45 protein-coding genes and 1 pseudogene (2 of these 46 cut by a window edge) are annotated in these 57,671 nt (G+C 63.9%); 24 read left to right on the plus strand and 22 right to left on the minus strand.

Going from position 1 to position 57,671, the window contains the following annotated elements:
* The 9 genes from J8I87_RS14990 to J8I87_RS15030 all read right to left on the minus strand — a co-directional run.
* Positions 1 to 1,107 carry the 5' portion of a glycosyltransferase WbuB gene (locus J8I87_RS14990; protein ID WP_209932237.1) on the minus strand. The gene continues 201 nt to the left of window position 1, outside the view, so only the first 1,107 of its 1,308 coding nucleotides appear in the window; its start codon is at positions 1,105 to 1,107; its stop codon lies off the left edge, out of view.
* Positions 1,108 to 1,219: 112 nt separating this feature from the next.
* A complete protein-coding gene (locus J8I87_RS14995) occupies positions 1,220 to 2,362 on the minus strand; it encodes a glycosyltransferase family 4 protein (protein WP_209932238.1) in 1,143 nt (380 codons plus the stop codon).
* Between the two features lie 107 nt (positions 2,363 to 2,469).
* Positions 2,470 to 3,465 carry a GDP-L-fucose synthase family protein gene (locus J8I87_RS15000; RefSeq protein ID WP_209932239.1) on the minus strand — a complete coding sequence of 332 codons (996 nt, stop codon included), beginning with the start codon at positions 3,463 to 3,465 and terminating at the stop codon, positions 2,470 to 2,472.
* 5 nt (positions 3,466 to 3,470) lie between these two features.
* Entirely contained in the window at positions 3,471 to 4,598 is a 1,128-nt protein-coding gene (gene gmd, locus J8I87_RS15005) for a GDP-mannose 4,6-dehydratase (RefSeq protein WP_209932240.1), read from the minus strand.
* Between the two features lie 115 nt (positions 4,599 to 4,713).
* Positions 4,714 to 6,936 carry a polysaccharide biosynthesis tyrosine autokinase gene (locus tag J8I87_RS15010; protein ID WP_209932241.1) on the minus strand — a complete coding sequence of 741 codons (2,223 nt, stop codon included), beginning with the start codon at positions 6,934 to 6,936 and terminating at the stop codon, positions 4,714 to 4,716.
* Positions 6,937 to 7,023: 87 nt separating this feature from the next.
* The gene (locus J8I87_RS15015) at positions 7,024 to 8,160 is read right to left on the minus strand and encodes a polysaccharide biosynthesis/export family protein (RefSeq protein WP_209932242.1); all 1,137 of its coding nucleotides are present in this window, start codon (positions 8,158 to 8,160) and stop codon (positions 7,024 to 7,026) included.
* A gap of 54 nt (positions 8,161 to 8,214) precedes the next feature.
* Positions 8,215 to 9,600 carry an undecaprenyl-phosphate glucose phosphotransferase gene (locus tag J8I87_RS15020; RefSeq protein ID WP_209932243.1) on the minus strand — a complete coding sequence of 462 codons (1,386 nt, stop codon included), beginning with the start codon at positions 9,598 to 9,600 and terminating at the stop codon, positions 8,215 to 8,217.
* Between the two features lie 67 nt (positions 9,601 to 9,667).
* Positions 9,668 to 11,260 (minus strand): mannose-1-phosphate guanylyltransferase/mannose-6-phosphate isomerase, encoded by a 1,593-nt coding sequence (locus J8I87_RS15025; RefSeq protein ID WP_245253946.1) that lies wholly within the window; start codon positions 11,258 to 11,260, stop codon positions 9,668 to 9,670.
* A gap of 75 nt (positions 11,261 to 11,335) precedes the next feature.
* The gene (locus J8I87_RS15030) at positions 11,336 to 12,340 is read right to left on the minus strand and encodes a GlxA family transcriptional regulator (RefSeq protein ID WP_209932244.1); all 1,005 of its coding nucleotides are present in this window, start codon (positions 12,338 to 12,340) and stop codon (positions 11,336 to 11,338) included.
* Between the two features lie 967 nt (positions 12,341 to 13,307).
* On the opposite strand from J8I87_RS15030, the gene J8I87_RS15035 reads away from it, so the two are divergent.
* The 6 genes from J8I87_RS15035 (at position 13,308) to J8I87_RS15060 (ending at position 19,578) form a co-directional block, all read left to right on the plus strand.
* Complete coding sequence (locus tag J8I87_RS15035) at positions 13,308 to 15,428, plus strand: hypothetical protein (RefSeq protein WP_245253947.1); 2,121 nt, start codon at positions 13,308 to 13,310, stop codon at positions 15,426 to 15,428.
* Positions 15,429 to 15,610: 182 nt separating this feature from the next.
* Positions 15,611 to 15,751, plus strand: a complete 141-nt coding sequence (locus J8I87_RS15040; protein WP_209932246.1) for a hypothetical protein — start codon at positions 15,611 to 15,613, stop codon at positions 15,749 to 15,751.
* A 102-nt stretch (positions 15,752 to 15,853) separates the two neighbouring features.
* Positions 15,854 to 16,327 (plus strand): GDP-mannose mannosyl hydrolase, encoded by a 474-nt coding sequence (locus J8I87_RS15045; protein WP_209932247.1) that lies wholly within the window; start codon positions 15,854 to 15,856, stop codon positions 16,325 to 16,327.
* Positions 16,328 to 16,552: 225 nt separating this feature from the next.
* A complete protein-coding gene (locus J8I87_RS15050) occupies positions 16,553 to 17,617 on the plus strand; it encodes a GlxA family transcriptional regulator (protein WP_209932248.1) in 1,065 nt (354 codons plus the stop codon).
* A 412-nt stretch (positions 17,618 to 18,029) separates the two neighbouring features.
* On the plus strand, positions 18,030 to 18,488 hold the full coding sequence (locus J8I87_RS15055) for a hypothetical protein (RefSeq protein WP_245253948.1): 459 nt from the start codon (positions 18,030 to 18,032) through the stop codon (positions 18,486 to 18,488).
* A gap of 277 nt (positions 18,489 to 18,765) precedes the next feature.
* Positions 18,766 to 19,578, plus strand: a complete 813-nt coding sequence (locus tag J8I87_RS15060) for a mechanosensitive ion channel family protein (protein ID WP_209932249.1) — start codon at positions 18,766 to 18,768, stop codon at positions 19,576 to 19,578.
* A 60-nt stretch (positions 19,579 to 19,638) separates the two neighbouring features.
* On the opposite strand, the gene J8I87_RS15065 is transcribed toward J8I87_RS15060, so the two are convergent.
* A complete protein-coding gene (locus J8I87_RS15065; protein ID WP_209932250.1) occupies positions 19,639 to 20,328 on the minus strand; it encodes a DedA family protein in 690 nt (229 codons plus the stop codon).
* Positions 20,329 to 20,542: 214 nt separating this feature from the next.
* Between J8I87_RS15065 and mutL the strand changes: the two genes are divergently transcribed.
* Together mutL and miaA are read left to right on the plus strand one after the other, a co-directional pair.
* Positions 20,543 to 22,612, plus strand: coding sequence for a DNA mismatch repair endonuclease MutL (gene mutL / locus J8I87_RS15070; RefSeq protein ID WP_209932251.1), 2,070 nt, complete (start codon positions 20,543 to 20,545; stop codon positions 22,610 to 22,612).
* Between the two features lie 34 nt (positions 22,613 to 22,646).
* Positions 22,647 to 23,600, plus strand: coding sequence for a tRNA (adenosine(37)-N6)-dimethylallyltransferase MiaA (gene miaA / locus J8I87_RS15075; RefSeq protein WP_209932252.1), 954 nt, complete (start codon positions 22,647 to 22,649; stop codon positions 23,598 to 23,600).
* Between the two features lie 210 nt (positions 23,601 to 23,810).
* On the opposite strand, the pseudogene J8I87_RS15080 reads toward miaA, so the two are convergent.
* The 3 genes and pseudogenes from J8I87_RS15080 to purM form a co-directional block, all read right to left on the minus strand.
* Positions 23,811 to 24,091 (minus strand): annotated as a pseudogene (locus J8I87_RS15080) (PAAR domain-containing protein).
* Positions 24,085 to 24,567, minus strand: a complete 483-nt coding sequence (locus tag J8I87_RS15085; RefSeq protein WP_209932253.1) for a hypothetical protein — start codon at positions 24,565 to 24,567, stop codon at positions 24,085 to 24,087. Before J8I87_RS15085 ends, J8I87_RS15080 begins: the two are co-directional and overlap by 7 nt.
* A gap of 1,072 nt (positions 24,568 to 25,639) precedes the next feature.
* Entirely contained in the window at positions 25,640 to 26,695 is a 1,056-nt protein-coding gene (gene purM, locus J8I87_RS15090) for a phosphoribosylformylglycinamidine cyclo-ligase (RefSeq protein ID WP_209932254.1), read from the minus strand.
* A 109-nt stretch (positions 26,696 to 26,804) separates the two neighbouring features.
* Here purM and J8I87_RS15095 point away from each other — a divergent pair, with 109 nt between their 5' ends.
* From J8I87_RS15095 to panB, 7 genes are read left to right on the plus strand one after another with little or no spacing between them, the layout of a single operon-like run.
* Positions 26,805 to 27,881: an AI-2E family transporter gene (locus tag J8I87_RS15095; RefSeq protein ID WP_209932255.1), complete on the plus strand. Its 1,077-nt coding sequence runs from the start codon at positions 26,805 to 26,807 to the stop codon at positions 27,879 to 27,881.
* 44 nt (positions 27,882 to 27,925) lie between these two features.
* Positions 27,926 to 28,687: a DnaA regulatory inactivator Hda gene (gene hda / locus J8I87_RS15100; RefSeq protein WP_209932256.1), complete on the plus strand. Its 762-nt coding sequence runs from the start codon at positions 27,926 to 27,928 to the stop codon at positions 28,685 to 28,687.
* Positions 28,680 to 29,366 (plus strand): HAD family phosphatase, encoded by a 687-nt coding sequence (locus J8I87_RS15105; RefSeq protein ID WP_209932257.1) that lies wholly within the window; start codon positions 28,680 to 28,682, stop codon positions 29,364 to 29,366. The genes hda and J8I87_RS15105 overlap by 8 nt, the downstream gene beginning before the upstream one ends.
* Entirely contained in the window at positions 29,363 to 30,961 is a 1,599-nt protein-coding gene (gene pcnB, locus J8I87_RS15110; protein ID WP_209932258.1) for a polynucleotide adenylyltransferase PcnB, read from the plus strand. Before J8I87_RS15105 ends, pcnB begins: the two co-directional genes overlap by 4 nt.
* Positions 30,962 to 31,009: 48 nt before the next feature.
* Positions 31,010 to 31,579 carry a 2-amino-4-hydroxy-6-hydroxymethyldihydropteridine diphosphokinase gene (folK, locus tag J8I87_RS15115; protein ID WP_209932259.1) on the plus strand — a complete coding sequence of 190 codons (570 nt, stop codon included), beginning with the start codon at positions 31,010 to 31,012 and terminating at the stop codon, positions 31,577 to 31,579.
* An 11-nt stretch (positions 31,580 to 31,590) separates the two neighbouring features.
* Positions 31,591 to 32,271: a deoxynucleoside kinase gene (locus J8I87_RS15120; RefSeq protein WP_209932324.1), complete on the plus strand. Its 681-nt coding sequence runs from the start codon at positions 31,591 to 31,593 to the stop codon at positions 32,269 to 32,271.
* A 43-nt stretch (positions 32,272 to 32,314) separates the two neighbouring features.
* Positions 32,315 to 33,130, plus strand: coding sequence for a 3-methyl-2-oxobutanoate hydroxymethyltransferase (gene panB / locus J8I87_RS15125; RefSeq protein WP_209932260.1), 816 nt, complete (start codon positions 32,315 to 32,317; stop codon positions 33,128 to 33,130).
* 330 nt (positions 33,131 to 33,460) lie between these two features.
* Here the strand turns inward: panB and pabB are convergent, their stop codons facing one another.
* The 5 genes from pabB to grpE form a co-directional block, all read right to left on the minus strand.
* A complete protein-coding gene (pabB, locus tag J8I87_RS15130; protein WP_209932261.1) occupies positions 33,461 to 35,326 on the minus strand; it encodes an aminodeoxychorismate synthase component I in 1,866 nt (621 codons plus the stop codon).
* A gap of 24 nt (positions 35,327 to 35,350) precedes the next feature.
* Entirely contained in the window at positions 35,351 to 36,484 is a 1,134-nt protein-coding gene (gene dnaJ, locus J8I87_RS15135; protein WP_209932262.1) for a molecular chaperone DnaJ, read from the minus strand.
* A 260-nt stretch (positions 36,485 to 36,744) separates the two neighbouring features.
* Positions 36,745 to 38,700 (minus strand): molecular chaperone DnaK, encoded by a 1,956-nt coding sequence (gene dnaK, locus J8I87_RS15140; protein WP_209932263.1) that lies wholly within the window; start codon positions 38,698 to 38,700, stop codon positions 36,745 to 36,747.
* A gap of 171 nt (positions 38,701 to 38,871) precedes the next feature.
* Positions 38,872 to 39,288, minus strand: a complete 417-nt coding sequence (locus J8I87_RS15145; protein ID WP_209932264.1) for a thioredoxin family protein — start codon at positions 39,286 to 39,288, stop codon at positions 38,872 to 38,874.
* An 18-nt stretch (positions 39,289 to 39,306) separates the two neighbouring features.
* Positions 39,307 to 39,918 (minus strand): nucleotide exchange factor GrpE, encoded by a 612-nt coding sequence (grpE, locus tag J8I87_RS15150; RefSeq protein ID WP_209932325.1) that lies wholly within the window; start codon positions 39,916 to 39,918, stop codon positions 39,307 to 39,309.
* 344 nt (positions 39,919 to 40,262) lie between these two features.
* On the opposite strand from grpE, the gene J8I87_RS15155 reads away from it, so the two are divergent.
* On the plus strand, positions 40,263 to 40,424 hold the full coding sequence (locus J8I87_RS15155; RefSeq protein WP_209932265.1) for a hypothetical protein: 162 nt from the start codon (positions 40,263 to 40,265) through the stop codon (positions 40,422 to 40,424).
* Here J8I87_RS15155 and J8I87_RS15160 read toward each other — a convergent pair.
* From J8I87_RS15160 to hrcA, 3 genes are all read right to left on the minus strand, one after another.
* Positions 40,396 to 40,803, minus strand: a complete 408-nt coding sequence (locus J8I87_RS15160; RefSeq protein WP_209932266.1) for an RNA-binding S4 domain-containing protein — start codon at positions 40,801 to 40,803, stop codon at positions 40,396 to 40,398. The two genes, J8I87_RS15155 and J8I87_RS15160, sit on opposite strands and share 29 nt — an antisense overlap.
* A 100-nt stretch (positions 40,804 to 40,903) precedes the next feature.
* Positions 40,904 to 41,974: a ferrochelatase gene (gene hemH / locus J8I87_RS15165; protein ID WP_209932267.1), complete on the minus strand. Its 1,071-nt coding sequence runs from the start codon at positions 41,972 to 41,974 to the stop codon at positions 40,904 to 40,906.
* A 163-nt stretch (positions 41,975 to 42,137) separates the two neighbouring features.
* Positions 42,138 to 43,157 (minus strand): heat-inducible transcriptional repressor HrcA, encoded by a 1,020-nt coding sequence (hrcA, locus tag J8I87_RS15170; protein ID WP_209932268.1) that lies wholly within the window; start codon positions 43,155 to 43,157, stop codon positions 42,138 to 42,140.
* Here hrcA and J8I87_RS15175 point away from each other — a divergent pair.
* From J8I87_RS15175 to recN, 3 genes are all read left to right on the plus strand, one after another.
* Positions 43,156 to 43,434 (plus strand): hypothetical protein, encoded by a 279-nt coding sequence (locus J8I87_RS15175; protein WP_209932269.1) that lies wholly within the window; start codon positions 43,156 to 43,158, stop codon positions 43,432 to 43,434. The genes hrcA and J8I87_RS15175 overlap by 2 nt on opposite strands.
* Positions 43,435 to 43,441: 7 nt before the next feature.
* Positions 43,442 to 44,344 (plus strand): NAD kinase, encoded by a 903-nt coding sequence (locus J8I87_RS15180; protein WP_209932270.1) that lies wholly within the window; start codon positions 43,442 to 43,444, stop codon positions 44,342 to 44,344.
* 87 nt (positions 44,345 to 44,431) lie between these two features.
* A complete protein-coding gene (gene recN, locus J8I87_RS15185) occupies positions 44,432 to 46,099 on the plus strand; it encodes a DNA repair protein RecN (protein WP_209932271.1) in 1,668 nt (555 codons plus the stop codon).
* Positions 46,100 to 46,192: 93 nt separating this feature from the next.
* Here recN and glnE read toward each other — a convergent pair whose 3' ends face one another.
* Positions 46,193 to 48,985: a bifunctional [glutamate--ammonia ligase]-adenylyl-L-tyrosine phosphorylase/[glutamate--ammonia-ligase] adenylyltransferase gene (gene glnE / locus J8I87_RS15190; protein ID WP_209932272.1), complete on the minus strand. Its 2,793-nt coding sequence runs from the start codon at positions 48,983 to 48,985 to the stop codon at positions 46,193 to 46,195.
* A gap of 184 nt (positions 48,986 to 49,169) precedes the next feature.
* Between glnE and J8I87_RS15195 the strand changes: the two genes are divergently transcribed.
* From J8I87_RS15195 to J8I87_RS15215, 5 genes are all read left to right on the plus strand, one after another.
* Positions 49,170 to 53,438, plus strand: coding sequence for a YhdP family protein (locus J8I87_RS15195; RefSeq protein ID WP_209932273.1), 4,269 nt, complete (start codon positions 49,170 to 49,172; stop codon positions 53,436 to 53,438).
* 164 nt (positions 53,439 to 53,602) lie between these two features.
* Positions 53,603 to 54,451, plus strand: a complete 849-nt coding sequence (locus J8I87_RS15200) for a carbon-nitrogen hydrolase family protein (protein WP_209932274.1) — start codon at positions 53,603 to 53,605, stop codon at positions 54,449 to 54,451.
* A 100-nt stretch (positions 54,452 to 54,551) separates the two neighbouring features.
* Entirely contained in the window at positions 54,552 to 56,018 is a 1,467-nt protein-coding gene (tldD, locus tag J8I87_RS15205) for a metalloprotease TldD (protein WP_209932275.1), read from the plus strand.
* A gap of 385 nt (positions 56,019 to 56,403) precedes the next feature.
* A complete protein-coding gene (gene aroG, locus J8I87_RS15210) occupies positions 56,404 to 57,477 on the plus strand; it encodes a 3-deoxy-7-phosphoheptulonate synthase AroG (protein WP_209932276.1) in 1,074 nt (357 codons plus the stop codon).
* 177 nt (positions 57,478 to 57,654) lie between these two features.
* On the plus strand, positions 57,655 to 57,671 hold the beginning of the coding sequence (locus J8I87_RS15215; RefSeq protein WP_209932277.1) for a type II toxin-antitoxin system RelE/ParE family toxin. 322 nt of this gene lie beyond the right edge of the window; only the first 17 of its 339 coding nucleotides appear in the window; it begins with the start codon at positions 57,655 to 57,657; the stop codon falls past the right edge of the window.

Below are 57,671 nucleotides of genomic sequence, written 5' to 3' on the forward strand. Positions count from 1 at the left end.
GTCGATGGCGAGCGTCGCGATCGCATCGACGAGCGCGCCCGTGTCCTCGGGCGGAATGACCACGCCGTTGTTCTCGACGGATTCATACAGCGCCGTGCCGGGATGCGCCATCGCGATCACCGCGCGGCCGCTCGCGAGCATGCCCGTCAGCTTCGACGGCATGACGAGATCGGCGGCGTCGGCGCGCTGCGGCAGCACGTGAATGTCCGCTACGTTGAGCAGTTCGTTCAGCGACGACGCAGGCTGCAACGGCAGGAACCGGCAATTGCGCAGGCCCTCGCAACGCTTGACGAGGTCGTCGCGCGCCGCGCCGTCGCCGCAGAACACGAAGCTGATGTCCTCGCGCGCGGCAAGCGCCGCGGCCGCGGCCGCGAGTGTCTCGATGCCCTGCTTCGCGCCCATGTTCCCCGAGTACAGCACCACCGTGTTGTGAGCCGCAATGCCGAGCGTCTCGCGATACTCGCTCGACCGGCCAAGCGGAAAGATGACGCGCGTGTCGACCCAGTTCGGCAGCAGCTCGGTCTTCTGCGCGTCGACACCTTTGCCGATCGCGCGCTCGACCATCTGGCTCGAAATCGACGACACGACATCGAAGCGCTTGAGGACGGAGCGCTCGACCCAATACGCCAGACGCGCGGCGACCCCGCTCTTCAGCAGGCCGAGATCGAAGGCGGCATCGACTTCGTAGTCCTGGATGTGCAGCCACGCCTTCGCGCCCACGGCGCGCGCGAGCGCCAGCGCGCCCGGCGCGCACGCCATCGTCGGCGCGATCAGCATCACGGCATCGGGACGCCAGGGGATCTGCCTCGCGAGCAGCGGCAACGACGACACCGCAAACGACGCGAGATGCAGCAGCCGTCTCAGACCGCTTTGCCGCGCGGGCACCCATAGGGGCGCTCGCCAGACCCGCACACCGAGCATGACGTCGCGTCGGTAGCGCCACATCGCATAGCCTGCCCCGACCTTCCATTCCGGGTAATACGGCGGCGCGCAAACGACGCGCACCTCATGACCGCACTCGGCCAGCATCTGCGCCATCTCGGCCGTGTACTTGCCGGTACCGGACAGTTCGGGCGCGTAATTGAGGCCATAGATCAGAATTTTCATATTCGACATCCACAGCGAATGTCCGTAAGCGGCCGCGCACAGCGCTACGCCTCCCTTTCCCGCTACCCCGTCGCGGCCGGCACGTTCCAGCCTTTGCCGCGCTCAGCCGATCTCAGTCGCTCAGCATCAGCGCGCAACCGCGCGCGATGTTGGCCGCGGCGTACGGCGGATCGAAACGCCGGATCACGTCCATGCAGCGGCGCGCCGTCGCTTCCGCGTCCGCGAATGCTTCCGTGGCTTTAAGCAGCGTGCGTTGCAGACCTGCGACATCGCCCGGATTGAACGCGTAGCCGCTCACGCCTTCGTGCACGAGCTCGGGCACGCAGCCGCAGCTGTCGCTGACCACGACAGGGCAACCATGCGCGAGCGCTTCATTGACGACGAGCCCCCACGGCTCGCTGCGGCTCGGCAGCACGAGACAGGTGGCGCCGTAGTACTCGCGCGACAGCGGCTCGTCCTGGAGGCTGCCGACGAAAGTGACCGAACGGTTCATGTCCCGTTCGGCGACCCGCTTGCGCAACGCGCTTTCGAGCGGCCCCGTGCCGACGATGCGCAACTGCGCGCCGGGCAGTTGCTTGCCGAGCCCCCCGAACGCGTCGATCAGCGTCGTGATGCCCTTTTCTTCCGAAAGACGCCCGACGAACAGGAACACGGGCGCGCTGTCCGAGCGGTAGCTCACGCGCTCGGCCAGCGCCCGCTCGGGCGAGAACGTGACGGGCAGCGCGGCCGCCTGGCACGGAATGAAGATCTTGTCGCTCTTCGCGCCAAGCGACATCAGATATTCGCGGCTGCGCACGCCGAAGCCGAAATAGCCGTCGCACAGCGAGAAGAACACGCGTTTCGGAATCGACGTGAGGAGGCGCTTGGGGCGATCGCGTCCCGTCGAATCGCAGAATACGGCGCGGCGCTTGCCCGTCAGGATGCAAGCGGCGAGCATCGCCCAATACTCGGGGCGGTGATAGCCGGGCAGTACGATCAGATCCGATTTGGCCTTCAGCACTTCCCACACGAGACGCGCCGTCATCCGCCATGTCGGCACGTCTTCGTAGCACCCGTCGAAGAGCTTGTGCATCGGATAGCGGTGAAACGAATAGTCGACCTCCGAAAAGCCGAGGCGATCGTGCTCCGTGTCCGCGATCTGCACCATCGAGTAGCGGATCGCTCCCGACGCCGAGATGTTGTGCAACGCGGAGAACACGGCGCCCTTATGCCGTGACCACACTACGTTGTGAAAGATCGTGACTGACGCTTGCATTTCTTATAGTCCTCTTTCGATCGAAATTGGCGGATCTCCCGGCAAAAAAAAGAACGGACGTCGCCTCATCCCGGTCCCAGGCAACGTCCGTCACCAGGAGCGGTTCATCAGGCGCGTGCGGCCATCGCAAATGAAGGCGCGGCCAACTTCTCCCCGTGCTTCTCTTCAGATTTCTCGTCGTACTTCGCCGCGAATTCCCGATACGTATTGGCGATTCCCTCAGCGAGGCCGATGCTCGCGCGCCAGCCCATTTCCGCCAGACGCGACACGTCGAGCAGCTTGCGCGGCGTACCGTCCGGCTTGCTCGCGTCGAACTGCAATTCGCCCTCGAAGCCCACCACGCCGCAGATCGTCTCGGCGAGTTCGCGGATGCTCAGGTCTTCCCCCACGCCGACATTGAAGACGCCCGTGTTCACGTCATGTTCGAGCACGAAGAGCGTCGCCGCCGCGAGATCGTCGACATGCAGGAACTCGCGCCGCGGCGTGCCGCTGCCCCACACCGTCAGCGAAGGGTCGCCGTTGACGCGCGCCTCGTGCGCCTTGCGGATCAGCGCGGGGAGCACGTGGCTGTTCTTCAGGTCGTAGTTGTCGTTCGGACCGTAGAGGTTGGTCGGCATCAGCGCGACATAGCGCGTGCCGTACTCGCGGTTGTACGCGTCGCACAGCTTGAGGCCCGCGATCTTCGCGATCGCGTACGCGTCGTTGGTCGGCTCCAGTTCCGAAGTCAGCAGATACGACTCGCGGATCGGCTGCGGACACAGCTTCGGATAAATGCAGGACGAGCCGAAGAACACGAGCCGGTCGACGTTCGCGCGATACGCCGCGTGTATCACGTTGGTTTCGATCACGAGGTTCTCGTACAGAAACTCCCCCGGCTGCGTCGCGTTCGCGAGAATGCCGCCGACGCGCGCCGCCGCCAGCAGCACGACGTCGATCCGCTCGCTCTCGAAGAAGCGGTTCACCGCGGCCTGATCGGTGAGATCGAGTTCGGCATGCGTGCGCGTGACCAGGTTGCGATAGCCGCTCGCCTCGAGCTTGCGCACGAGAGCCGAGCCGACCATCCCGCGATGCCCCGCGACATAGATGCGTGCGTTCCTGTCCATGGCCGTTACTCGTGATGTTCCAGCGCCTTGAAGCCGGCCAGCGTGACGAGTGCATCGCGCCGCGCGATCTGATAGTCGGACAGCACCATTTCCTTGACGAGCGATTCGAACGTCGTGATCGGCTGCCAGCCGAGTTTCTGCTGCGCCTTCGACGGATCGCCGAGCAGCGTTTCCACTTCCGTCGGACGGAAGTAGCGCGGATCGATGCGCACGATCACGTCGCCCGGCTGCACGCGCATTTCGCTGCGCTGGCGGCGCTCGACATGCTCGACGATGCCCACTTCATGCAAGCCGCTGCCTTCGAAGCGCACGGTAATGCCCAGTTCCGTCGCCGCGCGCTGCACGAATTCGCGCACGCTGTATTGCACGCCCGTTGCGATCACGAAGTCATCGGGGGCTTCCTGCTGCAACATCATCCATTGCATTTCGACGTAGTCGCGCGCATGGCCCCAGTCGCGCAACGCGGACAGATTGCCGAGATAGAGCTGATCCTGCAGACCGACCGCGATACGCGCGATGGCCCGCGTGATCTTGCGCGTGACAAACGTTTCGCCGCGCACGGGCGATTCGTGATTGAACAGGATGCCGTTGCACGCGTAGATGCCGTACGCCTCGCGGTAGTTGACCGTCGTCCAGTACGCGAACAGCTTTGCGACGGCGTAAGGACTGCGCGGATAGAACGGCGTGGTCTCGCGCTGCGGCACTTCCTGCACGAGGCCATACAGTTCGGACGTCGACGCCTGATAGAAACGTGTCTTCTTCTCGAAGCCGCAGATGCGGATCGCTTCGAGCAACCGCAGCGTGCCGAGGCCGTCGGCGTTGGCCGTGTACTCCGGTTCTTCGAACGACACGGCGACATGGCTCTGCGCCGCAAGGTTATAGACTTCATCCGGCTCGACGCGCTGCATGATGCGCAAGAGGCTCGTCGAATCGGTCAGGTCGCCGTGATGCAGTTGCAGGCGCTGGTCCGGGTCGTGAACGTCGCGGTAAAGGTGGTCGATCCGGTCCGTGTTGAACAACGAAGAGCGGCGCTTGATGCCATGCACCACGTAGCCCTTGTCGATCAACATCTCCGCCAGGTATGAGCCATCCTGGCCGGTGATGCCGGTAATCAAGGCAACCTTCTGGGTCATCGTTTTCTCCTGTATCGATCGGAGTCGGCGCTTGAGCGCCTACTCGGTCCCATGCGAGATAAACGCGGATAATGTTCGTCGGGGCTGTTCACGGCCCGCCAGACGCCAGCCGCTTCTAGCCTGCAATACTTTCGTAGCCGTAATAGCCGCCGCGATAACCCGAGCCGATGAATGCGCCCGCCTGCGGTACGTCGGTCAGCAACACGCCCTGCAGATTCACGCCGCCGTTGCGCAGCCGTTTCACCGTTTCGGCGAGCTCGCCGACGGGATGGCGTCCGTGGCGAATCACCAGCAACGTCGTGCCCACGTGCCTGCCGATCACGGTCGAGTCCGTGACGGCGAGCACGGGTGGCGTATCGATGATGATCAGGTCGTACTGCTTCTTCAGTTCCTCGAGCATCGACTCGAAGCGCTTGCTCATCAGCAGCTCCGACGGATGCGAAGGCAGCGAACCCTTCGTCAGCACATCGAGGCCCGGCAGCACCTCGCGCTGGATCGACGACTGCAGGTCGCCGCCGCGCAGCACATCGGACAGCCCCGGCTGATGCTGCAAACCGAAGTGCGAATGCACGTCGCCGCGCCGCATGTCGCCGTCGATCACCAGCGTGCGCTTGCTCGTCGAGGCGACGAGCGCCGACAGATTCACCGACAGGAACGATTTGCCCGCGTCCGGACGCGAGCCCGTCAGCATCACGACGTTGTTCTGGTTGTCGTCGACGGTCAGTTGCAGCGAGGTGCGCAGGTTGCGCACGCCCTCCACCGCGATGTCCTGCGGCGCCTGTTCGGCGAGCACGTGCAGGCCGCGGCGGCGCATCATCACGTCCTGCTGCAGACGTAGTTGCTGCTCGCTGCGCGGCACGACGGCGAAGACGGGAACGCCCAGCGCGGCTTCCAGTTCGTCCGGACGCTCGACGCCGCCATACAGCGTCTTGCGCACGAACGCGAACACGATGCCGATGAAGAGGCCCGCGCCGAAGCTGATCAAAATCACCATGAAGCGCTTCGGACGCACCGGGTCGTCCGCGGCCTCGGCGAAGTCGACGATGCGCACGTCGCCTACCTGGCCCGCCTTCGCGATCCGCAGTTGCTGCGCGCTGTTGAGCAGGTTCGTGTAAAGCTCCGTGTCCACATGCACGTCGCGCAACAGGCGCAGCGCCGTCTGTTCCGTATCGGGCAGCGTCTGCACGCTCTTGCCCATGCCCGCGAGGTTGCCCTGCAGCGTCCTGATCTGCGCATCGAGCGCCGCCACGGCCGGGTGATTCGCCGTGAAGCGCTGCGACATCTCCGCGCGCTGCGTCTGCAGATCGACGAGCTTGGTCTTGTTGTCGACGATCTGTTGCAGCAGCAGGCGGCTTTCTTCGCTCAGATCGACGGTGCCGTGCTGGTTGCGGAACGTGTTGTAGCGCTGCTCGGCGGCGTCGAGTTCCTTGCGCAACTGCGGCAGTTGCTGGTCGAGGAACGCGAGCATGTGCTCGGCCTCCGACGAACGGCTTTCCACATCCTGGCGAATGAACTCACGCGCCATGTTGTTCATGATGTCGGCCGTGAGCTTCGGGTCGTGTCCTTCGAGGCTCGCGCGGATCACGCCCGATTGCAGCGTCGATTCGCCTATATCCATCGACTTGCCCAAACGGTCGACCGTGGTAAGCGTCGACGCGCGCGTCAGGTCGAAGCGCGCGCCAGGGGCGCCGACGAGTTCGTCGACGCGCAGGGAGATCGGGCCCGCAGGCGTTTCGCGCACGACGTTCTCGCCGACCCGGCCTTCGAGAATCGCGACGCCATCAGGGTTGTTCAGCACGAAGTCGCCATTGCGGCCGGCGATCAGCGTGAAGTCCTTGTCGTACATATCCTTCGCCGTGTCGAACTGCGACACCTTGATGCTTTCCTTGCCCCACGCATAGCTCGGCATCTGCAAGGCCGGCGGCAGCTTGATGCCCCACTTGCCGTTCATCAGCGGCGCGAGCAGGCCACCCACGACGGGCAGCGTATGCGGCCGCGCAGCGATATCGAGGTGCAATGACTTGACGGTCTCTTCCGTCACGAGCCGCGACTTCATCAACTCGATTTCGGCTGCCGTCGAAGGCTTCGTGTCGAACATGCCCGTCAGCGGTTTCAGGCCGTCCTGCTTGTTGTTATCGGCCTTGTCCACCACATGGAACAGCACGTCCGCGCGATATACGGGCGTCGCCAGAAAGGCGTACGCGGTGCCGAGCGCCGTGACAGCCAGCGTGATCAGCAGGATCGACTTCCAGTTCGCGACGATGGCCTGCAAATAGTCCGTTAAATGCATCTCGTCCGAACTGACGTCCGTATAGCGGTTGTCAAAGTTGATAGCCATTTGCGTGATCCATCGAATACCGACAATGTCGAAAGCGTTGCGTGAATGCACCCCCGTTGCCGCATCACGCAACGCATGTCTTGCCGCTTACTTCGCGAGCAGCGCCGCCGTCACGCCAGCGTTGATCGCGGGCAAGAGCAGATTCAGCACGCGGTTGAATTTCACGAGACCGTTGTTGTCGACGTACACGACATCCTTCGGCTCCAGATTGAACTGGTTCGCGAGCACCATCGACGTCGGCGAGGTTGCATCGAGGTGGAAAATCTCGGGCTTCTCGCTCATCGAATTGCGGATCACAAACAGTTGCTTCGCCGCAGCCGTGTTCGAGTTGATGCTGCCCGCCTGCGACAGCGCTTCGGCGAGCGTGAGACGCCCGTCGCGCATCGGCAGGATGGTCGCCGGCTTGTTGACTTCGCCCATCAGGTAGACGCCGTACTCGTCGCGCGCGCCGACGCGCAGCATGTCGCCGGCCTGCAGATAGATCGACGTCGGAGCGCGGCCACGGCGGACCAGATCGGGTACGTTGATTTCGTACGTCTTGCCTTCGCGCGTCAGCTCGACGTGGCTCTGATCGGCATTCGGCGTGAAGCCACCCGTGCGGTTGATCGCTTCCGTCAGCGACATCGGAATGTCGTTGATCTGAGCGGGCCCGGGTGCGTGCACTTCGCCGTCCACATAAACCTGCGACGACCGGAACGACGCGACCCGCACCGTCACTTCAGGCTTCGAATAGACGACGCTCAGCTTCTTGTACAACTCTTTTTGCACCTGCGTCGCATCCTTGCCGCCCACGTGCAACGTGCCCGCGTACGGGAACTGGATGTTGCCGTCGGCATCGACGAGAAAACCAATGCCGGGGTCGCTCTTGTTGCTGGTCGGCGACGGCTGGCCGAGCGCGGCCGCCAGTTCCGGGTGATCCCAGACAGTGATCTGCAGGACGTCCCCCGGCCCGAGCTTATAGCTGGGCGGCCTGGGGCTGAAGAGCGACGAAATCTGCTGGTTCAGTTCCGTCGTTTGTCCCTTCATGGTGCGCAGGAGTTTCAGATTGATGTCGGTGACGGGAATCTGAACCGTCGATTCGGCTTCGCTGCTGTACTCGCCGCCCGACTCCGGCAACGTGGGAGGCGTGATCATCCGCTGTCCGGGCACGATGCTGCACGCAGACAGCAGCACAGTCATCGATAGCACGAGCGGCGCACAAAGGCCTGTTCGAATCCTTTTCATGGCATTTCCTCCTAGCGCGGGGGCTTGATCCTTTTTCATTGGCGTGCTCCCCGTTCAATATGCGTTGGTATGAATGAAGCCCCTGACAATCGTGGCGCCGATGATTCGCATATCGAGCCAGAAGGTCCAGTGCCCCAGGTAATACAGATCATGCGCTACGCGCCTCTCCATCTTTTCGATGCGATCGGTCTCCCCGCGAAAACCGTTGATTTGCGCCCAGCCTGTGATACCCGGCTTGATCCTGTATCGATGGATATAGCCGGCCACGACCTTCTGATATAGATCGTCGTGTTCGAGTGCGTGGGGGCGTGGCCCGACCACGGACATGTCGCCGCGCAGCACATTGAAGAACTGCGGCAGCTCGTCAAGACTTGTGCGGCGAAGAAACGCGCCGATCCTCGTAATGCGCGGATCGTCGCGAGTCGCCTGGCTGACCTTGCCGGCTTCCTCCGTATGCACGCGCATCGAGCGGAACTTGTAGATCGTGAAGACACGGCCATCGGCGCCCTTGCGCTTCTGCCTGAAGAACACCGGTCCGGGCGACGACAGCTTCACGGCGATTGCAATCGCGAGCAGAAGCGGCGCGAGGCCGATGATCGCGCTCATCGCGAACACGCGGTCGAACAGATCCTTCTTGAAGAGCGCGCGCGCCGACAGCGGCGACGCGACAAGGTTGATCGCGGGCAGGCCGAGCAGCTCGATCACGCTGCTGGTGTCGAACAGCGCCAGGCTGCGCACGTCCGGCACGAAGCGGATGTTGACGAGATCATTGCGAAACTCGGTGACGAGACGAAAGATCGTGCGCTCGTCGGTCAGCGACAGCGCAAGCCACAGTTCGTGCACGTCGTTGGTGCGCACGTAATCGGCGAACGCCTGCTGCGTATCGAAGCAGGTGACGCGCGGATTCGTCAGCGGCGACTCTTCGGGATGCGTATTCAACACGGCCGTCGCGCGAAAACCCGTGGCCGGCTGCGATTCGATGCGGCGCAGGATCTGGTCGCAATGCCCGCCGCTGCCGACGATAGCCACCTGATGCAGATTCCATCCGTGCTTGCGCGCGCGAGCCAGCACGGCATGCGCGATCAGCCGCCATGCGATCAGCAGCCCGCCCGCCATAGCCGTCCAGTACGCGAACCACAACCGCGAAACGATATCGATGTGGTGCAGCGAATACATCAGCGCGAGCGCGCAGCCCTGCACGACGATCCATGCGAGCGCGACCTGCCCGGCGAGCGCAAGCTTCGAGCGGCCGCGCCAGGACTCGTAAACACCGAACGCCGGGAAGATCGCCAGTGCAAAAGCTCCAGAAAAAAGGACGAACGCGTCGTAAAACCCTCGCTGCGAGAATTCGTCGAAGCGGATCTGCGAAGCAACGGCCGCGCCGACCAGAATCAGCGCCACGTCCGCTACCCTCGCGAAGAAATCCTGTAGGTCCCGCATAACGTTCACCCTGCCATTCGTCGTTCGTTGCCTTTTGGGTGGTGCTGCGTGAATCGCCGCCGCGCAACTAGCCTGCGTTGAAGGTCGGGCCCGGCCCCGTGCCCTGCCCCTGGCTCTGGCCATTGCCGTGCGACTCGCTCTGGCCTTGCGTCTGTCCACACCGCCCGTATGTATCGTCGAAGCGCACGATGTCGTCTTCGCCGAGATACGAGCCCGACTGCACCTCGATAATCTCGAGCGGCACCTTGCCCGGGTTTTCGAGCCGATGGCGCACGCCGAGCGGAATGTAGGTCGATTCGTTCTCCGTCAGCAGAAACTGCTCTTCGCCGCGCGTGACGAGCGCCGTGCCGCGCACGACGACCCAGTGTTCAGCGCGATGGTGATGCAGTTGCAGCGAGAGCTTCGCGCCCGGCGTGACGACGATGCGCTTCACCTGGAAACGGTCGCCGTGATCGATCGAATCGTAGAAACCCCACGGGCGGCGCACCTTGCGATGCGCGTCGGCCTCGGGCGCCTTCTGCGCCTTGATGCGCGCGACGAGCCCCTTCACGTCCTGCACCCGTGAGCGGTCGGCGACGAGCACGGCATCCGCCGTTTCGACGACGACGACGTTCGTCGTGCCGACACACGCGACGAGCCGCCCATCCGAATGCGCGTAGCTGGAGACTGCGCCTTCGAACATCACGCGTCCGCGTCCGACGTTGCCGGCTTCGTCCTTCGGCTGCGCGGCCCATACGGCGTCCCACGAGCCGAGATCGGACCAGCCCGCGTCGAGCGGCACGACGACGCCCGCCGAGGTCCAGCCCGTCGAGGCGTTCAGCCGCTCCATCACCGCGTAGTCGATCGAGTCGGCGGGCGAGCGCTCGAACGCGTCCGCCGCCGGGCGGAAAGTCGTGCCGTCGAACTGCCCCTGCACGAACGACGCGAGACACGCCGCATGCATGTCGGGCTGCAGCGATTGCAGCGTCGCGAGCCACACGCTCGCGCGCACGATGTAGATGCCACTGTTCCACCAGTACGTGCCCTGCGCGACGTACTGCTTCGCAAGCTCGGCCGCCGGCTTTTCGACGAAGCCGTCGATCTCGCGCGCTTCGTCATCGAGCTTCTTGCCCACCCGGATATAGCCAAAGCCCGTTTCCGGCGCGCGCGGCGGCACGCCGAGCGTCGCGATCGCACCGCGCTGAGCGTGGCGCGCGGCCACGTCGAGTGCGCGCTGCAAGGCGGGCACGTCGGCGATCGAATGATCGGACGGCATCACGACGAGAATCGCATCGTCGCCGTTCGCGCACGCCAGCGCGGCCGCCAGCGTGAGCGCCGGCGCCGTGTCGCGCCGCGCCGGCTCGACGATGAGCCGCGGCGTGCAGGCGCTGCACGTCAGTTGCTCGGCGATCACGAAGCGATGTTCTTCGCCACATACGACAACGGGCGCATTCGACACATCCCAGCCCGCCGGAAAGCCATTCATCCGATGAACCGTGTCCTGCAGCAGCGACTCCGAACCGACTACGCCAATCAGTTGCTTCGGGAAGTTCTCACGCGACATCGGCCACAGGCGCGTGCCCGAACCGCCCGCCAGGATCACCGGCACGATATGCGTGCAGTCCGGCAACGGGCTGGCCGGTCCTGCTGCATTCGTTGGATTGTTCTGGTCAATAAGCATCTACGTACTCCTTAGTGTCCGCCAGTGATGCCCAAGCATGACGGCCCGGAACACACTGCCGTTCCCGGCGGGCGGCTAGATGCCCGCCTCGCGCCGGGTTCGCATCCGGTATTCCGTCGGCGAGACTTTCATCCGCTTACGGAAGATTTTCGCCAGCCGGTCGCCGTTGCCCATTCCCGTGCGCCGCGCGATCTTGTCGACGGGCAGTTCGGAATCGGTCAACAGGCTGCAGGTAATCGCGAGCCTTGCGTGCAGCAGGTAGTCGGACGGAGTGACGCCCACTTCCATCTTGAAGCGACGCAGGAAATTGCGTTCGCTCATGGCGGCCACCTGGGCCGCGTCAGCGATCGAGATCGAGCGCTGACAGTTCTCTTGCAGCCAGCGCGCCGCGGCGCGCACCTTGTCCGCGGGACTGCGGCCCGTGCTGTCGCCGAGCAGCGACACGAGGCTGTCGCCCGCGTCGGGCATCAGGCGTTCGGCGACGTTGCGCGCCACGTCGATGCCCAGATCGCGCTTGATCAGCATCAGCGCGCTCTTCATCGAATCGAGGCGATCGTTTGCTTCTGTGCCGTTGCGCTCGTCGTTCTCCTCGCGCGCGTTGTTGTAATTGCCGAAATCGCGCTGCTCGACGCCGTTGATGCAGGCCGCCTCAAGCAGCGACTTCCCTTCGCCGATCGGACGCACCGTGCTCGTGTTCGCATGGACGCGGCGCAGCCAGGCGATGAGCCGTTCGTCGCGGGCCGCTGTGCGCGCGCCTTTGCCGCCCGCGACGAACAGCGCATCGAAGCCCATGTAGTGACGCGCATCGAGCCCATCCGTCCAGACGCGGATCGACGACGAGCACGTGATGTTGCCACCGGCGGCCGAAAGGAAGCTGACGTCGTAAGTCCAGTTGCGATTGGCGGATGAAGACAGTTCGTTAGCCGCGTGGAAGACCTCTGCAACAATGCCGGCACCAAGGAGGGAGCAGCCATCGAACAGCAGAATTGCGATATGGCGAGTGGCGGCAGCGTAGTGCGCGCTGCGCTCAGGCGCTCGCACCCATCCGACCATCGGTGATTCAAGACTTGCATACGCCATGACTCTTCCCCCTTGACCATTCCGGCGTGGAAAGAACTAGATAAATGCATGCGATGTGCAGTGCATCATACGCATTAAAAAAACAATCACATCGGCCACTGACTGAAACTGACGATGTATTGGCGTATTCGGTCCGATCCTTGATAACCCGCTTTCAGCCTGCATTTAACAGATTGAGTAAAGCTGGTTATTACTACCTGAATGTCCGACCGAATCCGGCATTTGATAAGACGAATAAGCGACCCCTGCCACTTATTCCAACGCCCCGCCACGCCTGACACAAACGATTACAACTTGTTGCACATGTACAATCTTCGCACCGGCGGCCACTGCCTTCTTATAAAATGAAATCAAACCGTCAATGATGTGAAGGTAAACGCGCACACAGGTCTACGAATTAGCATTATAAGAATCCGAAAACCAAATCCGAATAATTTCTTCTTTTCCTTTTCGAGTATCCCCATAAACAAAGCCATTAATGTTTCAAATGCGAAACATCGAGCGTTGCGAGACGGCGTACAAGCGCTACCGAAGGACCGCCAACATGAGCATTGAACACCGTACGGATGCGCACAGACCGTTCCCTACCGCGCACAGCGGTGCAGAAAGTGGGGTCGCGCCCATTAGTCGAAATCCGCCGGGCACGTGCGTCGTAACGGCGCAACATTCGTATCCATCCGCCATGCCCGTTGCGCAGAAGCACTAGACAACGTCGAATTCTTGCTAACTCGACGGTGTAATCTTGGTCGCTCCATTGCGCTAACCCGTCATCCATACCGACGCGGGGGAAAGAATGACTGATGGCGGCGATTTTCCCGGCAAAACGTACGTATTGCGGCTGCGGCTTTGTTTCGATTTAAAGGGCAAGTGTTTAGCTCTGCCCACCTTGCTATCGGTAATGCTGGCCGCGGCGATAGTGAGCGGCTGTGACAGCGCCTCTGCCGATAGCGAGCAAAGCGCCAAAGCAATGGACCCGCAAGCGCGTAGCTGGACGAAGTGCGCAGACGAAAACGGCAGCTGCGCGTTCAGCGGCACTCGCGACGTGCGCTACGGCACGCAGGCGCACGACGTCGTCAAATCACTGAGCAATGGCACGTCATGTGATAACGGCGTATTCGGCGATCCGTCGCCGGGAGACGTCAAGCAGTGCTGGATTTCAGATGTGAAAGCAACGGCCGACACTTCCGCAAGCGCGGCCGGGGCAGCATCCGCGCACGCTCGGTGGGAGGGCAACGCTGCGCCGATCAAGGCGCCGCTTCGTGCGAACAGCGCTCAAGCACTGCGTTGTGACAAATCGCCGGATGCCGCGGCAGGAAACGCGCAAGGCGATCTCATCGAAGGGGATACCCCCGGCAGCGACGGCACGCGCCTCTTTACGTTAGACCATTCGTTTCAGATCGTGATCACGACGCGCGCGGCGCGCGACGACACGCTCGCCTGGCGGATTCGCGATGCGTGGGGCACGGAGCAGGCAAGCGGCGCGTATGGCGTCGCACAGGGCGCGCGCCAGGTCACGTTGAACTGCACGTCGTCGCTCGCGGGCTACTTCGCGTTGTCGGCATCGCTGGAACAGGAACATGGGCAACTGCCCGCACGCGGCACGCGGCCCGCAGGAATCGTCACGTTCGGCGTGCTGCCCGACGTCTCCGCGAGCGTGCCGCCCGTGCATTTCCCGCGCGCGGACCTGCACCGCTTCGGCGGCCAGGGGACCGCGTTCATCGCGCCGGGCGAGCGCTGCTGCGACGGCGACGGCTATCGGCCTCTCTACACCCGGCTCGGTCTCACATGGATCAATGACAACCGCAACTGGTACAAGGAGGAACCCGACCGCGCCGACACGTTCAACCCGGATACGCGGCAACTCGAGCCATGGTTGCGCAAAGGCGACCTGCTCCGGCTGATCCAGCTCGATGGCTTTCCAGGCTGGGTGAGCCCGACGGGCAAGCAGACACACAGCTATCTGCCGAAATCGGCGACTGCATTGCGCGACTACATGCAGCGCGTCGGCACCGAATCGAGCCGCGCGCGAAGCACGGTGTTCCCGACGCAGTCGGGCAACTACTATCAGGTCACATGGGAGCCCGACGCCGAGGGCGGCCTGCCGTGGCGCGACACCGATGGGAACTTCGTCGAGCTGTACAAGGTCGTGTACGAAGGCATTCACGCAACCGATCCGAACGCGGTCGTGATGGGGCCGACGTACGGCTCCGTGGTCGCCAACGTCGAATGGCTCAAACGCCTCGCGCCGCTCGGGCTGGCGAAATACCTCGATGGCATCGCGATTCACGGCTATTACGATCCGAACGGCAACAGCCCGTCACACCCTCCCGAGCGTCTGATGAATGCAAGCGACCCGCAGCAGGCACAGTACGCGCTGCCGACCGCGATGCGCGCGCTGCGCCGCGTGATGGTCGAGCGGTACAGGCCGGGCGCGAAGCTGTTCGTGACAGAGACGGGCATCAGCTACGACAACGGCGACGAATACGGCCCGCACTATCCGCCAAACGATGTGCTGTACGCACAGGGCGCAGTCGTCGCGCGCACGCATCTGATTCTGCTCGGCGAAGGCGCGGACATGACCTACATCTTCTATTCGAACGACTCGCCCGCCGCGACGCCGGGCTACGGCGTGTTCTTCGACCTCGATCATCCGAAGGGCACGTTCGGCCCGGGCATCATCAGTCCGAAGCCCGCCGCGCTCGGCATCGCGGCGATGACGCGGCTCATCGACGGCACGGCCACGCTCGGCCCCGTCAAGCGCACGCCGGCAGGCGTCTATGCATACGCGTTCGAACGCCTGAACGGCGGCAAGGTCATCACGGCCGCGTGGACGCACGACAACGCGAAGTGGAACAAGTCGACGCACTTCGATCCGACGGCGGGCGTCAAGTGGCGCCTGCAAGTCGATGCGCCCGGCAGCACGGGCAAGGTGACCGTGTTCGACATGATGGGCAATCCATCGAGCGTGGCCTACGCAAACGGCTACGTGACGCTCGCGCTGACGGAGACGCCGCTCTACGTGGTGTCGTCGAACGCGGCCGTGATGAAGGCCAACGTCACGACGCCGGCGGGGTATGTTGCCCCATAACGGCACGCCGTCGTTGTGCGCGCACTGCGCGGCGAAATGGCCAACCAAGACGGGATTTAGGCGTGAGACGACAGAACCACCGTTTATTGCTGCGGCTAGACTCTGTGCAATGCCGCAAGCCTCGCGGGACCCGTTCTGCGGAGCAGCGGACGCACACGCGGGCACGACGGTGGAACGGTCTGATGAGTGGTTTGGCATGGATCATGATGGCGACGGTCGCGACGCTGGCTTGCGCGCTGGTCTTGAGCGCGGCAACGGCCGGCGTTGTCGCGCTATTGTTCGGCATCTCGTCGCGGCTCTTCGGCAACGGCACCGATCAATAAACGATGCGCGAGCGCCGCGCACCCCGGCCGCGCGTCGGGCGCTCGCCGCACGAGGCGTCGCCACGCGGCGGCGTCAACTACACAACATGACGAGAGAGAGACATGGCCGGCACATGCGCCAATTTTCTCGACGCGGACGATTTTCTCCAGGTGGTCCGGTTGACGCCGCTCGTGTCGATCGACCTGATCGTGTCCGATTACTCGGGCCGCGTGCTGGTCGGCCATCGGCGCAATCGGCCCGCGCTCGGCACGTGGTTCGTGCCGGGCGGCCGCATATGCAAGAACGAGCGGCTCGACGCGGCGTTCACGCGCATCGTCGACTCGGAACTCGGCATCGCGGGCATGGAGCGTTCGGCGGCACGCTTTTGCGGTCTGTTCGAACACCTGTACGCCGACAACTTCGCGGCCGTGGACGCGATCACGACGCACTACGTCGTGATCGCCTACTTCCTGACGCTGGAGAATACGGCCTCGGTGGGCCGCTTCGACCAGCACAGCCGCTATATCTGGCTCACACCCGAAGCGCTGCTCGAGCGCGAGGACGTGCATGACAACACGAAGGCGTATTTCCGCTAGGGCCAGCCGTCCGTTGCAAACCAGCCGGTCGCCCGAGCTGGCGTACCTCGATGAGTCGATTGATCAGCATCGATACGCCAGCGCATTCGGCGAATATCGAGCCCATCTGCCAACTTCCCGTCGAATTCCGACTGAGAGCGCCAGCGAGCGAAGACGACGGCCTATGATGGACCCAAAGCACGCAGACCTTCAATTTTTAGCCGTACGAGGCACTGGAGACAGACGATGCGATATGAGCACGCGGTGAGTCGGTGGCTGGATTCAACCTCGTTCAACTCAGTCGTCTACGTCGGGCACATGGTCAAACGCATCGGCATTCTCGTTTTTGAACGGTTTCCGTTAAGCGACGTGTGTCTGCTTGCCGACGCATTCCGGCTCGCCAATGAGGCCCAGGCTGACGAGTCCGGCAGCGTGGGCGCTGGCGTCGAGCCTTCGTATTCGATCGTGATGCTCTCCGAAATGGGCGGGAGCGTCTTGAGCAGCTGTTCGCTGCGCGTGTGGACGGAGAGCCTCAATGGGCCGCTTTTGAACGGCTTCGATACGCTGTTCATCGTCGGCGGTCCCGGCGCTTCGCGGGCGAAGGCGAACGAGCGGCTGATTCGCCGGCTGCGCGCTGTCGCGCCGAAGATCCGCGTGGTCAAGGCGATCGACGAGGGCCTCGCCGTCCTGGCCGCCGCCGATCTGGCATTCGAGCGGCGCGGCTGGCGCAGCATGCCTCGCCCGACTGATTCACGAGGCTTGCCCCTCGCCCCCATTCCCAACGAAACGCAATGGCAGACCGAGCCCGGCGGGTCCGTCGATGTCGACGCGCCATTGCGTTCGATCGCGGCCGCGCTGACCGTCATCAAGCGCGACCACGGCACGCCGATGGCGCGGCTCGTGTCCGAACGCGCGCTGTCGGGCGCATCGCGCCGTCTCGACGCGATCCTCGACGACGATGAGAAGAAAGGCATCAGCCGCAAGATCACGACGGCCGCGCACTGGATCCGCGAGAATTACACGCGTCACATCTCGGTGGCCGAAGCGGCCGAAGTGGCGAAGATGAGCGAGCGCAATTTCCTGCGCCGCTTCAAGGCGCAAGTCGGGCTCACGCCGTCGGAGTACCTTTTGCGCGCGCGGCTCGACGCAAGCTGCCTGCTGCTCACGGAAACCGACATGTCGATCGACGGCATCGCGCGCCGCTGCGGTGTACGCAGTGGCGACGGGCTCGCGAAAATATTCCGCAAGCGCCTGTCGATTTCGCCGACGGACTACCGTGCAGCGCATCGCCACAGGATCGCCAAGAACTGATCGAAGACCTTCAAACACACCGTTCCGACATGCAGGGATCACGTATCTACGCATGACGGCGGGGAGAAGCACATAACAAAAATAACGTTGGTGGCCCTAAAAGGCGCCGGCACGGTTCCCTCTTTTCGCGCGTCTTGTGCGCTCCCGCCGCATGTCCACCGCTTACGCGCCCGAAGCAGCGCCGCGCAAGCTTCTTCGTCCCTTTCACGCGCGCACGACAAGCCCCACCATCCGCTGCGCCGCCGATGTCCTGGCGCTCGGCTCATCGATCGCCATCAGGTTGAAATCGAAAAAGGGCCTTTTTCACATTCGGCATTCGAATCAGTCACAACCGCTTATTGCCTGTCGTGGTATCCCAACGCTTTATTCCGGAGTACCTATATTTGCATTTATCGAGATGAGAAGACGTGTAATGATCGCGCCGCTACGCTCCAGGTCCTTGCAACGCATCGACGGCATACGGCGAGCGACGCTCGCAACGCAACGCTTTCATCTCAACGTCATGATCAACTTCCTGCTCGATCTGATTTCGAACCTGATCATCCTGGCCGTTATGCTGGCGGCATGTTGTGTAATCAACTGGATGAAGCCTGACGCAAAAGCGAACGGCTACCTCGCGTTCGTCGTGTTCGTCGCGCTCGCGCTGCTATTCGATGCGGCATTGACGTTCCTCGTGTTCGCCGATTCTCAGGCGCGCTACGGCCGGTTCAGCACCACGGGAGCCTTCGTTGCGCGCCTCGCCGCGTATGCGGCGGCCAGCGCGATCGCCATCTGTCTGGCGCGCGTGCGCAGCCGCAAGCCGGCCGAGGCATCGAACAAACCGCCTGTCATCGGCACGTCACCGTACACCGATTCGCGACTGCCGATGTAGACGGTAGGCGTGGCGGGAATATGTCTTGCTAACGCTCGCGCCGTCGCCTATAACACTCGATGATTGCAAGCGACGGCAGGTGCGCCGTCGCTTCTCTCATTTCAGGCAACGTGGCCTCGCAGGCCGTTCGCCGTACCGGATAAAACGTCGTGCAGTAAAAGCGCTGGACGCGGCGTCGTTCCCTCTAGCGGACTTGTCCTGCTGATCCGCCTCGAGTCCGCTGCGCCATCGCATGAACACGGTCAGTCATACGCAAACCGACTCAAGCGAGGGAATCGTGGACATAGAATCCATACGCGTCTTCATGATGACCCGAGGCATCGACTTCGGGACCAAGGTACTCGGCGCGATCGTTTTATGGATCATCGGGCGATGGGCCATCGGACTCGTCATCAGCCTGATGCGCAAGCTGCTCGCGCGCAACAGCAAGGTCGATCCGACGCTTGCACATTACCTGGGCTCGATCCTCGGCGCGGTGCTGAACCTGCTGCTCGTTCTCGCGATCCTGCAGGTGTTCGGCGTGCAGACCACGTCGTTCGCGGCGTTGCTCGCGGGCTTCGGTCTCGCGATCGGCACCGCATGGGGCGGCCTGCTCGCGCACTTCGCGGCGGGCGTCTTCATGCAGGTGCTGCGGCCATTCAAGGTCGGCGACTTCGTGACGGCAGGCGGCGTGACGGGCACGGTTCAGGAACTCGGCCTGTTCGGCACGACCATCATCACGCCCGACAACGTGCAGACCATCGTCGGCAACAACACGATCTTCTCGGGCGTGATCTCGAACTTCAGCGCGCAGCCGGTGCGCCGCGTCGAGCTGACGGCGAAGGTCGCGAACGGCGTGGACCCCGTGGACGCAGCGAACCGCCTACGCGACGCCGTCACGAAGATTCCGAACGTGGCGCAGACCCCTGCGCCCGATGTCGAAGTGTTGTCGTTCACGCCCGAAGGGCCGATGCTGTGCGTGCGGCCTTATACACACAACGACAACTACTGGCAGGTCTATTTCGACACCAACCGGGCAATCGTCGAGACGTTTCGCGAGGCGGGCTATCCGACGCCGGAAACCCCCGTCGTGCGGCGCACCGCTCCATAACGAGCCCAAAACCGGACGATCAGGCGCCGCGACTTGCTTGCGGCGTCTGATCGTATTGAGTCAATGACCGCTGTGATTGCTCGCCGATCGCGTCGGCTGACGCTTGCTGCGCATCAACTTCCAAAGTGCGCCAAGCGCCACGGGCACGATCGCCGCGCCGATGCCGACCAGCACGATCACGTTCAGATACTGGCGGATAAACGGAATGTTGCCGAAGAAGAAGCCGAGCAATGTGAGCAGCAGCACCCAGAACAGCGCGCCCGCGATATTGAAGAACTGAAAACGCTTGACGCTCATCTGCGACGCGCCCGCGACGAACGGCGCAAAAGTCCGCACCACAGGAATGAAACGCGCGAGCACGATGGTCTTGCCGCCATGCCGCTCATAGAAGTCGTGCGTTTTGCGCAGCGCCTCGCGGTCGAGGAAGCGTTCGAGCACAGGTATGTGCGAGTTGAACACCCTCGGCCCGATTGCCCGGCCGATCAGATAGTTCACCGTGTTGCCCGTAACGGCGGCGACGAGCAGCAGCACGATCAGCAGTTCGATGTTCATTTCCCCCGTCGCGCAGAACGCGCCGCCGATGAATAGCAGCGAATCGCCGGGCAGAAACGGCAGCACCACGAGACCCGTTTCGCAGAAAATGATCAGGAACAGCACCGCGTAAACCCACGCGCCGTATTGGTGGATGAAGACTCCGAGAAACTTGTCGATGTGCAGGACAAGATTGACGAATTGCAGCAGCGTGTCCAAAGGTCGTCCTTTAAAAGCAGAGGGCTGACGTGACTGTTACGGGGGCCTGTCGTTGGTGGAGCAAAACGTCAACGACGACGTGAGGCCATGACGAATCGCGTCCCAAGCTGGAATTGACCGCGCCATGATACCGAAAGTGCCATCACGGCCTTAAAAAAAGTCGCTCGTCGTGTGCACGTTCAGACGGCTTGCGACGAATCGCTATAATTTCGCCATGTCCGCGATTCCCGAATCCTCCGAAGCGCCCGCCGGGGCGAATGCCACGTCGAGCCCCGCCATGAGCGTCGATGCGAACGCAGCCGAAAGCACGCCGTCCCCGCGTCCGTTGCGCGCGATCCAGCCGCTGCCCGACCAGCTGATCAGCCAGATCGCCGCGGGCGAAGTGGTCGAGCGGCCGGCGTCGGTGGTGAAAGAGGTGCTCGAAAACGCGCTCGACGCGGGCGCCAAAACGCTGCGCATCCTGCTCGACGAAGGCGGCGTGAAGCGCATCTCGATCACCGACGACGGCTGCGGCATTCCCGAATCCGAACTTGCGCTCGCGCTGATGCGTCACGCGACGAGCAAGATCCGCTCGCTCGCCGAACTCGAAGCCGTCGCGACACTCGGGTTTCGCGGCGAAGCGCTGGCGTCGATTGCGTCGGTAACGGAAATGTACATCACGAGCCGCACTGAGAACGCTTTGCACGCGATGCGCATCGACGCGCAGACGGGTGCGCTGTCGCCCGCCGCCGGCACACGCGGCACGACGATCGAGGTGCGCGAGCTGTACTTCAACACGCCCGCGCGCCGCAAATTTCTGAAGAGCGAACAGACCGAGCTGGGCCATTGCCTCGAAATGATCCGCCGCGCCGCGCTCGCGCGGCCGGATGTTGCGATTTCGGTGCTGCATAACGGACGTGCCGTCGAACATTGGAACGCGAGCGAACCTGCCACGCGCGTCGCGAAGATTCTCGGCGAGACATTTGCGACCGCGCATCTGCCCCTCGACGAAGCGGCCGGGCCGCTTGCCGTGTACGGCTGCGCGGGCCTGCCCACGGCGAGCCGCGGACGCGCCGACCAGCAGTATTTCTTCGTCAACGGCCGCTTCGTGCGCGACAAGCTGCTCACGCATGCCGTGCGCGCCGCTTACGAAGACGTGCTGCATGGCGACCGGTACCCGTCGTATGTGCTGTTCCTCGACCTGCCGCCCGAGGCCGTCGACGTCAACGTGCATCCGTCGAAGATCGAGGTGCGCTTTCGCGATTCACGCTCGATTCACCAGTTCGTGTTCCATGCCGTGCAGCGTGCGCTCGCGCGGCATGCGGGCGCGTCGCCGGAAACGACGTCGGGCGGACACGCGGCGCGCATCGATCCCATGCCCTTTGCGTCCCCCGCCTCGCCTGCGGCCCCTGCTTCATTCGGCTCGACGCCGCTTGGCGGCGGCTTCAGTGTCAGCGACGGCGGCAGCTCGCAACCCGGCAACACATGGATGCGCCAGGCGCGCATGACGCAAGGCACGCTGCCCGTCGCCCAACCGCTCGCGCTCTACGACGCGCTGTTCGGCCGCAAGGACACGGGCGCGGGCACCGCGCAGGGCACGACGACGCTCGAACTGCGCGATGCGCCCGATCCCGCCGCTGCCGATCCCGCCTCGCCTTTCGCGAGTTTCGCGCAACAGCCGCAACGGACGACCGCGCCGCAAAGCCTCGACGCCAACGACGAGCAGCCGCTCGGCTTCGCGCTCGGCCAGATCCACGGCATCTACGTGCTCGCGCAGAACGCGCGCGGCCTCGTGATCGTCGATATGCACGCGGCTCACGAGCGCATCCTGTACGAGCAGTTCAAGAACGCGCTCGCCGACCGGACAATCGCGGTGCAGCCGCTGTTGATTCCCGTGTCGATGCCGGCCGATGCCGTCGAAATCGGCGTGGTCGACGAAGAGCGCGAGACGCTCGATGCGCTCGGCTTCGATCTCGCCGCGCTGTCGCCGACGAGCATCGCGATTCGCGCCGTGCCTGCGCTGTTGAAGGATGCCGACCTGCAGTCGCTCGCGCGCGCGGTGCTGTCCGATCTGCATGCGTACGGCGGCTCGCGCGTGCTCACCGAGCGTCAGCATGAACTGCTGGGCACGCTCGCGTGTCATCATGCCGTGCGCGCGAACCGGCGCCTCACGCTCGACGAGATGAACGCGCTGTTGCGCCAGATGGAGGCGACGGAACGCGCGGATCAATGCAATCACGGGCGTCCGACGTGGTATCAGCTGACGCTCGCCGACCTCGATCGCCTCTTCATGCGCGGACAGTGAGCCGTTCTGTGCTCCCTTTCCGCTCACGCTTCTCATGACGCAGCACGCACCCCAACCCGTCGCCTGTCTGCTCGGTCCGACGGCATCCGGCAAGACGGCCGCCGCGCTCGCGTTCGCCGCGCGCGCGGCTGTCGAAATCGTCAGCGTCGACTCGGCGCTCGTCTATCGCGAGATGGACATCGGCACCGCGAAGCCTTCGTCTGAAGAACGCGCGGTCGCGCCGCATCATCTGATCGACATCGTCGATCCCGCCGACGCCTACTCCGCCGCCGATTTCCGCGCGGACGCGCTGCGCATCGTCGGCGAGATCGTTGAGCGCGGGCGCATACCACTGCTGGTCGGCGGCACGATGCTGTACTACAAGGCGTTGACGCAAGGTCTGAACGATCTACCCGCCGCCGATCCCGACGTGCGTGCCATGCTCGACGCCGATGCCGCGCGCGAAGGCTGGCCCGCGCTGCACGCGCGCCTTGCCGCGGTCGATCCCGCGACGGCCGCGCGCCTTGCGCCGAACGATTCGCAGCGCATCCAGCGCGCGCTCGAAGTGTTCATGCTGACGGGGCAGCCGATGTCGGTTCTGCTCGCCGCGCCCGCGCGGAAAGACGACGCGGCGCGGCGTTATCATTTCGTGCCGATCGCGCTGGAGCCATCGGATCGCAGCGTGCTGCATGCGCGTATCGCACGGCGCTTCGACGCAATGCTCGCGCACGGCTTTATCGATGAGGTGAAGCGCTTGCGCGCGCGCGGCGATCTGCATCCGGGCTTGCCGTCGATGCGCTGCGTAGGATACAGGCAGGCTTGGGAATACCTCGACGGTGAAACCGACTACGAGACGATGCGGGATAAGGGCGTCTTCGCGACGCGGCAACTGTGCAAGCGTCAGCTGACGTGGCTGCGCGCGATGCCGGAGCGTATCGTGGTTGACTGCTGCGCGAGCGATGTTGGGGTGCGGGCGTTGCAGGCTATTCAGCGCGTTGTCGGTGGTTGAGAGTCGGGTTGCTGGTGACGCGTGATCTGAGCTTGTTAAACCCCGGATGCGAACCATCGTAATCGATGCGGCGCTGTTCAGCATCGCGGGCGGCGGCGCCTTTGCCTTTGGCGTTACGACGGCGTTTCGAATGGCATCGGCATCGACACGCGGAGCGGAGCGGCGGTCTTAACGCATGCAGTGGTGGCGCAACGGGCGGCCTGCGACTCCTCACCACCGGCCAAAACAATCGTTAACGACCGGCCAAGATAATTGGCGCCGCCCGCCTTGTCCGGCTGCACTCGAAATCACCCGGCGGCCACACGTCGCATGATGCCCGTGACGTGCGACGGGAATCCCCGCATCGCACATCGTTTCATCGCCCTCGACGATCAGATTGGGTTTGATGTCCGGATGCTGCGGATACCGCGTCCATAGCGCATGGTTCCGGAGGCGGTAATGACTTCGCCGCCGTGGTCGGTGGTGTCGCCGAGACGGATGAGATTCACGATTGCCCTCTCGAATCACAGTTCTTCGCCGGTTGCCTCCGTACCAAGTGAGTCCCACGAAATTCATACCATCGATCATTCGACTGCAAGAAAACTGATTTAGTCGACCAGCAAACCTGCGCAACGTCCAAACTATCGCTAACGTTAAAGACACGAGGTGTTTTGCCCAAGAAATCGTAAAGCAATAAGACTGGAGGGGTTGAAAACCCTCCAATATAATCTTCCACGATAATTCTCGATGCCACTTCTTTTTTTACGTCCGCAAAATAAACATACTTTACCCCGTATAAAACATCAAAATCCTTCCCATTTAGCCTCACAGCAAACGCACCACCATCCCCTGGTTTCGAGGAGTTGAGTTTCGTTATAGTCAGAAACCCGGCAGCAGTTGCTATTGACTCTCCGCTTGACCCCGATGTCTGCGCAAACAGGCACGAGAAAGACATCGTCAAACAAACAAACAGCACCAGCTTCTTCATTGCTTTTTATCCTCAAAATTTGGATTAATTCCACCAACCGCTGTGACGATATCCGAAAGTGAACGAGCGTCATCCAATTTTACAGGCGAAATTTTTGAAGTTGACACCTGCATCAATCAGATTATTTAACCAATTCGATGGGCTTTTACATATTTTCCGCCGTTTTGATCCGCTCGCTTTTTGGCGTCCGCCGCACCGACTTGGGCGGTCAAAAGCGTCTTTGCGCCCCTGGCAATCAATCTTTTTGGATGATGAGGCTTCGCTTCCGAATAGGTATCGTCTTCCGCAATAGTACCCGCGAGATATCTGTTAGCGTCACCCGATCCGAGATGGCAGAACGACTGCGGTCATGCCGGGTTGCGCACTGTCCCGGCTCCGTTGAATTCAAACAGCAAAAGGCTGACACAATCTGCCGAGGTGCAGGATGTGGTCTTCACATCGATCCAGAACGCGGTCAGGCCTGGGCCGCCCCCTTCGATAAAGGAGCGGCAACGCGGCTGGAACGGTCCGCCTCAGCTAAGGTTGCGCAAGGGAAAAAGCGGCCGCGCGTCACGATGAAACCCGGCGTCAGGTACACATCGGGCATGCTGTAGCAGCGGCTTGGACAGACGCTGCGTTCACTCGATTGCCGCGAAACTGGCCATGGATGGCCTCATCTGCGAAAGCCCGGCAAACGCCGCAGTGTCTACCTGGATTCCAACGCCCGAGGAAGCGCAGGCACTTGGAACAAGGCGGTGCAGTCGCGTCACATGGTCCATGTGGCGCATTGCAGGGCTACGAGGACAAGCAACGGCCGTTCCGGGAGCTGTGCAGCTTGTGCGTCGATCCTCAGTAACGCGCAGCGGCTCATGCCAGTGAAAAAAACCGCTCGTGGCGGCCCGTTGAAGGTAACCACCATTCTATGGCCGTGCGATTACATGAGAGATTTTCTCGTTGACGGGGAGCATACGCAACGCGGTGGCGCACCTTGCCCGCGCACGCCAAAGCAAACAACCCCTTGCCCCAAAAACAAAGCCGTCCAGGCTCTCCGCCGGACGGCTTCTTCTCAACGCAGCGCCCGCAGCGCAAAGACTCAAACCACGACAGTCTGCGCTTCGCCTTCGTTGCTTTCGCGCACGGCGCCAATCTTCCAAACCTGCTCGCCTGCGGCGGACAACAACCCAATCGCCTTGTCCGCGTCAGCAGCAGACACGACCACCGCCATGCCGATGCCACAGTTGAACACGCGATGCATCTCGGCATCCGCAACCCCGCCGTGCTTCTGCAGCCACACAAACAGCGGCGGCAGCGGCCATGCGCGGTGATCGAGCTCGGCCGTCAGGCCTTCCTTCAGCACGCGCGGAATGTTTTCCACCAGACCGCCGCCCGTGATGTGCGCCATTCCCTTCACTTCGAGCTGCGCCATCAGCGCGAGCAGCGGCTTCACGTAGATGCGCGTCGGCGCCATCAGCGCGTCGGCGAGCGTGCGGCCGTCGAAGTCGGCGTTCAGATCCGGCTGCGCGCGCTCGATGATCTTGCGCACCAGCGAAAAACCGTTCGAATGAATGCCGCTCGACGCGAGTCCCAGCACGACGTCGCCCGGCACGATCTTGCTGCCGTCGATGATCTTGCTCTTTTCGACCGCGCCGACGGCGAATCCCGCAAGGTCGTATTCGCCGTCCGGATACATGCCCGGCATTTCCGCCGTTTCGCCGCCGATCAGCGCGCAGCCGGCGAATTCGCAGCCCTGCGCGATGCCCTTGACGACGGTCGCCGCCGTGCCGACCTCGAGCTTGCCGCACGCGAAATAATCGAGGAAGAAGAGCGGTTCCGCGCCCTGCACCAGAATGTCGTTGACGCTCATCGCCACCAGATCCTGGCCGACGGTGTCGTGCCGGTTCAGCTGGAACGCGAGCTTCAGCTTCGTGCCGACGCCGTCCGTGCCCGACACGAGCACCGGCTCCTTGTACTTCTTCGGCACCTCGAACAGCGCGCCGAAACCGCCGATGCCGCCCAGCACGCCGTCGCGCAGCGTCTTCTTGGCAAAGGGCTTGATCGCGTCGACGAGGGCATCGCCCGCATCGATGTCCACGCCCGCGTCGCGATACGACAAACCTTGGGCGTCTGAGGCGGATTTCGGTTGATTCATGAGGGGAGAGCGAGAAGGTCGGTAAAATGTGATTTTACCCGATGCCGGCCGTGTGGCTGGAATTTGAGACGCCACCTCCTCCGACGACACGACACCTGGGAAACCCGCTTTGCAGCAAAACAGTCCGATCCTCACGCCGTATCAGCGCCGAGCCTTTATCTGGCTTGCCATTGCGCTAGCCGTCGGCATTCTGCTCTGGCTGTTGAGTCCGGTGCTCACCCCGTTCCTGCTGGGCGCGATCCTCGCTTACATCCTGCAGCCGGGCGTCGCGTGGATGACTCGCCATCGCGTGCCGCGCGGGGTCGCCGCGCTGCTGATGATCCTGTATTTCGTGCTGATCGTCACGGCCTTGGGACTGCTCGTGCTGGGCGTTGTGCAGAAGGAAGTGCCGCAGCTCAAACAGCAGGTGCCCGCGTTCTTCTCACATCTGCACGGCTGGCTGCAGCCGAAGCTCGCGATGCTCGGCCTCGCCGACCCGCTCGATTTCGCCAGCATCCGCGATATGGTGATGAGCCAGCTCGAAGGCAGCGCGCAAACCGTCGCGCTGTATGCGTGGACGTCGATTCGAACCAGCTCGAACGTGATGATCACCGTCGTCGGCAATGTCGTGATGGTGCCGCTCGTGCTGTTCTATCTGCTGTACGACTGGAACTCGATGCTCGCGCGCGTGCGTGGCTTCATCCCGCGCCGCTGGTTCGCGAAGACGATCCACCTCGCGCGCGACATGGATCACATGCTGTCGCAATACCTGCGCGGCCAGGTGCTCGTGATGGCTGTGCTCGCCGTGTTCTACGCGATCGCGCTGTATATCGCCGGGTTCGAGATCGCGTTGCCCGTGGGTATCTTCACGGGGCTCGCGGTGTTCATTCCGTATATCGGATTCGCGACAGGCCTTGCGCTCGCGCTCCTCGCCGCGCTGCTGCAGTTCGGCAACTGGTACGGCTTCGGCGCCGTCGCGGTGATCTACGGTATCGGCCAGATACTCGAAAGCTTCTTCCTGACGCCGCGGCTCGTCGGCGAACGGATCGGCTTGCATCCGCTTGCGGTGATCTTCGCGCTGCTCGCGTTCGGCCAGCTGTTCGGCTTTTTCGGCGTGCTGCTCGCGCTGCCCGTGAGCGCGATCCTCTCGGTCGCGTTTCGCGAGCTGCGGCAGGGCTATCTGTCGAGCTCGCTTTACAGGAACTGATCGCATATTGGGTCTGATTAGGGTTTATTAACGGCTTATCTATCGTGTCGCGCCAACTGACGCTCGATCTCGGCACCCCACCGCCATCGACATTTGACAACTTCTTCGCCGGCGCCAACGCCGAGCTGGTTACGCGTCTGCGCGAACTGGACGCGGCGCTCGCGGCTGGCCCCGTCGCGGACCGCACGTTCTATGTCTGGGGCGAGACGGGCAGCGGCCGCACGCATCTGCTGGAGGCGCTCGTGCATGAAGCGCCGCCGGGACACGCGCGCTTCGCCGGTCCGCAGAGCAGCCTCGCGGCGTTCGCGTTCGATCCCGCCGTCGCGCTGTACGCAATCGACGATTGCGACCGTCTGTCCGGCGCTCAGCAGATCGCGCTCTTCAACCTGTTCAACGAAGTGCGCGCCCATCCGACGAGCGCGCTCGTCGCCACGGGCAACGCCGCGCCGATGGGTCTCGACGTGCGCGAAGACCTGCGCACGCGGCTCGGCTGGGGCCTCGTGTTCCATGTCGCGCCGCTCGCCGACGACGGCAAGGCAGCCGTGCTCAAGCGCGCGGCGCGCGAGCGCGGCATCAATCTCGCCGACGACGTACCCGCCTATCTGCTCACGCATTTCCGCCGCGACATGCCGAGTCTGATGGCGCTGCTCGACGCACTCGACCGCTTTTCGCTCGAACAGAAACGCGCCGTCACGCTGCCGCTGCTGCGCACGATGCTCGCCTCGCCGGACAGTGCCGACGGCCCACGCCGCGCGGCGCTACAAGCCTCGTCATCCGCTTCAAGTAAAATAGTCCCCCATGGCTAACCTCGCTCTCTTCGACCTCGATCACACGCTCATTCCCACCGACAGCGACCACGAATGGGGCCGCTTCATGGTGAAACTCGGCATCGTCGATGCCGAGAGTTTTGCGCGTGAAAACGATCGCTTCTTTGCCGACTACAAGGCCGGCAAGCTGGACATCCACGCGTATCTCGTCGCGATGCTGACGCCGCTTGCAAAGTATCCTCGCTCGCAGCTGAAAGACTGGCACGACCAGTACATGCACGAAGTGATCAAGCCCGCGATCGTTCCCGCCGCGATGGAACTGGTGCGCAAGCACCGCGACGCGGGCGACCTGTGCTGCATGGTCACCGCGACCAACGAGTTCATCACGGCGCCCATCGCTGAAGCATTCGGCGTCGAGAAACTGATCGCGTGCGAAGTGGAGACGATCGACGGCCATCCGGCATCGGCCTACACGGGCCTTCCGAAAGGCACGCCGAGCTACCGCGAAGGCAAGATCGTGCGCACGGAGGAATGGCTCGCGTCGCTGGGCAAGACATGGTCGGACTTCGAGCGCAGCTATTTCTACAGCGATTCGCACAACGACATCCCGCTGCTCGAAAAGGTCACCGACCCGATCGCGACCAACCCAGACGACACGTTGCGCGCCCATGCGCAAAAGCAAGGCTGGCGCATCCTCGAACTCTTTCAACCCTCGTGATCAAGAAACTCATTCGCAAGCTGTTCGGACAGGACGCGGACCCCGCTGACGAGCCCGCGCCGTCCGCCGAAGCCGACGAACACGCGCATGCTGGCCGCTCGACCCATACGCCCACCAAGGGCGCCGCGAGCCGCTCGCGCCGCAAGCCGGCCGCGCCAACCGCCGTGCGCGAGCCCGATGCGCCCGTCATCATCTCTTCCGATATTCACGGCATCGACCCGTCGCTGATTTCCCGCAACGCGATACGCGTCACGGAAGGCCTGCAACAGGCGGGCTTTCGCGCGTTCATCGTGGGCGGAGCAGTGCGCGATCTGCTGCTCGGCATCGCCCCGAAAGACTTCGACGTCGCCACCGACGCCACGCCGGAACAGGTGCAGAAGCTGTTCCGCCGCGCGCGCATCATCGGCCGGCGCTTTCAGATCGTGCATGTGCAGTTCGGCCAGGAGATCATCGAAACATCTACGTTCCGCGCGCTCGTGGATGCACCGCCCGCGCCGCCCGCCGATGCCGCGCCGCCGAAGCGTCTGAAACGCGACGAGCTGGACCGCCGCACACACGCCGTCGATGCAAGCGGCCGCGTGTTGCGCGACAACGTCTGGGGCGAGCAGCACGAGGACGCGACGCGCCGCGACTTCACCGTCAACGCGATGTATTACGACCCCGCCACGCAGACGGTGCTCGACTATCACAATGGGATGGCCGATGTGCGTGCGCGCGTGTTGCGCATGATCGGCGACCCGGCCACGCGCTATCGCGAAGACCCGGTGCGGATGCTGCGGGTCGTGCGCTTCGCCGCGAAGCTTGGCTTCGAAATCGACGAAGCGACGCGCGCGCCGATCACCGAACTCGCCGATCTGATCAACAACGTGCCCGCCGCGCGTCTGTTCGACGAGATGCTCAAGCTGCTGCTGTCGGGCCACGCGCTCGCGTGCCTGCAGCGGCTGCGCAAGGAAGGTTTGCATCACGGCCTGCTGCCGCTGCTCGACGTCGTGCTCGAACAGCCGCACGGCGAGCGCTTCATCACGCTTGCGCTGAGCAATACCGACGCACGCGTGATGGCTGGCAAGCCGGTTTCGCCTGGCTTCCTGTTCGCCACGTTGCTGTGGCACGACGTCCAGCAGCGCTGGCAGCAGTATCAGTCGAATGACGAGTATCCCGTGCCCGCGCTGCATCGCGCGATGGACGACGTGCTCGACATGCAGACCGAAAAGCTTGCGATCCACAAGCGCTTCTCGTCGGACATGCGCGAGATCTGGGGTCTTCAGCATCGCCTCGAAAAGCGCTCGGGCCGCAGCGCGCTGAAGCTGCTGGAACACCAAAGATTTAGAGCGGGGTATGATTTCCTCCTGTTGCGCTGCGAATCGGGCGAACTGGATGAGTCGGTCGGTTCGTGGTGGACGGAGTTCATCGACGCAGACGCCGCCGCGCGCGAAGCACTGCTTTCGCAAGGCGGGAAGGACCGGACGCCCAGAAAACGACGGCGGCGCAGCAGCGGCCGGAACCGCAGCAAACAGGGCGACGGAATGGAGGGCGGCACGGCTTCAGGAAACCGCGCAGCGAACGATGCGAGCCTCGACGGCCCGCATGACGACTGACGCAGTTCCGGCGCGCGCCGCCGAACGCACGTTGCAGGAACTGATGCCATGACGGTTGCCTATCTGGGCCTCGGCGCGAATCTCGGGGACGCGCGCCAGACCCTGAAAGACGCGGTGGTGTGCCTCGCACAACAGCACACCGTCACCGTGCTCGCGAAATCGAGCTTCTATCGAACCGCCCCGATCGACGCGGGCGGCGACGACTATCTGAATCTCGTCGTGAAGCTCGAAACGACGATGCCCGTGCGGCATCTGCTCGCGTTGTGTCACAAGATCGAGCATCAGTTCGGCCGGGAGCGGCCCTTTCGCAACGCTCCGCGCACACTCGACCTCGACATTCTGCTGTACGGCGAACACGCGATCGACGAACCGGACCTGATCGTGCCGCATCCGCGCATGACCGAGCGTGCCTTCGTGCTCGTGCCGCTCGTCGAGATCGAACCCACACTGATCATTCCGCAACGCGGCCGCGCGGATGCGTTCCTCGCCGCTGTCGCGGATCAGCGTATCGAAATGGTGAAGTCATCGTGTCAATGTCCGATGGCGAATGCGGCGGCGCATGTGGAAACAGGCGCTGAACGCGAAGCGCGCGACACCCCCAAGGGCGGTTGCCGATGAATTCGCTGCCGATGACCGCCCCGCCGCTCACCGTCACGGCGCCCGACCTGCGTCCGCCGCACGGCTATCTGACGATCGAAGGGCCGATCGGCGTCGGCAAGACGTCGCTTGCGCGGCGCCTTGCGCAACGCTGGTCGATGCACGAGCTGTTCGAGCGCCCGCAGGAGAATCCGTTTCTCGAACGCTTCTATCGCGACACGTCGCGCCATGCGCTGCCCGCGCAGCTCTCGTTCGCGTTACAGCGCGCGCAGCAGGTTCAGGACATCAACGCGCTGCGCACGGCAGGCACGCCGCTCATCACCGATTTCATGACGCAGAAGAACGACATCTTCGCGCGGCTCACGTTGCACGACGACGAATACCAGTTGTATCGCGCGCTCGCGGCAAAGCTCGATGTGCCCGGGCCGTCGCCCGATCTGATCATCTATTTGCAGGCGAGCCCCGAAGTGCTGTTTTCGCGGATCCAGAAGCGCGCGGTGCCGATGGAGCTGCAGATCTCGGACGCTTACCTGCGCGCGCTATGCGACGCGTACAACGAGTTCTTCTATCACTACGACGGCGCGCCCGTTCTCACCGTCAGCGCCGAACACCTGAATCCGCTCGATTCCGACGCGGACCTTGCTTTGCTCGTCGAACGCATCGAAACGATGCGCGGGCGCAAGGAATTCTTTGTCAAAGGCAGCGCGCTGTAGCGATTGGCTGTAGCGTGCTGCCTCCCTTCCAACGGATTGACTCATGAGCTATTTGCAGGAGACGAGCCGTAGCGCCGTCACGGTCCCGAAACTCCAGGCGATGCGCGAAGCCGGCGAGAAAATCGTGATGCTCACGTGCTACGACGCGAGCTTCGCGGCGCTGCTCGATCGCGCGGGCGTGGACTCGCTGCTGATCGGCGATTCGCTCGGCAACGTGCTGCAAGGCCAGAGCACGACGCTGCCCGTCATGCTCGACGACATCGCCTATCACACCGCCTGTGTCGCGCGCGCGAAGCCGTCGGCGCTGATCGTCGCGGACCTGCCGTTCGGCACCTACGGCACGCCCGCCGATGCGTTCGCGAGTTCCGTCAAGCTGATGCAGGCGGGCGCACAGATGGTGAAGCTCGAAGGCGGCGAATGGCTGGCGGACACGGTGCGCTTTCTCGTCGACCGCTCGGTGCCCGTGTGCGCGCACGTCGGGCTCACGCCGCAATCGGTGCACGCGTTCGGCGGCTTCAAGGTGCAAGGCAAGACGGAAGCGGGCGCGAGCCAGCTGCTGCGGGATTCGCGCGCGATGCAGGACGCAGGCGCGCAACTGCTCGTGATGGAAGCGATGCCGACGCTGCTCGCCGCCGAGGTGACGAAGCAACTGCGCATTCCGACGATAGGCATCGGCGCAGGCGTCGAGTGTTCGGGTCAGGTGCTGGTGCTGCACGACATGCTGGGCATTTTCCCCGGCAAGCGTCCGCGGTTCGTGAAGGATTTCATGCAGGGCCAACCGAGCATCATGGCTGCCGTCGAAGCCTACGTGCGTGCCGTCAAGGACGGCACATTCCCGGGTCCTGAGCACACGTTCTGATCGGGTCTGGCGGCGCTTGATAGCGCCGCTTTTTTTTGGGCCCGGATTAGGATCGACCGGCCGCTTGCGCCGGCATTTCTAAGATCGGTCGGATTCGGTGTGGAATGCGCGTGGCCTATCGCCGTTCTGATTTCAACGCGCGAGACCACGCGCCGACGGAAAAATGACCATGAGCCCCGTCTACGGGATCGACGTCACGAGCATTTGATCATGCGGACCATTCCGACAACTCCGATGCCGCGTTGCATGCGCGCGTCATCGTGTGGATCGGGCGGCTGTTTCACCGGGATCAGGTGTGATGCTGTTTCTCCACGTTGCCGGCTAAAACATTCAAGCAACAATCCGCGCCGGCAACGCCCCGCGCAGCGCATTGCATAGCATCAGCGCTTGCGCGTTCATCAAATCGTCACGCGTCAGCACGCGCTCGCCCGCCTGCATGTCGGGATCGTCGAGCAGCACACTGCGCATCACGCCCGGCAGCACACCCGACGACAACGGCGGTGTCCACCATCGGCCATCCAGCAGCACGAAAACGTTTGATCTGCCGCCCTCGGTCAACTCGCCGCGATCATTGAAGAACAATGTGTCGAACGCGTCGTGCGTTTCGGCCTCGCGCCAGCCTCGGTCGTATTCCGCGCGGCGCGTCGTCTTGTGCCGCAGCAGCGGATCGCCTGCCTGCATCGTCGCGAAACCATGATCCGGGCCCAGCAGCACGCCGACGACGTCCTCCGTCAGCGGGACGAGCGGCGCAGAAGTGATTTCCACCGCGCCGCTCTTGTCCAGCGTGAGCCGCATCCGGTGCGGCACCTGCGTGCGCAGCGCGGCACATTGCGCGACCAGTTGCTCGCGCACGCCGTCCAGGTCGAGTGCGAAGCCCAGCCAGCGCGCACTGTGTCCAAGCCTCGTGAGATGAAGATCGAGGTGCCGCACGCCGTCTTCACGCGCCGCGTACATCGTTTCGAATAGCTGGAAACCCGGGTCGGCTTCCGTCAGGAAACGTGCTTTCAATTTGCACTCCGCGTATTCGTCTTGCGCCACGCTGTCGAGCACGATGCCCGCACCGATGCCCATTTCTCCGCGCCGCGCTCCGTCCTGAGTCTGGGCACCGAGCGTCAGCGTGCGGATCGCCACCGACAGACAGAAATCACCGCACTGCTTGCCGACCGCCTCGCCGAGATCCGGTTGCGTGTCGAGCCAGCCGATCGCGCCCGTGTACAAGCCGCGCGGCGTGGATTCCAGTTGCTCGATCAGCTGCATCGTCTTGTGCTTGGGCGCGCCCGTGATCGAGCCACACGGAAACAGCGCGCGCAGCACATCGGCGAACGACGTGCGCGCCCGCAACGTCGCCGTCACCGTCGACGTCATCTGCCACACCGACTGATACGGCTCGATCGAGAAAAGCGCCGGCGTCTTGACGGTGCCCGTCTCGGCGATCCGCGAGAGATCGTTGCGCAGCAAATCGACGATCATCACGTTTTCCGCGCGGTTCTTCGGATCGCCGGCGAGGAAATCCGCTGCCGCGCGGTCTTGCGCCGCATCCGACGCGCGCGGCGCGGTGCCCTTCATGGGGCGCGTGCGCAACGCGGAACCCTTCTTCTCGACGAACAGCTCCGGCGAACACGACACGACCCAACGGTCGTCGGGCAACGCGATCAGCGCGCCATAATGTACCGACTGCCGCGCGCGCAGCCGCCTGTACAACGCGACGGGTGTGCCGAATACGTCGAAGTTCAGCCGATAAGTGTAGTTGATCTGGTAGGAGTCGCCGGCACGCAAGGCCTCGTGGATCGCGCCGATGGCCTGCGTGAATTGCGCCTCGTCGACGCTCGCCCGGACCCCGCCAATGCCCGCCACGGAAGGCTCGACGGCTGCGCTGTCGTTAAGCGCAAGCCAGGCGTCGACCCTATCGCGCGACATTTTCCGGCACTCGTCGAACAATAAAAAACGCAGCGTGCCATTGGCGCGCTGCGTCTTCTGCTGCAGGGCCTGTCCAAACTCGTAGTCGGCCAGCACGACCGCGAACAGCCCGCTTTCGACATCCGCCGACGCCGCGTCGCAGACGGCATCCAGCTGAGCACGGTCGCTACAGACGTGCTCGTGCCGAAAGCCCGTGTAAAGCCGGCTCGACGGCCGACTTGCCGTCGAGTCGCAGTCGTCCAGCAACGCGAACACGGTACCTGTTTCGTGAGCCGCCATGCATACCGCCAACTTCAGAGCGCGTTAATCGAAAAAGCTCTTGACGCGGTCAAACCAGCTCTTGCTCTGCGGGCTATGACGCGCGCCACCTTCGACCAGCGACTTTTCGAACTGCTGCAGCAACTCCCGCTGCGACTCCGTGAGCTTGACGGGCGTTTCCACCTGCACATGCACGTACAGATCGCCCGCGATGCTCGAACGCAGACCCTTGATGCCCTTGCCGCGCAGACGGAACGTCTTGCCCGACTGCGTGCCTTCCGGCACCGTGAAGGTCGCTCGTCCGGCGAGCGTCGGCACTTCGATCTCACCGCCCAATGCCGCCTTCGTGAACGGGATCGGCATCTGGCAATGCAGGTCGTCGCCGTCGCGCTCGAAGACGGGGTGCGCCTTGATGTGGATCTCGACGTACAGGTCACCCGACGGACCGCCGTTGATGCCCGGCTCGCCGTTGCCGGCCGAACGGATGCGCATGCCGTCGTCGATGCCTGCCGGAATCTTCACTTCCAGCGTCTTGGTTTCCTTGGTCTTGCCTGCGCCGTGGCAGTGCGTGCAGGGCTCAGGAATATAGGTGCCCGTGCCGTGGCACTTGGGACACGTCTGCTGGATGCTGAAAAAGCCCTGCGACATCCGCACCGCGCCCGAGCCGTTACACGTCGGGCAGGTTTCCGGCTTCGTGCCCGGCTTCGCGCCCGAGCCGTGGCAGACCTCGCACGACACCCAGCTCGGCACGCGAATCTGCGTGTCATAGCCGTGCGCGGCCTGCTCGAGCGTGATTTCCATGCTGTAGCGCAGGTCGGCGCCGCGGTACACCTGCGGCCCGCCGCGGCCACCGCGACCACCACCCGCCGCCTGGCCGAAAATGTCGCCGAAAATATCGCCGAACGCGTCGGCAAAACCACCGAAACCCTGTGCGCCTGCGCCCGCCATGTTCGGATCGACGCCCGCGTGGCCGTACTGGTCATACGCTGCACGCTTCTGCGAGTCCGAGAGCATCTCGTAGGCCTCTTTCGCCTCCTTGAAATGCTCTTCCGCATCCTTGTTGCCCGGATTGCGGTCAGGGTGGTACTTCATCGCGAGCTTGCGATAAGCCTTCTTGATCTCGTCGTCGCTCGCGTTCTTTGCGAGGCCCAGAACGTCGTAGTAATCCCGTTTCGCCATATCGGTTCAACGCCATCCACGCAACGCGGCGCGGCAGCTCCTCTTGAATGCTGGAGTCTCGCGACTCGTAAGGCTCGGGCCTTACCCGTAATTACGGGTCAAAAGCCGCGCCCTCCATAAAACAAATGTGCCCGGAGAGCCGAACGGCTCGCCAGGCGCGGATTGGTTCGAACGCTCAGACATCGTCAGGCGCCCAACCTCAATCAGCCGGGCTGCGCATTATTGCGATGCGCAGCCTTGCGGTCAAACTGCAACCCGGCTTAGTCCTTCTTCACTTCCTTGAACTCGGCATCGACGACGTCGTCGGCCTGCTGCTGGCTCGCGCCACCCGCCGCCTCGGCGCCCGCTGCGCCCGCCGCACCTGCCGCGCCCGCTGCACCTTGCGCCTGCATGTCGGCGTACATCTTTTCGCCGAGTTTCTGCGACGCCGTCGCAACCGTCTCGATCTTCGCTTCGATTGCGGCCTTGTCGCTCGAGCTGTTCTTCAGCGTCTCTTCGAGGTCCTTCAGCGCGGCTTCGATCTTTTCCTTCTCGCCCGCGTCCAGCTTGTCGCCGTACTCGGTGAGCGCCTTCTTCGTGCTGTGGACCAGCGCGTCGCCCTGGTTGCGGGCATCCGCCAGTTCACGCAGCTTGTGATCTTCTTCCGCGTTCGCTTCCGCGTCCTTCACCATCTTTTCGATCTCGGCTTCGGACAGACCCGAATTCGCCTTGATCGTGATGCGGTTTTCCTTGCCCGTCGCCTTGTCCTTCGCGCCGACGTGCAGAATGCCGTTCGCGTCGATGTCGAAGGTCACTTCGATCTGCGGCACGCCGCGCGGTGCGGGCGGGATGCCTTCCAGGTTGAACTCGCCCAGCAACTTGTTGCCCGCCGCCATTTCGCGCTCGCCCTGGAACACCTTGATCGTCACGGCCGACTGGTTGTCGTCCGCCGTCGAATACACCTGAGCGTGCTTCGTCGGGATCGTGGTGTTCTTGTTGATCATCTTCGTCATCACGCCGCCGAGCGTTTCGATGCCCAGCGACAGCGGCGTCACGTCCAGCAGCAGCACGTCCTTGCGATCGCCCGACAGCACCTGGCCCTGGATCGCCGCGCCGACAGCAACGGCTTCGTCCGGGTTCACGTCACGACGCGGTTCCTTGCCAAAGAACTCCTTGACCTTCTCCTGCACCTTCGGCATACGCGTCTGGCCGCCGACGAGAATCACGTCGTCGATCTCGCCGACCTTCACGCCTGCGTCCTTGATCGCGATACGGCACGGTTCAATCGTGCGCTCGATCAGATCTTCGACCAGCGCTTCCAGCTTGGCACGCGTGATCTTCAGGTTCAGGTGCTTCGGACCCGATGCGTCCGCGGTGATGTACGGCAGGTTGATTTCCGTCTGCTGACCCGACGACAGTTCGATCTTCGCCTTTTCGGCCGCTTCCTTCAGGCGCTGCAGCGCGAGCACGTCTTTCGACAGATCGACGCCCTGCTCCTTCTTGAACTCGCCGATGATGTAGTCGATGATGCGCTGGTCGAAGTCTTCACCGCCAAGGAACGTGTCGCCGTTCGTCGACAGCACTTCGAACTGCTTTTCGCCGTCCACGTCCGCGATTTCGATGATCGAAATGTCAAACGTGCCGCCGCCCAGGTCGAACACCGCGATCTTGCGGTCGCCCTTTTCGGCCTTGTCCAGACCGAACGCGAGCGCAGCCGCCGTCGGTTCGTTGATGATCCGCTTGACTTCCAGACCGGCGATGCGGCCCGCGTCCTTCGTGGCTTGGCGCTGGCTGTCGTTGAAGTACGCCGGCACCGTGATCACGGCTTCCGTGACGGGCTCGCCAAGGTAGTCTTCAGCCGTCTTCTTCATCTTGCGCAGCACTTCCGCGGACACCTGCGACGGCGCGAGCTTTTGCCCGTGCGCTTCGACCCAGGCGTCGCCGTTATCGTGCTTGACGATCTTGTACGGCATCAGGCCGATGTCCTTCTGCACTTCCTTTTCTTCGAAGCGGCGGCCGATCAGGCGCTTGACCGCGTACAGCGTGTTCTTCGGGTTGGTGACCGACTGACGCTTGGCAGGTGCGCCGACGAGCACTTCGTTGTCGTCCATATAGGCGATGATCGACGGCGTGGTGCGAGCACCTTCCGAGTTCTCGATCACCTTGACCTGGTTGCCTTCCATCAGCGCCACGCACGAGTTGGTGGTGCCGAGGTCGATGCCGATGATTTTGCCCATTTTTACTAATCTCCTGACTTTGATCGCTGCGGGCATCGCTGGCTGGCCCATCCGGCCACCGGGCGCCCCGCCCTGAATTTCATCCTGCACTCAACATAAGTGCGCCCGCATCGTTTTCAAGACCCCAAATGCGATGCGGTCATTAAATTTTTTCAATCGACCCAGCGACGCCTACGCCGACCGTCCTATCCCGGGCGTGCCCGCGCCGGCCGCGCGGATTTTCTCACGAGCCGCGGCAACGGCCGCTTCGAATTGCGCGAGGCCATGCCAGCCGGTCGCCCGCCCGAGCCGCTTGCCCCGGTGGAAGAAGAACCACGTCGGTACGCCGTGCAGCACGAAGCGCCGGCCGAGATCGCGATGCTCGTAGACGTTGCTATGGAACCAGCGCAGGCCGAGCGCGCGAATCGCGTCCGGCTGCGCGAGCATCGCCTTTTTCGCGATCTCGCAGTTGAAGCAGTCGAGTCCCCAGAAAAACACCACGGCCAACTCGTCGCCAGCCGACTGCAAGGCGGCGTCGAACGAATCAGCGGTGAGCTCCTGCATGTCGAACACCGCGAACGCGGTGCCGTCGACGGGGATGCCGGCCATGTCCGTACAGGCTCGCGCTTACTTGGGCGCCGCGACCGTGACGAGCGCCGGGCGCAGAACGCGATCGGCGATCACGTAGCCCTTTTGCAGCACGGCGACCACGGTGTTCGGCTCCTGATCGGCCGGCACCATCGAAATAGCCTGATGGCGGTGCGGGTCGAACTTCTCGCCGACTGGGTTGAGCGCGACAACTTTGCCCTTCTCCAGCGCGCCCGTCAGCTGCCGCAGCGTCAACTCGACGCCCTCGCGCACCTTGGCCAGATCGTCGCTCGAGTGCGTAACAGCTGCCTCGAGGCTGTCGACGACGGGCAGCAGATGCTCGGCAAAGCTCTCGATCGCGAATTTGTGCGCCTTCGCGACGTCTTCCTGGCCGCGGCGGCGAACATTCTCTGTCTCGGCTTTGGCGCGCAGGAAGCTCTCCTGTAATTCGGCCACCTTCGCCTGAGCCTCGGCCAATGCGGCTTCGACGCCGGCCGGCGCAGCTTGCGCCTGCGCAGGCTCTGCTGCGGCCGCTTCGGGCTGCTGCCCCTGAGCCTGCGGCTCGCCAGATGCGGCCTCTGCGGCCTGGCGCGCGGCTTCGTCGGCGGGCGTGGGGTTCTGGCTCGTCGGTTTCTCTTGCGTGTTTTCCATGTCGCTGAATTCAAAAAATGAAGGCCAAAAAACGGTGGCAGTGTAATGCGAATCGCCCGATAGGCGTTGTGCCTTTACAACATGCCAGCCGCGCATCAACGGAGCAAATAAGGATGCGTACGCTGTATTTCAAGGCACCCGCCGATGCTTTTTGCACCTCGCGGACGCCTCGAAATGCGTCGTGACATGCATTTCGAGTTCGCCATCATATTGAGATTGAGCGCGCTTCTCGGCTGACCTAAACTCTAATCAAGCGTTCGAAAAGGCACGTTAACCCTAACCTGACGCCCAGCTTACCATCGGCTGAATCGCCCGTTTCCGCTTGTAATCTCCAAGGGAGTACCGTGAAACTGACCTTCGCAATATCGGTGGTCGCATTGGTACTCATCGCGGGCACCACGACCATCTGCATGTCCGGGGTAGTCAACGAACACACGACCGAATACGGCGGCGTTCACGCGACGATCGAGCAGCTGTTCAACCCCTACTGGAAATTTTGTCAATAATCCGTCTGTCGCGCTTGGTGGGCCGTCCGTGCAGTTCAGCGGCCGGCTCCCGATACGTCTTGCGCCGCTCGTGCTCCAGCTGGCGCTTGCGCTTGCTCTCTTCGGTTTCCGCATAAAGCGTCTGTGCGACGCTCGCCGGGCCACGCACATCGCACACGCCGAGCACCTCGACCTGCCACACGATCCCCTCGATGTCGATCTCGACCAGATCGCTGACCCGCACGTCCTTGGCCGGCTTGACGGCCGCGCCGCCGATCCGCACCCGGCCTTTGTCGACGGCATCCGCTGCCAGTGAACGCGTCTTGAAGAAACGCGCCGCCCATAGCCATTTATCGATGCGCAAACGCGCGCCGGGTTCCGTAGAAATTTTGTAGTTCATCAGTCCTTCTTCAAGCGCCCAGGGCGCAAGTGATGCAGGAAGCGACGGGAAACGTCAGCCGTCACACGGATGCAGATTGCATGCCGGAAGCCGCCGTCATTCAAGCCACCGATGCGCTCTGCGGCGCGTTGGCCTGAACAGGCCAACCCTGCAGATGCTGCGCGACGATTTCGCCAAGCGCCGCAATCCAGGCGGGCGACGCGTTCAGACAAGGAATCGCGTGAAAAACTTTCCCGCCTGCGTGAATAAATTCGTCACGCACTTCCATGCCGATTTCTTCGATCGTCTCCAGACAATCCGCTGTGAAGCCCGGACAGAATACGTCCGCGCGCTGCACGCCTGCCGCGCCGAGTTCCTTGAGCGTCGGCGCCGTATAAGGCTGCAGCCATTCCGCCTTGCCGAAACGCGACTGGAACGTCACGCGGCATTCGACGGGCGTGAGCCCGAGCGCGTGCATCAATAGCGATGCCGTCTGCTGACATTGATCGTGATAGGGATCGCCCAGGTCGAGAGTGCGCTTGGGTACGCCGTGAAAGCTCAGCACGAGTTTGTCGCCCGCCGCGAAATCCGGACGGCCATGCGCATGCCAGTAGTGATTCACCTGCGCCCCCAGCGCCGCAATATAGGCAGGATGATCGGCGTACTGGCGCACCGTGCGAATTTCCGGCTGGTTGCGCATCCGCTTGAGCGCGGCGAAAGCGTCGTCGAACGCCGTCGCCGTCGTCGACGACGAATACTGCGGGTACATCGGCATCAGCAGGATGCGCTCGGCGCCCGCCAGCTTCAATTGGTTGAGCATGGCGGGAATGCCAGGTGTGCCGTAGCGCATCGCGTAGTCGACGATCACTGCGTAATCGTTCACCTGCAGCAGATGCCGCAGCCCTTCCACCTGCTTTTCCGTATGCACGCGCAACGGCGACCCCTCTGGCATCCACACGGCCGCGTATTTTTTCGCCGACGCCGCGCCGCGAAACGGCAGGATCAACAGGCGCAGGATGATTTGCCATAGCAACGACGGAATCTCGACGACGCGCGGATCGGACAGAAACTGCGCCAGATAACGCCGCACGGCGCGAGGCGTCGGCGCATCGGGCGTGCCGAGGTTGATCAGCAGCACGGCGACGCGATGTGCCACAGCAGACTGCGAGGGCCGCTCGAGGTCGAAGCGCATAGGTAACTGAGAAGAGCCGCGCAAGGCACGGCGCGCATTGGGTTGACGGCCATTATAGCGGCGCGGTCTGCCGCCGATACCTGGCCGTTCGGCCAATTGGCAAGGCGAAAAACGCCGCGCATGATGGACACCGTCGGCGCACGTGCGACGCGGCATCCCGGCCTTACTGCTGGCTGAGCGTCATCGAAAGCAGGCGCGCCGTGATATCGACAATGGGAATCACGCGGTTGTAGGCCATGCGCGTCGGTCCGATCACGCCGAGCGTGCCGACGATCTTGCCGTTCACTTCGTACGGCGCAGTCACCACGCTCATTTCCTCGATGGGGACGAGGTTCGACTCGCCGCCAATGAAAATCTGCACCCCTTGCGCGTGACTCGACACGTCCAGTAACTGAAGGAGACTCGTCTTTTGGTCGAAAACATCGAACAGCTTGCGCAGCCGCGCCATGTCCGACGAAAGGTCGGCGACTTCGAGCAGATTGCGCTCGCCGGAAATCAGCACGGTTTCGCCCGTATTCGTGATGTCCGTGCTCGCGGTCACGGCGGCGTGCATCAGCGACGTCATGTCGCCGCGCAGTTCGTCGATTTCTTCCCGCAGCCGCCGGCGCACCTCGTCGAACGACAGGCCCGCGAAGTGCGCGTTGATGTAGTTGGAGGCCTCGGTGAGTTGCGACGGCGTGAAATCGCGCTGCGTCGCCATGATCCGGTTCTGCACGTCGCCTTCCGGCGTCACGATGATCAGCAAAATGCGCTTATCGGACAGGCGCAGGAACTCGATCTGCTTGAACACGTGGCTACGGCGCGGCGTCAGAATCACGCCCGCGAACTGCGACAGATTGGACAGCACGCTCGCCGCCGCCGCGACCACCTTCTGCGGCTCGCCCGGCTGCAGCGTGGTCTTCACCGCGCGCATCACAGCGTCCTCGTCGGCGGCGGGTTCGACCGTCAGCATCGTGTCGACGAACAGCCGGTAGCCGCGCGGCGTGGGAATGCGCCCCGCCGACGTATGCGGACTGATGACGAGCCCCAGCTCCTCCAGATCGGACATCACGTTGCGGATCGTCGCCGGGCTGAGTTCGAGTCCGGAGTACCGCGACAGCGTGCGCGAGCCGACCGGCTGACCTTCGGCGATATACCGCTCGATCAGCGTTTTCAGGAGGGTTTGTGCGCGAGGATCTAGCATGGCGAAAAATTTTAGCGTAACCATCACACGGCGGCGAACGCTCGGCGGCACGCGGCGCATCGAACCCGCAGCCGCCGGAATTGCCGTGCGCGGCACCCCGCCCGCGCACGAGCCGCATCGCATTTGTCTATGCAGTCGTCACGTCTGTCATGAGGACTTCACCATTCTAACGATAATCGGCCAAAGGCTGGACGGCGTCACGCAGGCGCCGGGCGTTCGCCCGGGCGGCATGGCCGCCGCGGTGGACGGTTCTTTTCAGGTCGCACCTATGGTGTAATGCCGGCATGCAAGCTAACAGCCAGTTCAAGACCGTTGCGCTCGTCGGGCGCAGCCACACGCCGGGCATCGTGGAGCCGCTGACCGCGCTCGCCACGTGCCTAGCGACGCTCGGCTACGAGGTCGCGTTCGAGGCGGAGACGGCACAGGAGATCGGCGTCACGCAATGGACCGCGTTGCGCCCCGCCGAGATCGGCGCGCGCGCGGACGTCGCGATCGTGCTCGGCGGCGACGGCACGATGCTCGGCATCGGCCGCCAACTGGCGCCGTACAAGACGCCGCTGATCGGCATCAACCACGGGCGGCTCGGCTTCATTACCGACATTCCGTTCTCCGACATGCGCGAGATCATTCCGCAGATGCTCTCGGGCAGCTTCGAGCGGGAAGAGCGCACGCTGCTCGAATCGCGGATCATGCGCGACGGCCAGCCGATCTACCACGCGCTCGCGTTCAACGACGTCGTCGTGAACCGCTCGGGCTTTTCGGGCATGGCGGAACTGCGCGTGTCGGTGGATGGGCGCTTTATGTACAACCAGCGTTCGGACGGCCTGATCGTCGCGACGCCAACGGGCTCGACGGCTTACGCGCTGTCGTCGCAAGGGCCGATCCTGCATCCGCAACTGCAGGGCCTCGTGCTCGTGCCGATCGCGCCGCACGCACTGTCGAACCGGCCCATCGTGCTGCCCGACGATTCGAAGGTCAGCATCCAGATCATCGCGGGCCGCGACGTCAACGTGAACTTCGACATGCAGTCGTTCACCGCACTCGAACTAAACGATACGATCGACGTGCGCCGCTCGCGCCATACGGTGCCGTTCCTGCATCCCGTCGGCTACAGCTACTACGCGACGCTGCGCAAGAAGCTGCACTGGAACGAGTACCCTTCGCACGAAGACGATCCCGACGACTGAGCGCGCGAGCGCTGACTGCCGCGATAACCCGGCCGCAACGCCGTACCCACAAGCCAACCCACGCCAGCCACGCCAGACAGACGAGCCATGCTCCGCCACCTCTCGATACGCGACTTCGTCATCGTCGCCGCGCTCGACCTCGAATTCGACAGCGGCTTTACAGTCTTCTCCGGCGAAACGGGTGCCGGCAAATCCATTCTCATCGACGCGCTCGCACTGGCGCTCGGCGCGCGCGCCGATGCGAGCGTCGTGCGCACCGGGGAAGCGCGAGCGGACATCACAGCCGAGTTCGAGACGCACGCGCTCGTCGACGCATGGCTGAACGAGCAGGCGCTCGCGACCGACGAAACCGAACACGGCAGTACGGTGATGCTGCGCCGCGTGGTCGATACGAACGGCCGCTCGCGCGCGTTCATCAACGGCACGCCGGCAACCCTCACGCAATTGCGTGAAGTCGGCGAGATGCTCGTCGACATTCACGGTCAGCACGCGCATCAACTGCTGATGCGGCCCGACGCGCAGCGCGAGCTGTTCGACACGCACGCCGGACTGCTCGACACGACTGCCGCCGTCACGCGTGCGTGGCGCGCGTGGCGCGACGCGTCCCAGGCCGTCGAAACCGCGCAGAGCAAAGACCGCGAACTGCAACTGGAACGCGAGCGGCTCGCATGGCAGCTCGCGGAACTGGACAAGCTCTCGCCGCAGCCCGGCGAGTGGGAGGAGATCAACACCGAGCACCGGCGGCTGTCGCACTCGGCGAACCTGATCGACGGCGTGCAGGGCGCGCTGTCCGCGCTGTCCGAATCGGACGAGGCGATGCTCGGCCATCTGTCCACTATCGTCTCGAAACTGCGCGATCTCGCCGAAATCGATCCCGCGCTCAACGACGCCCTTGCCGCGCTGGAGCCCGCCGAGATCCAGTTGCAGGAAGCCGTGTATTCATTGAGCCACTATGCGCAGCGGCTCGAGCTCGATCCCGATCGGCTCGCCCAGGTCGAAAAGCGCCTCGACGCGCTGCATTCGGCCGCGCGCAAATTTCGCCTGCAACCGGAAACGCTGCCGCAAGAGCATCAGGAGCGCCGCGAGCAACTCGCGAAGCTCGACGCCGCCGCCGACCTCGACGCGCTACGCGCGGCCGAAGCCAAAGCGAAGGACGCCTACGCCGCCGAAGCGAAGGTGCTGTCGAAGGCGCGCGCGAAGGCCGCAAAGGCGCTCGGCGCGGCGGTGACGACGGGCATGCAGGAACTGTCGATGGCGGGCGGCAGCTTCGAAGTCGCGCTCGTGCCGCTGCCCGAAGGCGGCGCGCATGGGATGGAGCAGATCGAATTCCGCGTCGCCGGTCATGCCGGCGTGCCGCTGCGGCCGCTCGCGAAAGTGGCCTCGGGCGGCGAACTCGCGCGTATCAGCCTCGCGCTCGCGGTGATCGCGAGCGCGGCAAGCCCCACGCCGACGCTGATTTTCGACGAAGTGGACACGGGTATCGGCGGCGGTGTCGCGGAGGTGGTCGGGCGTCTGCTGCATCAGCTCGGCGAGCATCGCCAGGTGCTGTGCGTGACGCACCTGCCGCAAGTCGCGGCGCGCGGCGATCATCACTTTCAGGTCGCGAAAAGCGGCAACGGCAAGGGCGGCACGATCAGCACGGTCACGTCGCTGGACAAGGCGCGCCGCATCGAAGAAGTCGCGCGCATGCTCGGCGGCCTCGAAATCACACCCACCACACGCAAGCACGCAAAGGAAATGCTGACGACGGTGTGAGCCTTCGATTAAGCGGCGGCGGCCCATCAACGTCCGCCTCGCCACCTTCGAGCGAGCGCCGCGAAACGCAGGCGCCCGCGCTGTCCCAAAGCGTTACCCGAACACCCGCTTCCACAGCCGCAACACCGCCTCGCGCTCCTTCTCGACGGTCTGCGGCTCGACCCGCGCCTTCTCCATGCCGTCTAGCCGCAGCTTGTGCTGCAGCTTGCGATACGTCCGGTACGCCGCGCCGACGGTATCCGCCTCCTCGCCGCTCATCAGGCCGAAGCGCGACACTTCGCGCAGCAGCGCGATATTGCCCGTATTGCGGATCAGCTCGGGATCGCGCGCGGCATGCAGCAGCACCCAGTACTGCACCGCGAACTCGATATCGACCATCCCGCCGCGATCGTGCTTGAGGTCGAACAGGTCGGTGCGGTTCGGGTGCCCTTCTTCGACGCGCCGGCGCATATCGACGATCTCGGTGGCGAGCGTGAGCGCGTCGCGCGGCGTCGTCAACACCTGCTCGCGGATCGCCTCGAACTTCGCGCCGATCCCGGGATCGCCCGCGCAATAGCGGGCGCGCGTCAGCGCCTGGTGCTCCCAGACCCATGCCGTGTTGGCCGCGTCGCCTTCGCGCAGCTGATAGCGGCGAAATGCGTCGAGGTCCGTCACGAGCAGGCCCGATTCGCCGTTCGGCCGCAGCCGCAGGTCGACGTCGAACAGAATGCCCGCGCCCGTCGCCGTCGTCAGCCACGTGATGAGCCGGCGCGTGAAGGTCGCGTAGACGTCGGACGCGACATCGTCGGAATCGTCATACAGAAAGATCAGATCGAGGTCCGATGCGTAGCCGAGCTCCTTGCCGCCGAGCTTGCCGTACGCAATGATCGCAAAGCGCGGCGTCTCGCGATGGCGCTTGGCCAGCTGGTTCCAGACGGCTTCGACGGTCACGTCGAGCACCGCGTCGGCGAGTTCGGACAGGCGGTCGCTGACATGCTCGACGCTCAGCTTGCCCGCCAGATCGATCAGCAGGATGCGGAACACTTCCGCCTGATGCGCGTGGCGCAGCAGATCCATCTGCTGCTCGACGCCATCGGCGGCCGCGAGCCGCGCGCGCAGCGCGCGCTTGAACTCCGGCCAGTCGAACGGGCTCGCCATCGCCTCGTCGTCGAGCAGCTCGTCGAGCAGTTGCGGATGGCGGATCAGATACCCCGCCGCCCAACGCGACGCTCCCAGCACCGACAGCACGCGATGCAGCGCCTGCGGATATTCCGTCAGCAGCGCGAGGTACGCGCCGCGCCGCGAAATCGCTTCGAGCAGATCGAACAGGCGCACCAGCACGTCGCCGCGACGCTCGGGCGGCTCCAGCGTGCGCGCGGCCTCGAGCGCGCGCTGCGCGACGATGTCGAAGCGCTGCCGGCTGCGTTCCGCGAGACCCGCATAGCGCGACGACTGCCACACGGCCTTCAGGCGCGCGAGCAGAGTGGCGGGCGCCTCGATGCCCAGTTCGACGAGACGCGCGGCGAGCGCATCGTCGGCGCTGTCATCAGCAAGCGCGCTGCTCCATACCCACGCCGCCGCGCCGTCCTCGGGCGCGCCACAGCCGCCCTGGCCGCTCACCTTGTCGGCGAATATCTGGTCGAACTGCTGTTCGACCAGCTCGCGATGCGCGTCGAGCTTTGTCATCAGCGACGCGTAGTCGTCGAAGCCCATCGCCTTTGCGAGATGCGCGCGCTCGCCGGCATCGACGGGCATTGCGTGGGTCTGCGCGTCGTTCCGGTATTGCAGCCGGTGTTCGAGCTCGCGTAGAAAGCGATAGGCGCTCGACAGGTCCGCGCACACAGCGGGCGAAATCAGGCCGCGCGCCGCCGCGTGGCGCAGCACGGCAAGCGTCGGACGCACGCGAAAGCCCGCGTCCTGGCCGCCGCGAATCAGCTGGAACACCTGCGCGCTGAATTCGATTTCGCGGATGCCGCCACGGCCGAGCTTGATGTCGTCGGCCTTGTCGGGGCGCATCGACGCGCGCCGCTGCGCCTCCTGGCGGATCTGCAGATGCAGCGAACGAATCGCGCTGATCACGCCGAAGTCCAGATAGCGACGGTAGACAAACGGCTTCACGATCGCGTCGAGCTGCCGCGCAAGCCTGCGCGCCGAGTCGCTTGCATGCTCGGACACGAGCCGGCCCTTGATCCACGCATAGCGCTCCCACTCGCGGCCCTGCACGTAGAAATACTCTTCGAGCATGCCGAGACTGCACACGAGCGGCCCAGAGTCGCCGTTCGGCCGCAGCCGCATGTCGACGCGAAATACGTAGCCGTCCGCCGTCACCTCGGCGAGCGCCGCGATCAGCCGCTTGCCGACGCGCGTGAAGAAATCCTGGATCGCAATCGGCGAGCGCTGTCCGCCCATCGTCTCGCCATCGTCTTCGTAGACGAAAATCAGGTCGATATCCGACGAAACGTTCAACTCGCGCCCGCCCAGCTTGCCCATGCCGACCACGCCCAGCGACAGCCGCTCGCCCTGCGCGCCGCGCGGCTCGCCGTAAAGCGCTTCGAGATCGGCGCAGACCACGGCCAGCGCGCGCTGGACCGTCGCTTCGGCGAGTTCGGTCATCGTGCCCGTCACTTCGGCCACATCGGCCGCGCCGGCAAGGTCTCGCTCCATCGCCGCGCAAAACACTTCAGTGCGAAGCTGACGCAGCGCCTTTTTGAGGGCCTCTTCGGAGAGGTGGGCGTCGGGCGTTGCGCGCAGCGCATCCGTCAGCGCGTCGAGCCGTTCGTCGATGCGCTCGCGCGTGACGGGCGCCGCCGCCAGCGCCGCGACCCGCGACGCAAGGCCTGGTTGCGCCGCATAGGCGCGCGACGCGTAGTGCGAATAACTGGAACTCAACAGGGATGGTTCGGTCATCAGGGATCTGGCTCGCTCGTTGCTTGATTCCGGCATAAAGTTATCTCAGCACGCGAGGATGCGAGCGTCGGCATGCCGTGTGGCTTCGTGCACACAAGCCGACCTCTGCGGCCGTGGCCGCTGGCCCGTGTGATACATTTCGTGGTTAGACCGCAAAACTACCATACGCCTACCCCGTCGCAGCATGTCCGAGCGAAACTCATCCGCCGACCCGCACGAAGCTGGACGCGTCATGCCCGTAGGCGGAAGCGATCATGTGGTGCTGCGCCACACGCTGCGAGTCGTGCTTGGCATCGCGCTGTTCCTGTATTTCGTCGTGCTGCTGGCCGTGCTCGGTCTGCGCTACGTGCTGCTGCCGCAAGCCGAATCCTTCCGGCCGAGAATCGAGGCGGCTATCTCCGAAAGAATCCGCGCCGACTTCAGGATCGGCAAGATCGCGCCGCACTGGACAGGTTTCCAGCCAGGCCTCGAAGTCACCGACGTCACCATCCGCAACCATGACGGCAAGCTCGCGCTGACGATTCCGCACGCAAGCGCGACGGTCTCGTGGTCGTCCGTCTGGAAGCTCGCGCCCATTCTGTCGAGTGTGATCGTCGACAAGCCGGATCTGCTCGTCGAGCGCGAACCGGACGGCTCGCTGACGGTCGCGGGCGTGACGGTGCCGACGGCGCACACGGGCAACGACACGTTCAGCACGTGGCTGCTTCGCCAGGAGGCGATGATCCTGCGCGGCGGCACACTGCGCTGGCATGACACGCGCCGCGACGCGCCCGAAATCGCGCTGCAGAACATCCGGCTCGCCATTCTCAGCGAAGGCTACGATCACAAGCTGGCGCTGCAGGCGCCGCCCGACGGCAAGGTGCTGTTCGGTCCGCTCGACTTCCGCGCGAACTTCCGCCACACGCGCCTTGCGGCGATCGGCAAGCCGATCAACTGGACGGGCGAGGCGTACATATCGACGGGCCCCGTCGACCTGCCGATGCTCGCCCGTTATATGGATTTCCCGATCGAGACCTTCGCCGGCCGCATCGACAACGCGATCTGGCTGCAGTTCGCGCAAGGCCGCATCAGGTCGGCAGGGGGCGAGCTGTCGGGCAGCAACATCGCGCTGCGCGTGAAGCCAACGCAGCCGAAGCTCGATGTGCCCGTCGCGCAGTTTTCGTGGGCCGTCGCGCACGACGGCGACGAGTGGACGCTCGACCTGAACAACCTGCGCGCCGAACTCGGCCAGCCGCCGCTCGACGACGGCACACCTGTCGCCCGCATCCTCGTGCTGCACACGCTGTCGAGCCGCTACCGGGTGCCGAGCGTCCAGCACGGCCAGTTGATCAGCGTGTCGGGCGACCGCGTCGACCTCGGCATTCTCGCGGAATTCAGCCGTGCGCTGCCGCTGCCGCGGCGCCTGCTTAACAATCTCGTGCGCTTCAATCCGCGCGGCCTCGTCGCGAACTACACGATCGAAGTCGAGCGCGGCAAGCCCGATTCCGGCGAAGCGGCCAGCGAGCACCGCGAGCCGGGCGCCGAGCCGATCGTCCGCTATCGCTTCAAGGGCGATCTGCAGGGCATCAGCATCGCCGCGCAGGAACCGCCGCCGGGCCTGACGGCGCGGAACCACCCGCGCGCCGGCATTCCGGGCGTCGAGAACCTGTGGGGCACCATCGACGCGGACGAAAAACACGGCTCGCTCGCCATCGATACGGCCAACGCCGCGCTCACGCTGCCCGGCGTGTTCGACGATCCGCGCCTCACCTTCGATCATCTGAGCGGCAAGGGTGCATGGACGATCGCGCCGAACGTCGAGCCGGGCCAGCGGCACAAGGCGTTCAAGGTCGATGTGTCCGAGCTGAAGGTATCGAACGCGGATACGGCGGCGAAGGCGACGGCGAGCTATTCGAATGCCGGCAGCGGACGCGGCTCACTTGACCTGAAGGCCGACTTCGAGCGCGCGCAGGTCACGCGCATCACGCGCTATCTGCCGACCAGCATCAGCGAGAAGCTGCGCATCTATCTGACCCACGGCCTGCAGGCCGGCATGTCGCGCGGCGCGACCATCGAGATTCACGGCAATCTCGACAAATTCCCGTACTCGCGCGATCCGAGCGCGGGCATCTTCAGAATCGTTGCGCCGTTCAAGGGCGGCCGCTTCGATCCGTCGCCGTGGCCGCCGCGCACGCTGAGAAACGGCACGCCGAACGTGTGGCCCGCGTTCGACGGCATCGACGGCACGTTCCAGCTGAAGGAAAACCTGCTGCGCTTCGACGTCGACCGCGCGCACTACAAGCACATCGCGATGAGCAAGGTGACGGGAAAGATCGACGACCTGGGCACGCGCGAGTCGAGCCTCGTCATCACGGGCGGCGGGCACGGGCCGCTCGCCGACATGCTCGATTACGTGAACAACAGCGCGCTCGGCGCAATGGCGAAACATCAGACCGAAAAGCTCCATGCCGAAGGGCCCGCGGCGCTCGCGCTCAAGCTGACGGTGCCGCGCACGCCGCCCCCGGTCACCGCGCCGGGCGTGCCGCCGAAACCGCGTGTCACGGTGGAAGGTTCCCTTGCATTCGAAAACAACCGGCTTTCGATGGACAACGTCCCGCCGCTGTCGCAACTGCGCGGCAATGTGCGCTTCACCGAGCGCACGGCGCAGATCGACCAGCTGACGGGGCAATTCATGGGCGGCGACGTGCGCGCGAAAGGCGGGCTGAACGATAACGGCGCGTATGTGCTCGACGTATCAGGCAACGTCGCCGTCGACGCCGCGCGCGGCCTCAATCTGCGCGGCCTGCCCGCGCAGATGCTCACGCGGATGAACGGCAGCGCGCCGTACAACGTCAGCGTGCGCGGCGCGAAGGGCCGTCTGCCCGATGTCGCCGTTCACTCGGATCTGACGGGACTCGCGCTCGATTTCCCCGCGCCGTTCAACAAGCCGATCGGCACGCCGATGCCGCTCAACTTCACGTTCCGGCCGACCGTTTCGAACGAAGGCAGCGGCGTTATGGCGGCTGACGGCGGCAACGACGCCGGCGCAAAGGCCGCTGCCGGCAACAGCCTGCAACGGGCGCACCTCACATTCGGCCCGATCGCCGCAACCTATCTGCTCAAGCACACGCCCGGCCAGCCGCCCGAGGTGGTGCGCGGCGCGATCGGCGTGAACCGGACAGCCGAGTTGCCATCGGAAGGCGTGATCGCCGCCGTGGACATCGACGCGCTAGACGCCGACGCGTGGCGCGCCCTCTTCCTGCAGATGCGCAAGGCCAACGAAGGCGTCGCGCCCGTGCCGCCCAGCGCGACGGCTGCGCAGTTCATGCCGAACCGCTTCGCGATCCACATCGGCACGCTGACGCTGCTCAAGCGTCACTGGGAAAGCGTCGTGGTCGGCGCTTCGCACTTCGACAAGCAATGGCAGGCGAACATCGCGTCGAACCAGGTATCGGGCCACGTCTCCTGGCTGCCGGGCGCGCAGCCCGGCTCCCCCGGCACATTGCAGGCGCGCCTCGCGCGGCTCGTGATTCCGTCGGCGACCGAAAACGATCTGCTCGGTCCCGCGATCAACCAGCCGGCGCAAAACATTCCGTCAATCGATCTCGTCGTCAACGAGCTGATCGTGCGCGAGCGCAACCTCGGCAAACTCGAGGTCAACGCGCACAACTTCGAGGACGACGGCACGCCCGTCTGGCAGCTCGATTCGCTCCAGATCACCAATCCCGCCGCCGTGTTCAAGGCGACAGCGAACTGGCGCACGGGCCGCAACTACGGCGCGAACCAGGACGACGAAGCCGAGCGCAGCACCGAGCTCGATTTCAAGCTCGACATCAAGGACGCGGGCTTGCTGCTCGAACGCGCCGGACTGCCGCGCACGCTGAAGGCAGGCGAAGGGTCGCTGTCGGGCAAGCTCGGCTGGCGCGGCGGACCGACCAAGCCGGACTATCCGTCGCTCAACGGCAATCTCGCCGTCGATCTGCGGCATGGGCAAATCCTCAAGGTCGATCCCGGCGTCGCCAAGCTGCTCGGCGTGCTGAGCCTGCAAAGCCTCGCACGCTACGCGTCGATGGATTTCCGCGACGTGATCGGCGAAGGCCTGCCGTTCGAGCACGTGACGGGCACCGCGCAGGTCGATCGCGGCATCGGCAGGACGGACAACTTCGAAATGGTGACGGCGCCCGCGCGCGCTCAAATGAAGGGCAGCGTCGATCTGGCGCACGAAACGCAGGACCTGAACGTGCATATCGTGCCGACCGTCAGCGCGGGAGCGGGCGTCGTCGTGGCGGCCGTGATCAATCCGCTGCTCGGGCTGGCCGCGCTGATCGGCGACATCGCGCTGTCGCACTCGCTCGAACATGCGTTCGCGATCGATTACGCGATCACGGGCTCGTGGGCCAAACCACACGTCGAGCGGCTACACGGCGATCGCGGTAATATGAACGCGCCGGCCACCGTCGCGGCACCGAACTGACAGGCTAATCGCACATCGGGCGGCATAACCGGGACTAAACCCGGGCGCGCGCGGCGTATGGCGAGTGCCCGCGCGGCCGGTCCCGTCGCCCGAAGCCGGGTTGTCACCGGGTTGTCCATGTTCGCTTGTCCGCACTGCCCCTTGCAGGAGTTTTTCGAACGCTTATGCTCGACCTGAATACGCAGTCCGCGAAGTCCTTCCCCCATGCTGGTCCTTTCCGCGTCGCCGCGCTGCAGATGGTGAGCACGCCGGAGCGCGAACGCAATCTCGCCGATGCCGAACGCCTGATCGCGCAAGCCGCCGCCGATGGCGCGCAACTCGTCCTCCTGCCTGAATACTTCTGCTTCATGGGCTACAAGGAGACGGACAAGCTCGCCGTGCGCGAACCCTACGGCGACGGCCCGATCCAGCGCTTTCTCGCCGATGCCGCGCGCCGGCACAAAGTCTGGGTGATCGGCGGCACGCTGCCGCTGACGGCGCCCGAAGAAACGCGCGTGCTGAACACGACGCTCGTGTTCGATCCCCAAGGCAACGAGGCCGCGCGCTACGACAAGATTCATCTGTTCAATTTCGAAAAAGGCGAAGAATCGTTCGACGAGGCGCGCACGATCCGCCCCGGCGACACCGTCCGCACGTTCGACGCGCCGTTCGGCCGCGTGGGCCTGTCGGTCTGCTACGATCTACGCTTTCCCGAGCTGTACCGGCGCATGGGCGACTGCGCGCTGATCGTCGTGCCTTCGGCGTTCACGTACACGACGGGCCGCGCGCACTGGGAAATGCTGTTGCGCGCGCGGGCCGTCGAAAATCAATGCTATGTGCTCGCCGCCGCGCAAGGCGGCAAGCATGAAAACGGCCGCCGCACGTGGGGCCACAGCATGCTGATCGACCCGTGGGGCGAAATCATCGACGTGCGCGACGAAGGCGCGGGCGTCGTCGCCGGCAATATCGAGCGCGCACGCATCGACGAAGTCCGGCAAAGCCTGCCGGCCTGGCGTCATCGTGTGCTGAACTGACAGCTTTGCATGTCAGCAACGAAACATTGAAAGTGCCGCTGTTGTGACCCAACAGGCGACGTGCACGACAACCGAATACCCTGAATCGAGCGAACCTCGCATGAACATCATCGAACCCAGCATCCGTAATCTCGCGACGGCCAAAGACGTGCTCCTCACGCCCTATGGCCTCGACGAAGCCGTGCTGACCCGCACGCTCGCTGAGATCTTCACGCATCGGGTCGACTACGCCGACCTTTATTTCCAGGCGACGCGCAGCGAAGCGTGGAGCCTCGAGGAAGGCATCGTCAAATCGGGCAGCTTCAGCATCGACCAGGGCGTCGGCGTGCGCGCCGTGTCGGGTGACCGCACGGCGTTCGCGTATTCGGACGACCTGTCGCCCGAGGCGATCCGCCAGGCCGCGATCGCCACGCGCGCGATCGCCAAGGCGGGCGGCGGCAAGCAGAAGATCAAGGCGGCCTCGACGCTGACGGGCGTGTCCGGGCGCGATCTGTATCTGCCGTCCGATCCGCTGCACTCGCTCGACGCAACGGCCAAGGTCAAGCTGCTCGAACGCATCGAACAGATGGCGCGCAGCCGTGATCCCCGCATCACGCAGGTGATGGCGGGCCTCGCGGGCGAATATGACGTGGTGCTGGTCGCGCGCAGCGACGGTGCGCTCGCGGCCGATATCCGCCCGCTCGTGCGCGTGTCGGTGACGGTGATCGCCGAACAGAACGGCCGCCGCGAAATCGGCAGCGGCGGCGGCGGCGGACGCTACGACTACGGCTATTTCACCGACGACATCCTGTCGAAATACGTCGACGACGCGGTGCACGCGGCGCTCGTCAATCTCGACGCGCGCCCGGCGCCCGCCGGCGCGATGACGGTCGTGCTCGGACCCGGCTGGCCAGGCGTGCTGCTGCACGAAGCGATCGGCCACGGGCTCGAAGGCGACTTCAATCGCAAGGGCTCGTCGGCGTTCGCGGGGCGCATCGGCGAACAGGTCGCGGCCAAGGGCGTGACGGTGGTCGACGACGGCACGCTGCCGAACCGCCGCGGCTCGCTGAACATCGACGACGAAGGCAACCCGACCCAGTGCACGACGCTGATCGAAGACGGCATCCTGAAGGGCTACATCCAGGACACGCTGAACGCGCGCCTGATGAAAATGCCCGTGACGGGCAACGCGCGGCGCGAATCGTACGCCGCGCTGCCGATGCCGCGCATGACCAACACGTACATGCTCAACGGCGACAAGGACCCGCAGGAAATCATCGCGTCCGTGAAGGACGGCCTGTATGCGGTGAACTTCGGCGGCGGCCAGGTCGACATCACGAATGGCAAGTTCGTGTTCTCGGCGTCCGAGGCTTACATGATCGAAAACGGCAAGATCACGTATCCCGTCAAGGGCGCGACGCTGATCGGCAGCGGCCCTGAGTCGCTCAAATACGTGAGCATGATCGGCAACGACATGTCGCTCGACACGGGCGTCGGCGTATGCGGCAAGGAAGGCCAGAGCGTGCCCGTCGGCGTCGGCCAGCCGACGCTGCGCATCGAGAAAATGACGGTCGGCGGCACGGTCTGATTTCGCGCCTCCCGCACGATTCGCGCGCCACTCGCCCCAATCGTGCGGATTTCCCGCATTTTTGAGGGCTGCGGCTTGCCAGCCGAGCAAGCCTCGGGTTATAAAGCCAATTAACCTTTTTGACGAGCCATCCCTTTTCGCCATGTCCGCCAAGTTTTATTTTTACTTTTTTTGGGCATCTCAGACCGCTGGCGGATCGAGAGGGGTGTGAACGTACATAGGCACCTGAAATTCCCGAAAAAACCGCCAGCGAGTCTGGCGGTTTTTTTTCGTCCCTACCGCTTTGACTTTGACCTTTTTAGCTAGTTGACCCGTTCGCTGCGGCGCCGTCATCAGGAACGCAGACCGCGCGAACCGCGCTACGAACCGAATCGAGGAGAAAACCATGCCCCCGCACAATACCGACGACGTCCGCATCCGCGAACTGAAAGAACTGACGCCGCCCGCCCATCTGATCCGCGAATTCCCGTGCGACGAGAAGGTGTCCGACCTGATCTTCAACGCGCGTCAGTCGATGCACCGGATCCTGCACGGCATGGACGACCGTCTGATCGTCATCGTGGGGCCCTGCTCGATTCACGATCCGAAGGCCGCGATGGAATACGCAGGCCGTCTGATCGAGCAGCGCAAGCGTTTTGCTGGCGAACTGGAAGTCGTGATGCGCGTGTATTTCGAAAAGCCGCGCACGACGGTGGGCTGGAAAGGCCTCATCAACGACCCGTACATGGACAACAGCTTCAAGATCAACGACGGCCTGCGCACCGCGCGCGAACTGCTGATGAAGATCAACGAGCTGGGCCTGCCCGCGGGCACCGAGTACCTCGACATGATCAGCCCGCAGTACATCGCCGACCTGATCTCGTGGGGCGCGATCGGTGCGCGCACCACGGAATCGCAGGTGCATCGCGAACTGGCGTCGGGGCTGTCGTGCCCCGTCGGCTTCAAGAACGGCACGGACGGCAACGTCAAAATCGCCGTCGATGCGATCAAGGCCGCGTCGCAGCCGCACCACTTCCTGTCGGTGACGAAGGGCGGGCATTCGGCGATCGTCTCGACGGCGGGCAATGAGGACTGCCACATCATTCTGCGCGGCGGCAAGACGCCAAACTACGACTCCGACAGCGTGAACGCCGCCTGCACCGACATTGGCAAGGCCGGCCTCGCCGCGCGTCTGATGATCGACGCAAGCCACGCGAACAGCTCGAAGAAGCACGAGAACCAGATTCCCGTCTGCGCGGACATCGGCCGACAGATCGCGGCGGGCGACGAGCGGATCGTCGGCGTGATGGTCGAATCGCATCTCGTCGCGGGCCGCCAGGACCTGCAGGAGGGCTGCGCGCTGACGTACGGCCAGAGCATCACCGATGCGTGCATTGGCTGGGACGACAGCGTGGCCGTGCTCGAAGGTCTCGCGGACGCCGTCAAGCAGCGGCGCATCGCGCGCGGCAGCGGCAACTGAACACCCCCGCTTTCCTCCACGTCATGCCCGGCTCGCGCAGCCGGGCATTTTTTTGGCCATTTGGCCGAATCGAAATCCAGCCGCCCTTTCTGTAACGTCGAATCTCGTTCCGATGATCAAGAAGCGCTTGGAACATCGGAGATTCTGGTATAAAATTTTATACATGGAAGGGAGTTCATGGAGCTGGAAAAAGA

Source organism: Paraburkholderia sp. LEh10 (assembly GCF_017814945.1).
Taxonomy (GTDB): Bacteria; Pseudomonadota; Gammaproteobacteria; order Burkholderiales; family Burkholderiaceae; genus Paraburkholderia.

Coding starts and splice junctions, on each gene's coding strand:
- J8I87_RS15200 (WP_209932274.1), top strand. CDS start 53,603: ATGCTCGACCTGAATACGCAGTCCGCGAAGTCCTTCCCCCATGCTGGT.
- panB (WP_209932260.1), top strand. CDS start 32,315: ATGAGCTATTTGCAGGAGACGAGCCGTAGCGCCGTCACGGTCCCGAAA.
- dnaJ (WP_209932262.1), bottom strand. CDS start 36,484: ATGGCGAAACGGGATTACTACGACGTTCTGGGCCTCGCAAAGAACGCG.
- J8I87_RS15050 (WP_209932248.1), top strand. CDS start 16,553: ATGCGATATGAGCACGCGGTGAGTCGGTGGCTGGATTCAACCTCGTTC.
- purM (WP_209932254.1), bottom strand. CDS start 26,695: ATGAATCAACCGAAATCCGCCTCAGACGCCCAAGGTTTGTCGTATCGC.
- J8I87_RS15000 (WP_209932239.1), bottom strand. CDS start 3,465: ATGGACAGGAACGCACGCATCTATGTCGCGGGGCATCGCGGGATGGTC.
- pabB (WP_209932261.1), bottom strand. CDS start 35,326: ATGGCGGCTCACGAAACAGGTACCGTGTTCGCGTTGCTGGACGACTGC.
- J8I87_RS14995 (WP_209932238.1), bottom strand. CDS start 2,362: ATGCAAGCGTCAGTCACGATCTTTCACAACGTAGTGTGGTCACGGCAT.
- folK (WP_209932259.1), top strand. CDS start 31,010: ATGACGGTTGCCTATCTGGGCCTCGGCGCGAATCTCGGGGACGCGCGC.
- J8I87_RS15175 (WP_209932269.1), top strand. CDS start 43,156: ATGGCGAAAAATTTTAGCGTAACCATCACACGGCGGCGAACGCTCGGC.
- J8I87_RS15015 (WP_209932242.1), bottom strand. CDS start 8,160: ATGAAAAGGATTCGAACAGGCCTTTGTGCGCCGCTCGTGCTATCGATG.
- J8I87_RS15025 (WP_245253946.1), bottom strand. CDS start 11,260: ATGCTTATTGACCAGAACAATCCAACGAATGCAGCAGGACCGGCCAGC.
- glnE (WP_209932272.1), bottom strand. CDS start 48,985: ATGACCGAACCATCCCTGTTGAGTTCCAGTTATTCGCACTACGCGTCG.
- J8I87_RS15195 (WP_209932273.1), top strand. CDS start 49,170: ATGTCCGAGCGAAACTCATCCGCCGACCCGCACGAAGCTGGACGCGTC.
- hemH (WP_209932267.1), bottom strand. CDS start 41,974: ATGCGCTTCGACCTCGAGCGGCCCTCGCAGTCTGCTGTGGCACATCGC.
- J8I87_RS15145 (WP_209932264.1), bottom strand. CDS start 39,288: ATGGCCGGCATCCCCGTCGACGGCACCGCGTTCGCGGTGTTCGACATG.
- J8I87_RS15040 (WP_209932246.1), top strand. CDS start 15,611: ATGAGTGGTTTGGCATGGATCATGATGGCGACGGTCGCGACGCTGGCT.
- J8I87_RS15160 (WP_209932266.1), bottom strand. CDS start 40,803: ATGAACTACAAAATTTCTACGGAACCCGGCGCGCGTTTGCGCATCGAT.
- miaA (WP_209932252.1), top strand. CDS start 22,647: ATGACGCAGCACGCACCCCAACCCGTCGCCTGTCTGCTCGGTCCGACG.
- tldD (WP_209932275.1), top strand. CDS start 54,552: ATGAACATCATCGAACCCAGCATCCGTAATCTCGCGACGGCCAAAGAC.
- J8I87_RS15030 (WP_209932244.1), bottom strand. CDS start 12,340: ATGGCGTATGCAAGTCTTGAATCACCGATGGTCGGATGGGTGCGAGCG.
- J8I87_RS15020 (WP_209932243.1), bottom strand. CDS start 9,600: ATGCGGGACCTACAGGATTTCTTCGCGAGGGTAGCGGACGTGGCGCTG.
- J8I87_RS15105 (WP_209932257.1), top strand. CDS start 28,680: ATGGCTAACCTCGCTCTCTTCGACCTCGATCACACGCTCATTCCCACC.
- J8I87_RS15120 (WP_209932324.1), top strand. CDS start 31,591: ATGACCGCCCCGCCGCTCACCGTCACGGCGCCCGACCTGCGTCCGCCG.
- dnaK (WP_209932263.1), bottom strand. CDS start 38,700: ATGGGCAAAATCATCGGCATCGACCTCGGCACCACCAACTCGTGCGTG.
- gmd (WP_209932240.1), bottom strand. CDS start 4,598: ATGACCCAGAAGGTTGCCTTGATTACCGGCATCACCGGCCAGGATGGC.
- J8I87_RS15085 (WP_209932253.1), bottom strand. CDS start 24,567: ATGAAGAAGCTGGTGCTGTTTGTTTGTTTGACGATGTCTTTCTCGTGC.
- J8I87_RS15045 (WP_209932247.1), top strand. CDS start 15,854: ATGGCCGGCACATGCGCCAATTTTCTCGACGCGGACGATTTTCTCCAG.
- hrcA (WP_209932268.1), bottom strand. CDS start 43,157: ATGCTAGATCCTCGCGCACAAACCCTCCTGAAAACGCTGATCGAGCGG.
- grpE (WP_209932325.1), bottom strand. CDS start 39,918: ATGGAAAACACGCAAGAGAAACCGACGAGCCAGAACCCCACGCCCGCC.
- mutL (WP_209932251.1), top strand. CDS start 20,543: ATGTCCGCGATTCCCGAATCCTCCGAAGCGCCCGCCGGGGCGAATGCC.
- J8I87_RS15055 (WP_245253948.1), top strand. CDS start 18,030: ATGATCGCGCCGCTACGCTCCAGGTCCTTGCAACGCATCGACGGCATA.
- recN (WP_209932271.1), top strand. CDS start 44,432: ATGCTCCGCCACCTCTCGATACGCGACTTCGTCATCGTCGCCGCGCTC.
- aroG (WP_209932276.1), top strand. CDS start 56,404: ATGCCCCCGCACAATACCGACGACGTCCGCATCCGCGAACTGAAAGAA.
- J8I87_RS15180 (WP_209932270.1), top strand. CDS start 43,442: ATGCAAGCTAACAGCCAGTTCAAGACCGTTGCGCTCGTCGGGCGCAGC.
- J8I87_RS15010 (WP_209932241.1), bottom strand. CDS start 6,936: ATGGCTATCAACTTTGACAACCGCTATACGGACGTCAGTTCGGACGAG.
- J8I87_RS15035 (WP_245253947.1), top strand. CDS start 13,308: ATGGACCCGCAAGCGCGTAGCTGGACGAAGTGCGCAGACGAAAACGGC.